Origin of the sequence: uncultured Roseobacter sp., from assembly GCF_947496515.1 — a bacterium.
Taxonomy (GTDB): domain Bacteria; phylum Pseudomonadota; class Alphaproteobacteria; order Rhodobacterales; family Rhodobacteraceae; genus Roseobacter.
Genome location: NZ_CANMDB010000001.1, coordinates 335,531 through 391,921, shown reverse-complemented (window position 1 = coordinate 391,921; position 56,391 = coordinate 335,531). Strand labels below are relative to the sequence as shown.

Genomic DNA, 56,391 nt, shown 5'->3' with positions numbered 1-56,391 from the left:
GGTTGCCCAACAACTGTGAACAACGTGGAATCCATTGCGGTGGTGCCGACGATCCTGCGGCGCGGCCCCGAATGGTTCGCGGGCTTTGGCCGTCCGAACAACGCAGGCACCAAGCTTTTCGCGATCAGCGGTCGTGTGAACCACCCTTGTGTGGTGGAAGAGGCGATGAGCATCTCCTTCGAAGAGCTGATCGAGACCCATTGCGGCGGTATCCGCGGCGGCTGGGACAACCTCAAGGCGGTTATTCCAGGCGGCTCTTCGGTACCGTGTATTCCAGGTAAGGACATGCGCGGCGCGATCATGGACTTTGACTATCTGCGTGAACAACGCTCCGGTCTCGGCACAGCGGCGGTGATCGTGATGGATCAGTCCACCGACATCATCAAGGCGATCTGGCGGCTGTCGAAGTTCTACAAGCACGAGAGCTGCGGCCAATGCACCCCCTGCCGCGAAGGTACCGGCTGGATGATGCGCGTGATGGACCGGTTGGTGACGGGCGAGGCGGAAGTCGAAGAGATCGACATGCTGCTTGACGTGACCAAGCAGGTTGAGGGCCATACGATCTGCGCGCTTGGCGATGCTGCGGCCTGGCCCATTCAGGGCCTCATCCGCCATTTCCGCGACGAGATCGAGGACCGCATCAAGCACAAGCGGACGGGCCGTGTGAGCGCGGTGGCGGCGGAGTAGTTTTGTGGGTGACTATGTTGGATTGGTATTTTTGGTCATGACGGGGGTGAGCATCTACACGCTCGCTCGCGCGGACAGGTGGTCACGCTTCAAGGCCATTGGGATCAGCCTCTTTGCAGTTGCAACGCCACTCGTGGTCGCCGTGAAAGCCTACAGTCTCGCCACACCGATTTTCGTCAGTGAAACGCTGCTGACGATCAGTTTTCTGATCGCACCTATCGTCATTTTCGGATTTGCAAAGTCCATCGCGAAAAAGGTCGAAGCTGATGCCTGAGCATAAGAGGACAAAGCGGGAAAGCTGGCGCGCATTGCGTGCTGATGTACTACTCAGCTCAGCGCGAAAGATCCACCGAGGTCCTATGGTCGAATATGTGCATTTGGAGGGACGAAGATGATTGAGTATCACCTCGCTGAACTCAACGTCGGCCGCCTTGTCGCACCTACGGATGACCCGCGCGTGGCGGATTTCATGGCCAACCTCGACCGGATCAATGGCCTCGGCAAACGCATGCCCGGCTTTGTCTGGATGATGGAAGGCTCGGGCGAGCCGGGGACGGGCAATACAAAAAACGCCATCGACGGCGATCCGCTCTATGTTTCCAATCTGACCGTATGGGAAAGTGTCGAAACGCTGGAGCAATTCGTCTGGGGCACAATCCACAAGCAGTTCTACGAGCGCCGGACCGAGTGGTTCGAGGTACTCAAAGACATGCATTTTGCGATGTGGTGGGTGCCCGCGGGACACCGGCCCACGCTGGAAGAAGCGCTGGACCGGCTGGCGCATCTGAAAGAGCACGGGAACAGCGATCATGCCTTTGGCTGGTCGCATTTGAAAGAGGCGCGCAAGTGGCAAGAGAACCGCTGTGCGCCGGTAGCGGCGGAGTAACGGTGATGCGGGGAATTCTTGGGCTGGTGGGGGTGTGCGCGCTGCTGATGGGCTGTGGCAGCGACGCAGAGGACATACGCTTTGACGGGCAGTTCTACAACACCAGCGTCTCGGATCTGGACGAGCGGCACAAGTTCGAGGTGACAGCCTCGCCAGTGTCAGCCTCCCTGACCGGTGCGCGGGAGGCGGCGCGCTATGAGGCAACGATCTATTGCGTCAACAACTACGGCAGTTCGGACATCACATGGGTCGTCGGGCCCGACGCTGAGGATGCAACACTGCCCATCTCTGGTGATACGCTGACGTTGCAGGGCGCGTGCCCGCAATGATGCGACCGGGCGCATATCTGCTCGCAGTCGTGCTGGCGGGGTCGGTGGCGGCCAACCCGCCCCTGCGTGAGGTCAAGGCGATTGATGACGGGCTCTTTGCAATCGGGCTGGCGGATCAGATCCGCAAGAACTGCCCCGATATTCAGGCGCGTCTGCTGCGGGCTTTGGGCGCATTGCAGGACCTCAACAATGAGGCCAAAGCTTTGGGCTACAGCAAGGCCGAGATTGACGCCCATGTGGACTCCGACGCCGAGAAAGAGCGCCTGCGCGCCCGCGGTAAGGCCTATATGGCTGAGTTGGGGCTGGAGCAGGATGCGGCGGGCTACTGTGCGCTTGGCCATAAGGAAATTGACCGCAGCAGCACGGTGGGCGTGCTCTTGCGCAGATCGGAATGACGCAGGGCGCGGCAGTCGGGGATTGCGGCGCGGCGACAGCGAAAGGCGAATGATATGAGCGACTTGAAGAAAGTTGTCATCGACGGCAATGAGATCGAGGTTGATGGGGCGATGACCCTCATTCAGGCCTGCGAAGAGGCGGGGATCGAGATCCCGCGGTTTTGCTATCACGAGAGGCTGAGCATCGCGGGGAACTGCCGCATGTGTCTGGTCGAGGTCGTGGGGGGGCCGCCCAAGCCTGCGGCGTCCTGTGCGATGCAGGTCAAGGATCTGCGCCCGGGGCCCGAGGGTCAGCCGCCGCTGGTCAAGACCAACTCGCCCATGGTCAAGAAGGCGCGCGAAGGGGTGATGGAGTTTCTGCTCATCAATCACCCGCTCGATTGCCCGATCTGCGATCAGGGGGGCGAATGCGATCTGCAGGATCAGGCGATGGCCTACGGCGTGGATTTCTCGCGCTACCGCGAGCCCAAGCGGGCGACGGAAGATCTGGATCTGGGCCCCTTGGTCGAGACGCATATGACGCGCTGCATCTCCTGCACCCGTTGTGTCCGGTTCACCACCGAGGTCGCGGGCATCCACCAGATGGGCCAGACCGGGCGGGGCGAGGATGCGGAGATCACCAGCTACCTCGGCCAGACGCTCGACAGCAATTTGCAGGGTAATATCATCGATTTGTGCCCGGTGGGTGCGCTGGTCTCCAAGCCCTATGCGTTCACCGCGCGGCCCTGGGAGCTGAGCAAGACCGAGAGCGTGGACGTGATGGATGCGCTCGGCTCCAACATCCGGGTGGACACCAAGGGGCGCGAAGTCATGCGCTTTCTTCCGCGCAACCACGATGGGGTGAATGAGGAATGGATTTCTGACAAAACCCGGTTCGTCTGGGACGGGCTGCGGCGGCAGCGGCTCGATAGGCCCTACATTCGCGAGAACGGCAAGCTGCGCCCCGCCAGCTGGCCCGAAGCGCTGTCGGCAGCCGCAACCGCGATGAATGGCAAACGCGTCGCGGGGCTGATCGGGGATCTGGCGCCGGTCGAGGCCGCTTACGCGCTCAAACAGCTGATCGAAGGGCAGGGCGGTGTCGTGGAGTGCCGCACGGACAGTGCCAAGCTGCCTGCCGGGAACCGCTACGGCTATGTTGGTGACGCAACGATCGAGGACATTGATGCGGCGCGCTACATCATGCTGATCGGCACCAACCCGGCCGTGGAGGCGCCGGTGCTGAACGCACGGATCCGCAAGGCCTGGAGCAATGGTGCCGATATCGCGCTGATCGGACCCGCGGCGGATCTGACCTATGAGCATACGCACATGGGGAGCGACCGGGCTGCATTGGCCAAGCTGCAGAACCATCAGTTCAGCGAGATCAAGGAGGTACCTTCGCTGGTCATCGTCGGTCAGGGTGCGTTGACAGGCGCGGACGGTGATGCGGTCCTGGCCGCCGCCATGGATTTGGCGGAGAAGACGATGGGCAAGCTGATGGTGCTGCACACGTCCGCGTCGCGCGTGGGCGCGATGGACATCGGTGCCGTGGCTGACGGAGGCGTCGCGGCGGCACTGGACGCAGAGGTGATCTACAACCTCGGCGCCGATGAGATCGACGTGCCTGCAGGTGCTTTTGTGATTTACCAGGGGTCGCACGGGGACCGGGGCGCGCACCGGGCGGACGTGATCCTGCCGGGCGCTGCCTATACCGAAGAACCGGGGCTCTTTGTGAACACCGAAGGAAGGCCTCAGCTGGCGTTGCGCGCCGGGTTTGCGCCGGGCGAGGCAAAGGAGAACTGGGCCATCCTGCGCGCGCTATCCGCGGAGGTAGGGGCGACACTGCCCTATGACAGCATCGCACAGCTGCGTCAGGCGCTGGTGGAGGACGTACCGCATCTGGGCCACATCGACGAGGTGCCGGTGAACGATGTCACCCGGCTGCCCACGGGCCAGCTGGGTGACGCCCCCTTTGCGCCGGCGGTCACCGATTTCTACCTGACCAACCCCATCGCGCGCGCCAGCCAGCTGATGGCGGAGCTCTCTGCCGGCATGAAAGCACGGCGACAAGAGGCAATGGCCGCGGAATGAAGCGACTGGCACTCATTCCCCCGCTGGCCCTGGCGGCCTGTGCGCCGCCGGTGCCCATGGCGGAGGACTTCATCCCTGACTATCTGGGGGTGGAGGCGATTGCTTTAACCGGTGATCTGGTTCAGTTCAACGCCGCGATGACCAAGGCACAGACAGCGCGCGACGTGCGCAACTATGCCGAGTGCGCGGCGGCGGGCTATACCTTGAGCCGCGGATACGGTTTCGCAAGACATTTGCGCACAAATGTGACCGAAGAGGCTGGCGTGTGGGCCGCAGATGCTGTTTACACGATTTCGCCAACCCTGCCTGACGGGCTAGCCAAGATTGACGCCGAAGTCACCGTGGCCGCCTGTGAGGAAGCTGGAATACCCACGGTGTGAGGACATATGGCTGAATTCTTGACCACTCCCGGCGGCATTGCCGTTTTGATCCTGGCGCAGGTGCTGGCGGTCGTGGGCTTCGTGATGGTGTCGCTGCTGTTCCTGGTCTACGGCGACCGCAAGATCTGGGCCGCCGTGCAGATGCGGCGTGGGCCAAACGTGGTCGGCACCTTTGGTCTGCTGCAGACGGTGGCCGACGCGCTGAAATACGTGGTCAAGGAAGTCGTGGTTCCGGCTGGGGCCGACAAGACCGTGTTCATGCTGGCGCCGATGACGTCATTCGTGCTGGCGCTGCTGGCCTGGGCGGTGATCCCGTTCAACGAGACTTGGGTGCTGAGCGATATCAACGTTGCCATCCTCTTCGTGCTCGCGATCTCCTCGCTGGAGGTCTACGGCGTGATCATGGGCGGCTGGGCGTCCAACTCCAAATATCCGTTTCTGGGGTCCTTGCGGTCTGCGGCCCAGATGATCTCCTACGAGGTGTCTTTGGGGCTGATCATCATCGGGGTCATCATCTCGACCGGGAGCATGAATTTCGGCGGGATCGTGGCCGCGCAGGATGGCGCGTACGGGTTCTTTAGCTGGTACTGGCTGCCGCATTTCCCGATGGTGTTCCTGTTCTTCATCAGTTGCCTGGCCGAGACCAACCGCCCGCCCTTCGATCTGCCCGAAGCGGAATCCGAGCTGGTGGCGGGCTATCAGGTGGAGTATTCCTCGACCCCGTTCCTGCTGTTCATGGCCGGTGAGTATATCGCCATCTTCCTTATGTGCGCGCTGACCTCGCTGCTGTTCTTCGGCGGGTGGCTGTCGCCCATCCCCGGGCTGCCCGATGGAGCGCTCTGGATGGTGGCAAAGATGGCGTTCTTCTTTTTTATCTTCGCAATGGTGAAGGCGATTACCCCGCGCTACCGCTATGACCAGTTGATGCGACTGGGCTGGAAAGTGTTTTTGCCGTTCTCCCTGGTCTGGGTGGTTTTCGTATCCTTTGCGGCCAAATTCGACTGGTTCTGGGGCGCGTATGCCCGCTGGGGTGTGGGCGGATGATGTTGAACCGGTTTGATATTGATCTTGCAATGCGCGCTGCGCATTGCATCGCGCCCGACCCCGCCCCCCAGGGCGGGCGCGATTGCGCCCTCCCTCGGTGCCGGGCGCGATGCTGGGGTGTTGGAGGCAACCGATGACACAGATCGACTACACCCGCGCCGCCAAGTATTTCCTGCTGCAGGATTTCTGGGTCGGCATGAAACTGGGGCTGAAGTACTTCTTTGCCCCCAAGGCAACGCTCAACTACCCGCATGAAAAGGGGCCGCTCAGCCCGCGTTTTCGGGGCGAGCACGCGCTGCGCCGTTATCCCAATGGCGAGGAACGCTGCATCGCCTGTAAGCTCTGCGAGGCGATCTGCCCCGCGCAGGCCATCACCATCGATGCTGAGCCGCGCGAGGATGGCTCGCGCCGTACCACGCGCTATGACATCGACATGACCAAATGCATCTACTGCGGCTTCTGTCAGGAAGCCTGCCCGGTCGACGCCATCGTCGAAGGCCCCAATTTCGAATTCTCGGCCGAAACCCGGGAAGAGCTTTACTACGATAAAGAAAAGCTCTTGGCCAACGGCGAACGTTGGGAAGCAGAGATCGCGCGGAACCTCGAGTTGGACGCGCCCTACAGATGAGCGGATCCGACGCATATACCCGTGGCAGGGCCATGGCGGAGGCGACTAACCCCGGCATAGAGGAAACACTTGCCGCGCGCTATGACGCCATCCTGCCGGGGTTTTCCACCACGATGATGGAAGTGGCGTTCGGGCATTACTACACACGCGACGGGCTCGATGACAAAACGCGGTATCTGACGACCGTTGCGGCGTTGACAGCACTGGGCGGACAGACGGCACCGCAGCTCAAGGTGCATATCCGCAACGCGCTGCGCTCCGGCGCCACACAACGCGAGGTGGCCGAGGTGATCAATCAGATGGCGCTTTACGGTGGATTTCCGGCCATGATCAACGGGCTGAACGCGGCACTGGAGGTCTTTGAAGCCGAGGAGGCCACGGCGTGAGCGAGCCCAAGAACCCCTTTGACGGCGCCAATCCCTTTGCCGCCATGTTCAGCCAGGCGCAGGAGATGGCCAAGAGCTTTCCCGCGATGGAGGCCTTCACGCCAAAGGGGTTCGAGAAGATGATGGGTACCATGCCCAAGGACATGATGGAGATGATGTTCGGCAATGCGCTGAATGAGGGCAGCCTGGACGCGCGCACGCGGATGCTGTTGACACTCAGCGGTCTGACGATGCAAGGGGCACAGAACGATGTGGCGTTCCGGCAGGCGGTGCGCCACGCGCTGGAGGCAGGCGCCACCGAGCAGCACATCGTCGAGACCATTGGCCAGATGTCGATGTTCGCGGGGCTGCCGGCGATGACACGAGCGCTGGAACTGGCGCAGCAGGTGCTGGATGACGAAAAGGACGACACATGAGCGTTTTTGCCTTTTATCTCTTTGCGATCAGCGTGATCGCAGGCGGCCTGTTCACTGTGGTCAGCCGCAATCCGGTGCACTCGGTGCTCTGGCTCATTCTGGCGTTCCTGTCGTCGGCAGGGCTCTTTGTGCTGCTAGGGGCGGAGTTCGTGGCGATGTTGCTGATCATCGTTTACGTGGGCGCGGTCGCTGTGCTGTTCCTCTTTGTCGTCATGATGCTGGATGTGGATTTTGCGGAGCTCAAGGCGGAAATGGCCAAGTATCTGCCGCTAGCTCTGTTGATCGGCGTGGTGATCCTGATGCAGTTCGTGATGGCTTTCGGGGCCTGGGAAAGCAACGCCGCTGCCGAAGGCGCGCGCGCGCAGGTGATTCCGGTGGACCGGCACAACACCGAAGCTCTGGGCATGATCCTCTATGATCAGTATTTCCTGCTCTTCCAGCTATCGGGCCTGATCCTGTTGGTGGCGATGATCGGGGCGATCGTGTTGACGCTCCGGCACCGGTCGGATGTGAAACGGCAGGACGTGGTCGCCCAGATGATGCGGGATCCTGCGCTGGCGATGGAGCTTAAGGACGTCAAACCGGGGCAGGGGCTGTAATGAGCGGAGATCTCATCGCAATTCTGGTGGCCATGGCTGTCGGTGTGCTAGCGGCATTCGGATATTTCAATCGTCGCTGAGCGACGTCGAGAAGGACATTTGGCTGTGGCAGGACAGTCCATAAAATCACACAGGCCAAAGCGGGGCGCTGGAACCGATTTCGAAATCGGTTGCGGAATTTTGCAAAATTCCGGGGCCCGAACCAAAAGTGAGCACGAGAGATGATCGGACTAGAACATTACCTGACGGTGGCGGCGACGCTGTTTGTCATCGGCATCTTCGGGCTCTTTCTCAACCGCAAGAACATCATCATCCTGCTGATGAGCATCGAGTTGATGCTTTTGGCGGTGAACATCAATCTGGTGGCGTTTTCCAGCTTTCTGGGTGATCTGGTCGGGCAGGTTTTCACGCTGTTCGTGCTGACGGTGGCCGCTGCCGAGGCCGCCATCGGCCTCGCCATTCTGGTCTGCTTCTTCCGCAACCGCGGCACGATCGCGGTGGAAGATGTCAATGTGATGAAGGGCTGAGATCATGGAAACCATCATCCTCTTTGCCCCGCTGATGGGCGCGCTGCTCTGCGGCTTCGGCTGGCGGATCTTTGGCGAGGCGGCGGCCATGTGGATCGCCACATCGTTGCTCTTCGTCTCCGCGATCCTGTCTTGGGTCGTGTTCCTGACCTTCGACGGCACCACCGAGCAGATCCAGATCCTGCGGTTTATCGAAAGCGGCAGCCTCAGCACCGACTGGGCCATCAGACTGGACCGTTTGACGGCGATCATGCTGATCGTGATCACAACGGTCTCCAGCCTCGTGCATCTCTATTCCTTCGGCTACATGGCCGATGATCCCCAGTGGAAAGAGGGCGAGAGCTACAAGCCGCGCTTCTTTGCCTACCTGAGTTTCTTCACCTTTGCGATGTTGATGCTGGTGACGGCGGACAATCTCGTGCAGATGTTCTTTGGTTGGGAGGGTGTGGGTGTCGCCTCCTACCTGCTCATCGGGTTCTACTACCGCAAACCAACGGCCAATGCGGCGGCGATCAAGGCCTTCGTGGTCAACCGGGTGGGGGATTTCGGCTTTGCCCTGGGGATCTTTGCGCTGTTTTTCCTGACGGACAGCATCAACTTTGACGATGTTTTTGCTGCGGCACCGGATCTGGCCGAAACACAGTTGAGTTTTCTGTGGACCGAATGGAACGCGGCGAACCTGATCGCCTTCTTGCTCTTTATCGGGGCCATGGGGAAGTCAGCGCAGCTGCTGCTGCACACTTGGCTTCCTGACGCGATGGAGGGGCCGACGCCTGTCTCCGCGCTCATTCACGCGGCGACCATGGTCACGGCGGGCGTGTTTCTCGTCTGCCGCATGTCCCCGATCATGGAGTTCGCGCCGGAGGCCATGGCCTTTGTTACCGTGCTGGGCGCGACGACCGCGTTTTTTGCGGCGACGGTCGGATTGGTGCAGACCGACATCAAGCGCGTGATCGCCTATTCGACCTGTTCGCAATTGGGCTATATGTTCGTTGCCGCGGGCGTGGGCATGTATTCCGCGGCGATGTTCCACCTCTTTACCCACGCGTTTTTCAAGGCGATGCTGTTTCTGGGCGCCGGCTCGGTCATCCACGCGATGCACCATGAGCAGGACATGATGAACTACGGCGGATTGCGCAAGAAAATCCCCTATACCTTCTGGGCCATGATGATCGGCACCCTGGCCATCACCGGCGTCGGCATCCCGGTCTGGATCCTGACGCTGGGCGAGATCCCGATTGGTTTTGCGGGTTTCCATTCCAAGGACGCCATCGTGGAGAGCGCCTTTGCCGCAGGGTCGATGTACGGGTTCTGGGCGCTGGTTGTGGCTGCGCTCTTCACCAGCTTTTACAGTTGGCGGCTGATGTTCCTGACCTTCTACGGAGAGCCGCGAGGCGACAAGCACACCCACGACCACGCACATGAAAGCCCCATGGTCATGATCCTGCCGCTGGGGGTACTGGCACTTGGCGCGATCTTTGCCGGTATGGTCTGGTACAAAAGCTTCTTTGGCCATGTGGACCAGGTCGCCACCTTCTACGGCGTCCCCTATGCAGAAGCGTCAGAGCACGGCGAGGATCATGGTCAGGCCGAGGACGATCACGCCGAGGACGCCCATGGTGGCAAGGACGGCGAACACCATTACGCCTTTGCCGGTGCGCCGGGGCAGGGCGCGCTCTATATGGCGCCGGACAACACGCTGCTCGATGACGCGCATAAGGTCCCTTATTGGGTCAAGACCTCACCATTCGCAGCAATGCTTTTGGGCTTTCTGACGGCCTATTGGTTCTACATCAAGAACCCATCGCTGCCCGGTCGTCTGGCAGAGAACCAGCGCCCACTCTACCTCTTTCTCAAGAACAAATGGTACTTCGATGAGCTCTACAATTTCGCCTTTGTCGGACCTGCCAAGGGGTTGGGGCGGTTCCTGTGGCGGCGCGGCGACGGCAACGTGATTGACGGTGGCCTGAACGGTGTGGCGATGGGGATCATCCCCTTCTTCACCCGGCTCGCTGGGCGGGCGCAATCGGGCTACATCTTCACCTATGCCTTTGCGATGGTTATCGGCATCGCCGTGCTGGTCACATGGATGACGCTGGGCGGAGGAGCGAACTGATGGACAATCTGCTGTCGATCGTGACCTTTATCCCGGCCTTTGCCGCGCTCATCCTGTTGGTGTTTTTGCGGGGCGAGGATGAAGCCTCCATGCGCAACGCCAAGTGGACGGCGATGCTGGCGACCTCCGCAACGTTCCTCGTGTCGCTCTTCATTCTGGCGGAGTTCGATCCCTCCAACACTGGCTTCCAGTTTGTCGAGGAACGTGAATGGCTGCTGGGCCTGCAGTACAAGATGGGCGTGGACGGGATTTCCGTGCTCTTTGTGATGCTGACGACCTTCATGATGCCGCTGGTGATCGCGGCCTCCTGGAATGTCACCACCCGGGTCAAGGAGTATATGATCGCCTTCCTGCTGTTGGAGACGCTGATGCTCGGCGTCTTCATGGCGCTGGATCTCGTGCTTTTCTATCTGTTCTTCGAGGCAGGGCTTATCCCGATGTTCCTGATCATCGGGATCTGGGGCGGCGCGAACCGGATCTACGCGAGCTTCAAGTTTTTCCTCTATACCTTCCTTGGCTCGGTACTGATGCTGGTGGCGATGGTGGGCATGTTCGCCGAGGCGGGCACTACGGATATCGAGCAACTGCTGGTGCATCAGTTCGATTTTGAGACGTTCTCCGTCGCGGGCGTGACCATTGTGGGTGGTTTTCAGACGCTGCTGTTTCTCGCGTTCTTTGCCAGTTTTGCCGTCAAGATGCCCATGTGGCCAGTCCATACCTGGCTGCCCGATGCGCACGTGCAGGCACCCACTGCGGGGTCAGTCGTTCTGGCGGCGATCCTTCTCAAGATGGGCGGCTACGGGTTTTTGCGCTTTTCGCTGCCGATGTTTCCCGTTGGCGCAGAGGTGTTGACGCCGCTGGTGCTGTGGATGAGCGCCATTGCCATTGTCTACACATCGCTGGTGGCCTTGGTGCAGGAAGACATGAAAAAGCTGATCGCGTACTCCTCCGTCGCGCATATGGGGTTCGTGACCATGGGGATATTCGCGGCGAACCAGCAGGGTGTCGATGGCGCGATCTTTCAGATGATCTCCCACGGGTTCATCTCGGGCGCGCTCTTTCTGTGCGTGGGTGTGATCTATGACCGGATGCACACGCGTGAGATCGACGCCTACGGCGGGTTGGTGAACCGGATGCCCGCCTATGCGATGATCTTCATGCTTTTCACGATGGCCAACGTCGGCCTGCCGGGGACGAGCGGGTTCGTGGGCGAATTCCTCACCTTGATGGCGGTGTTCCAGGTCAACACCTGGGTTGCGGTGGTGGCCACGACGGGGGTGATCCTGTCGGCGGCCTATGCGCTGTGGCTCTACCGGCGCGTTGTCATGGGCGATCTGATCAAGGAAAGCCTGCGGTCCATCACCGATATGACCCCGCGGGAGCGTTGGATTTTCGCACCATTGGTGGTGATGACACTGCTGCTCGGCGTCTACCCGGCGCTGGTGCTCGATGTGACCGGACCTGCGGTAGCGGCCCTTGTGGCAAATTACGAGACGGCGCTGGCCGCGGCAGAGACCGCCAGCCAGTTGGCATCGAACTGAAGGACCTGACGCTATGACCCCCGCCGATCTGACCCTCGTGCTGCCGGAAATCCTGCTGGCTGTCTATGCCATGGTGATGCTGCTGGTGGCGGTCTACACCACCAAGGATGGGCTGGCACCGACGCTGGTCTGGATGACCGCTGGTGTCATGGTCGCACTTGCGGCCTGGATTGGCACGACGGGCGAGGGCGCCAGAAGCGCGTTCAACGGCATGTTGATGATTGACGGGTTTGCGCGGTTCGCCAAGGTGACAATCCTGCTGTCAGCCGCGGCCGTGCTTGTTATGTCCGAGGGCTACATGAAGTCCCGCGGGCTGTTGCGGTTCGAGTATCCGCTGCTCGTGGCACTGGCCGCGGTCGGCATGATGGTCATGGTCTCCGCCAATGATCTCATGGCGCTCTACATGGGGCTGGAGCTGCAATCGCTGGCGCTCTACGTGGTGGCCTCGCTGCGGCGCGAATCCGTCAAATCCACCGAAGCCGGGTTGAAGTATTTCGTGCTGGGCGCGCTCAGCTCCGGTCTGCTGCTGTATGGTGCATCGCTTGTCTACGGCTACGCGGGCACGACGCTGTTTTCCGGGATCATCGAGACGGCGCAGGCTGGCGAGGTCTCGCTGGGGTTGCTCTTTGGACTGGTGTTTATGATCGCGGGCATGGCGTTCAAGGTCTCCGCCGTGCCGTTCCACATGTGGACGCCGGATGTCTACGAGGGCTCGCCCACGCCGGTCACCGCCTTCTTTGCCACCGCGCCGAAAGTGGCCGCCATGGCGCTCTTTGCCCGGGTGCTGCACGACGCCTTCGGCAATGCCGTGAGTGACTGGAGCCAGATCGTCGCGCTGTTGTCGGTGCTGTCGATGTTCCTCGGGGCGGTCGCCGCCATCGGGCAAACCAACATCAAACGGCTGATGGCGTTTTCCTCGATTGCGCATATGGGCTACGCGCTGATGGGCCTGGCGGCGGGCACCGTGCTCGGTGTGCAGGCGATGCTTATCTACATGGCGATCTATGTGACGATGAACGTCGGCACCTTTGCCTTTATCCTGATGATGGAAAAGGACGGCCAGCCGGTCACCGAGATCAGCGCGCTGAACATGTATGCCAAGCGTGAGCCGGGCAAGGCGCTGGCGATGTTGGTGCTGCTGTTCAGCCTTGCGGGTGTACCGCCCATGCTGGGATTTTTCGGCAAGTTCTACGTGCTGCGTGCCGCCTATGAGGCCGGGTTGGCATGGCTCGCCATCGCGGGCGTGATCGCGAGCGTCATCGGTGCGTTCTATTACCTTCGGATCGTGTTCTTCATGTACTTCGGGGACGAGGCGGAGGACGGGCTGGACAGCGGCGGATCGAAATTGCTGGGCGGCTTCCTGATGGCCTCGGCTGCAGTGATGGTGCTGGGCATCGCGAATATGTTCGGGGTGGAAACGGCTGCAGCCTCGGCAGCGGCCACTTTGCTGAACTGAGCCATTGGCAGACGGATCCTCAGGGCGCGCCATGCCGCATTCGAAAACACAATGACCGGATGGCCTGCGGGATACGGCCGGGTGATCGTTGCCGAGGCAGGCTCGACACTGGATGCTGCACGGCAGGAAGCCTCCACAACGCCCATGCCGTTCTGGCTTTTGGCGCACCGGCAAACGGCGGCCCGGGGCAGGCGGGGACGTGCATGGACCATGGCGGAAGGAAACTTCGCCGCGACCCTGATGCTGGAGGCGCGTGAGCCGCCCCATGTGGCAGCCCTGCGCTCTTTCGTGATGGCACTGGCGCTGCATCGGGCCTTGATCGCGGTGACAGGTCGGACACTGGATTTCGCCCTGAAATGGCCCAATGATGTGTTGCTGCGGGGCGGCAAGGTCGCAGGCATCCTGTTGGAAAGCATTGGGCAGGCAGGCCGGACCGGGCCGCTTGCCATCGGCGTCGGCGTGAACCTGGTATCGGCACCGGATCCCGCATCAGTGGAAGCAGGCGCCCTCAGACCGGTCAGCCTGCGCGGCGAAACCTCAGTCGTCGTGACGGCAGAGGATTTCCTCGACGCTTTGGCCACGGCCTATGCTCCGCTGGAACAGCAGTTTACGCAGCAAGGTTTTGCGCCCATCCGCAGCGCATGGCTGGCGCAGGCCGCCCGGCTGGGCGAGCCCATCGTCGCGCGCACGGGTCGTGAGGAACTCTCAGGCATCTTTGAGGATGTGCAGGCGGATGGTAGCCTGTTGTTGCGCACCCAGGCAGGCGCCCGCGCCATCGCCGCGGCGGATGTGTTTTTCTAGGAGGAGGGCGGGCCCATGCTGCTGGCGATCGATTGCGGGAACACCAACACGGTTTTTGCCATCTGGGACGGGTCGCGTTTTCGCGCCTCCTGGCGGACCTCGACAGAATGGCAGCGCACGGCAGATCAGTATTACGTCTGGCTGCGGACCCTGATGAACCTGCAGGGGCTGGATGTGACAATCACCGATATGATCATCTCCTCCACCGTGCCGCGGGTCGTTTTCAACCTGCGGGTTCTGGCGGATCGCTACTTCAACACGCGGCCTTTGGTGGTTGGCAAGTCCGACTGCCTGTTACCGGTGGATGTGCGGGTTGATCAGGGCACCGCGGTTGGGCCGGACCGGCTGGTGAATACCGTCTCGGGCCACGATCTCTACGGTGGTAATCTGATCGTGGTGGATTTCGGGACGGCGACGACCTTTGACGTTGTGGCCGAGGATGGCGCCTACGTGGGCGGGGTTATCGCCCCCGGCGTGAACCTCAGCCTCGAGGCGCTGCACCAGGCTGCTGCGGCGCTCCCGCATGTGGACATCACCAAACCGCAGGCTGTCATCGGCACCAACACCGTGGCCTGCATGCAGTCCGGTGTCTTCTGGGGTTACATCGGGCTGGTGCGTGAGATATGTGCCCGGATAAAGGCGGAACGGGCCTGCGAGATGCAGGTGATTTCAACGGGGGGGCTGGCCCCGCTTTTCCAGCAATCCGAGGCGCTATTTGACGCCTTCGAGGATGATCTGACAACACACGGTCTGACTGTGATTCACAAATACAACAAGGACAACGCTTAACCCTTATGAGCAATGAACGATTGATCTACCTCGCGCTTGGCGGCGCGGGTGAAATTGGTATGAACTGTTATGTTTACGGCTATGGACGTCCCGGCAAGGAACGGCTCATCGTGGTCGATATCGGCGTGGCCTTCCCGGATATGGACACGAGCCCCGGGGTCGATCTGATCCTGCCCGATATTTCCTGGCTGGTGGAACGCCGCGACCGGATTGAGGGGGTCTTCATCACCCATGCCCACGAGGATCACGTGGGCGCCGTGGCCCACACCTATGATCAGCTCAAGGCACCGATCTACGCGCGACGTTTCACGGCGAACATCGCCGCGCGAAAGATGGCGGAACACGGTCATCCAGAGGATGCCGTGCAAGTGGTGTCCGCCTGGCCCGAGCAGGTACAGGCGGGGCCGTTCTCGGTCGGGTTCCTGCCCATGTCGCATTCGATCCCGGAGAGCTCTTCGCTGGTGATCGACAGCCCCGAGGGGCGGGTGATCCACTCGGGCGATTTCAAGCTGGACGAGACACCCTTGGTGGGTGAACCTTTTGATCCCGATCTCTGGGCCGAGGTCAGCAAGGACGGGGTGCGCGCGCTGATCTGTGACAGCACGAATGTGTTCTCTCCCCATCCGGGGCGGTCTGAGCAGACCATCGGTCCGGACATCACCAAACTGGTGGAGAAAGCCAGTGGCATGGTTGTGGCAACGACGTTTGCGTCAAATGTTGCGCGGGTGCGTACCCTCGCGGAGGCGGGCGAGCGGGCGGGCCGGTCCATCGTGCTGATGGGCCGGGCGATGAAACGCATGGTCGAGGCCGCGGTCGAGACCGGCGTGCTGACCGACTTCCCGAGCGTGGTGCCACCCGAAGAGGCCAAAGCGATCCCGAGGGAAAACCTGATGCTGCTGGTCACCGGCAGTCAGGGTGAGCGGCGCGCGGCATCCGCCCAGCTGTCCCGCGGCAAGTATCAGGGGATGGAGTTGAAGGAGGGGGATCTGTTTCTCTTTTCGTCCAAGACGATCCCGGGCAATGAAAAAGGTGTCATTCGCATTATGAATGCATTCTCCGAGCTTGGCGTGGATGTGGTGGACGACAGCGGCGGCCTCTACCACGTCTCGGGCCACGCCAACCGGCCGGATCTGGAGCGGTTGAGCGCCATCGTCAAGCCGCAGGTGGTGATCCCGATGCACGGCGAACACCGGCACCTGCGCGAGCATGTCAAGCTGGCCGAAGGCAACGGTATGACCGGCGTGCTGGCCGTCAACGGGATGATGGTGAATCTATCGGGCAATCAGCCGACGATTGCAGAATACATCGAAACGGGCCGCACCTATCTCGACGGCAGCGTGCAGATCGGCGCGCTCGATGGGGTCGTCCGTGACCGGATCCGCATGGCGTTGAACGGTCACGTGGTGGTGACCCTGATTGTCGATGATGAGGACGAACCGCTGGGCGAGCCCTGGTGCGAATTGATGGGGCTCCCGGAGACAGGCACCAGTGGTGCAGCGCTGGTCGATGTGCTGGAGGCGGATCTGGGCCAATGGCTGGGCCGCGCCGGTGCCAAGACACTGCGGGACGATAGCAAACTCAACGACGGGTTAAAGCGCATCGCGCGGCAAACCGCGCTCGATGAAATCGGTCGCAAGCCCGAAGTCACTGTGGTGGTCAGCCGTTTGAGCTGACCACGCGGGTCATGTCCCGGATCCGCTAGGCTTCACAAAAGACTTGAGTGATATCTGCTCCGCCGGGACCAAGGAAATTCGAATTTCCTTGGCGCCTAGCGGCACAGCGAGGCTCTCAGCCCGCGCTGCGCTCCTTGAAGCTGAGCCCGATGAACTCCGGTGTGTGATCGCCGAGGCCGACAACCTTGTTGCCACCGCGGTCCGGCTTGTCACTGCCAGCATCCTTGCTACCGGACCCGCGGCGACCGCGGCTCCGTTTGGGCTTTTCTTCTGCCGTTGCTGTCTCCGCCGCCGGCTGTTCCTGCGTTTTGGGCGCGTCGACGTCGTCTTTCTTGCGGCTCCGCGACCGGGTGCGTTTGGGTTTTTCGTCGGTGTTGGCTTCAACCTCCGCGGCAGGTGCCTCCGCCCGTGTCTCGGATTGCAGCGGGTTCGCCAACCGGGGGATCTCGCGTTGCACGAGCGCCTCGATATCGTCGAGGTTCTTTTCGTCCTTTGGCACGCAGATCATCACGGCCTTGCCATCGCGGCCCGCGCGGCCCGTCCTGCCGATGCGATGCACATAATCCTCGGCGTGGCTCGGCACGTCGAAGTTGAAAACATGGCTGACCGACGGCACATCAAGCCCGCGCGCGGCCACATCGGACGCCACGAGAAAGCGCAAAGACCCTTCGCGAAAACCATCGAGCGTGCGGGTCCGCTGTGATTGATCGAGATCGCCGTGAATGGGCGCGGCATCATAGCCGTATTTCTTGAGCGATTTTGCAACGATATCCACATCGACCTTGCGGTTGCAAAAGACGATGGCATTGGTGCAGCGCTCGCCTTCGCCGTCGATGATCGCGCGCAGGACCTTGCGCTTTTCGGCGCCCTCGCGATCGCGGCGGGAGGCTTTGAACATGACCACGCCTTGCTCGATGGTCTCGCTCGTTGTCGCCTGGCGCGCGACCTCGATCCTCTCAGGCGCGGAGAGAAAAGTGTTGGTGATCCGCTCGATCTCCGGCGCCATGGTGGCAGAAAAGAACAGCGTCTGGCGCGTGAAGGGCGTGAGACCGAAAATACGCTCGATGTCGGGGATAAAGCCCATGTCGAGCATGCGGTCGGCTTCGTCCACCACCATGACCTTGACGTCATTGAGGATCAGCTTGCCGCGTTCAAAGTGATCCAGCAGCCGACCTGGGGTGGCAATCAGCACGTCCACACCCTTGTCGATCAGCAGATCCTGCTCCTTGAAGCTGACACCGCCGATCAGCAGCGCCTTGGTCAGCTTGACGTATTTAGCGTAGGTGTCAAAGTTTTCGGCCACCTGAGCGGCCAGCTCACGGGTGGGGCAGAGCACGAGGCTCCGCGGCATCCGGGCGCGGGCGCGACCCCGGGCCAGCTGGGTAATCAGCGGCAGCGTGAAGCTCGCCGTTTTGCCCGTCCCCGTCTGGGCGATGCCCAACACGTCCTTGCCTTCGAGCGCGGGCGGGATCGCCCCTGCCTGAATGGGGGTGGGGGTTTCGTAGCCCGCTTCGACGACGGCTTTGAGAACCTTGGGATTCAGATTGAGGTCAGTGAATTTTGTCATATGTGTCCGATATTTGCGGACACTTTCTTGGCCCGCAGCAGCAAGCGTGTCGGCCCGAATGGCCCAAGTGGCGGCACCTCGCCGCGACACGATGCGCGTCCATAACAACATGGGCGGCCAGCGTCAAACAGATGCAGTGTCGCATGATGAGTGACGCGCGTGCCGTACGCCGTTCAGGCCATCATTTCCTTGGTAGCGCTGAGCGTGACGCCCGGATGATCACGAGCGATGCGGTCAATGTCCCATTGCAGCCGCGTGAGGTAAACGATGTCGCCGTCATGATCATGCGAGATATGCTGCTTGTTCTTTTCCGCAAAAGTATCAATGGCTTGCTTGTCGCCCGTGACCCAGCGGGCGGAGGTGAACTGCGAGGCCTCGAAGCGCACGGGCAGCCCGTACTCAAGCTCGATCCGGCTGGCCAGCACTTCGAATTGCAGCTGGCCGACGACGCCGACAACGAAACCTGACCCGATGGCAGGCTTGAAGACCTTTGCAGCACCTTCCTCGGCAAATTGCATAAGCGCTTTTTCGAGGTGTTTGGCCTTCATCGGATCACCAGCGCGCACGCCCTGCAAAAGCTCAGGCGCGAAGGAGGGGATGCCCGTGACACGTATCGCCTCGCCTTCGGTCAACGTATCGCCTATGCGCAGCTGGCCGTGGTTGGGAATGCCGATAATATCGCCCGCCCAGGCTTCCTCCGCCAGTTCACGGTCACTGGCCAGGAACATCACCGGGTTGGTGATCGACATGGGTTTTTTGGACCGCACGTGGGTCAGTTTCATGCCACGCTCAAAATGCCCTGAGGCCAGGCGAACAAAGGCTACGCGGTCGCGGTGCTTGGGGTCCATATTGGCCTGCACCTTGAAGACGAAACCGGCGACCTTCTTTTCCTCCGGCAGGATCTGCCGGGGCTGGGCGGACTGGATCTGCGGCTCGGGCCCGTAGGTGGCGATGCCGTCCATCAATTCCTTTACACCAAAGGAATTGATCGCGGAGCCGAACCAGATGGGCGTAAGCGAACCCTCGTGCATAGCGGCCCGGTCGAGCGGTGGCAGCAGCTCGCGCGCCATTTCCAGATCCTCGCGCAGTTTCTCCAGCAGCTCGGCCGGCACGTGCTCGGCCAGTTTCGGATCATCTAGCCCCGCGATCTCGATGCTTTCAGCGACGCGGTTGCGGTCGGCGCGGTCCATCAGCTCCAGCCGGTCGCGCAACATATCATAGCAGCCAACAAAATCACGCCCGACCCCGATGGGCCAGCTGGCGGGGGTCACGTCGATGGCCAGGTTTTCCTGGATCTCGTCGATGATCTCAAAGACGTCGCGGCTTTCGCGGTCCATCTTGTTACAGAAGGTCAGAATCGGCAGGTCGCGCATGCGGCAGACCTCAAAGAGCTTCTGGGTCTGGCTCTCGACGCCCTTGGCACCGTCGATCACCATGACCGCAGCGTCGACCGCCGTCAGCGTCCGGTAGGTGTCTTCGGAGAAATCGGAGTGCCCCGGCGTGTCCACCAGATTGAAGCGATACTCCCGGAAATCAAAGGACATGGCGGAGGCGGAGACAGAAATGCCTCGATCCTTCTCCATCGCCATGAAGTCAGAGCGCGTGCGCCGCGCCTCGCCCTTGGCGCGCACCTGTCCTGCCATCTGGATGGCCCCGCCGAAGAGCAGAAACTTCTCCGTCAGCGTGGTCTTGCCGGCGTCGGGGTGACTGATGATCGCAAAGGTCCGACGGCGCGCAATCTCGGCGGGCAGTTCGGCGCGGTTCTGGGGGCTGTCCAACATGAGCGCCGCTATAGCGAGACCGGGCGCGGGCGGCAAGCATGCCTTGGCTCAGCGCAGCGATGCGCGGCGCAGAACATCTGTCGCGTCGGGCCGGTCGAGCCGGTCCGCGGGCACATCGAGGCGGGCCAGCCTGCGGTCATCCGCCGTGGTCGCACCAGCTGCCAGATCGGCTGGCAGCAGTGTTGCGGTACGGGCATCGACAAACATCGTCTCGACCGCAATGCCTTCGGCATAGATGATCTGGTGCCGGTCAAAAAGCAGCTGGAAATAATCGACAAAACCGCCCCGTGCCCGCGTCACCGTGGTGCCGTTCACCAGTTGAACTGCCTTGACCGTCAGATCCCGCCGTCCGAGCGCCAGCCCATCGCTGCGCTGGTGGATAAAGAGCCGGTGCCCGGGGCTGACGACAAGATCCCGCGCGTTGTTGAGCGCGCCCTGACGCAAGCGGACCGGGGCCAATGCGCCGGTGGCCCGCACCGTGCTATGCCCGATCCATCGCAGAGGCTGCACCCCGTCGTCGCGGGTCAGGACCGCATCGCCGGGGGTCAGTTGCTCAACCGGCACCTGTTTGCCGGATGCCAGCGTGATGCGCGTACCACGGGTGAAGGAAACGCAGGCCGCCTGCGCAAGCCTCTCCGCCGCAGCCTCCCGCTCAATGCCAACAAGCTGGTAGTCTACCCGGCTCTGCAGAGGCGAGAGCGGCAGCGCATAAACGGTGCCTGCGCCGTCTGTCAGCACCACAACCTCGGCTGCGGGTGCTTTTTGCGACATCAGTGTCAGGATCGCATCGGGTGTGAGCCGAACGCCGGGCTGGCCCGGCGCGGACGGTGTGCTGATGCTTGACGCGCCCGCGTCGTCTCCGCGAAAGGCGAGCTGCTGCAACTGGGCGTGCGGCTTCAGCCGGTAAAGGTCGCCCAGGCTGAGAGTGTCGCTGGTGTGCAGCGCGTCCCCCTCGTTGGCACCCGAACGGACAAACAGATCCGCCGCCGCAAAGGCGTGGACGGTTTGACATATTGGCGCGTGGGTCATCGGGTCTGGTGCAGTGTCATGTGGATTATCAGTAGCTTAGTCTAGGGATGCGGGTCGGATCGGTCAACGGTGGCTGGTCTTGACCGGGCCCGGGGTGCTAGGCAGGTCATGAATCATTTGCGGAGTGTGACATGGATTTGGGGATTAAGGGTAAACGCGCGCTTGTCTGTGCGTCGTCCAAGGGGTTGGGCCTTGGCTGTGCAGAGGCGCTGGCGGAAGCGGGCTGCCATCTGGTGATGAACGCACGCGGCTCTGGGGCACTGGAGAGCGCGGCGGAGACGATCCGCACGACCCACGGTATCAGTGTCGAGACCGTCACCGCCGATGTCACCTCCGAGGGCGGGCGCGGGGCCCTGCTGGCAGCCGCGGGCGATGTGGACATCCTGATCACCAACGCGGGCGGCCCGCCCCCCGGTGTCTGGAAGGATTGGGACCGGGATGATTTCATCGCCGCTCTGGACGCCAACATGCTGACGCCCGTCGCGCTGATCAAAGCTTTGGTACCCGGCATGATGGACCGCGGCTGGGGCCGGGTCGTCAACATCACCTCCGGGTCCGTCAAGGCACCGATCCCGCAGCTGGGGCTGAGCAACGCAGCGCGTACCGGGCTCACGGGCTACGTGGCGGGCACCAGCCGTCAGGTCGCGGGCTCGGGCGTGACCATCAACAACCTGCTGCCCGGCATCCATGCCACCGACCGGGCCGATGCGCTCGACGGTGCGGTGGTGAAACGTGACAGCATCACGCTCGAAGAAGCACGCGCCCGGCGCTGTGCCACGATCCCCGCGGGCCGGTATGGCACCGCGGCGGAGTTCGGGGCGGCATGCGCGTTTCTCTGCTCGCAGCACGCGGGCTTCATCGTGGGGCAGAACCTTCTGTGTGACGGCGGGGCCATCAACGCGACGATCTGATCGCCTTGGCATCACATTTCTGACAGCGGGCCGCGGTGCTCTGGTACTTCTGCGCGGCCTGCGCTAGCCCGATCTGCAACCTTTGCAGGGAAAGGCCCCGTCAGATGCAAACCGCTGTTCTCGTTATCCTTTTCATAGCCGTCATCGGGGTGAGCCTGATCGCCGCACCCCGCCGCGCCACGGTGGAGGGGTTCTTTGGCGGCCAAAGTGTGACCGGTTGCGCGCCCGGCCTCTGGACGCTGGTGCTGAGCCAGGTGACCACCTGGATCTTTGCCCGCTCGCTGATGAATGCCGCCATACTGGGCTACTACTACGGGATCGCGGGCACGTTGGCTTACGCCGCCTACTATGGCTCCTTTCTCACCGGCGGATTGATCGTGGCGCATCTGCGGCGGGCGGGTGCCGGGTCGGTGCAGGAGTGGCTCGGCGCGCGGTTCGGTCGTGCGGGGCAGGGCACCTATAACGTCGTGATTGGCCTGCGGCTGCTGTCAGAGGTCTTCGCCAACCTGCTGGTGGTCGGGCTGATCTTCGATGCGGTATCGGGCGGGGGTGGCACGCTGGCCATCGTGATCGTCGCAACGCTCGGCTTTGCCTACTCCGCCTGGGGCGGGCTGAGTGCGGCGCTGCGCACGGATGTCGTGCAGATGGTGCTGTTCCTGATCGCCCTGCTGCTGGCCTTCGGCGCGCTGGTCTTCTCGCCCGGCTTTTCATGGGGCGCGGTTCTCACGGCGCCCGGTGTGTCGGGGCCTTACAACGGCTGGGTCTTGCTGGCGGTCGCCGCATTGCAGGTGTTTTCCTACCCGGCACATGATCCGGTCATGATGGACCGCGGCTTTCTGGCCGACCCCGAGACCACGCGCCGGTCTTTCCTGCATGCCTTCTGGATCTCGACCCTGTGCATCATCGCCTTTGGGTTCTTTGGCATTCAGGCGGGGCTGCTCGAAGCTGCCTATGACACGGAACTGATTGGCACATGGGCAGGCATGTTCCCGCCTTGGGTCTTTATGCTGCTGATGATCTCGCTGCTGGTCTCGGCGTTGAGCACAATCGATTCGGCGCTGGCGTCCGCCGCACGGCTGGGGGTGGAGGAGCTGGGCCTCGCCGCGCGCAGCCTGACGGGCGGGCGCGGTGTGATGGCCGTGGTCATGGTGCTGGGGGTTGTGCTGACGCTCTGGGGCAATGCCACGCTCTTTGATGCGGTCGCTGTCAGCGGCACGGCGTCAATGTTCCTCGCCCCGGTGCTGTTAGTGGGGCTCATGGGTGGGCGGGCGCTGCCGCTGTGGTCCTATCTGGTGGCCTATGGGGCGGCCCTGCTGGGCGCTTTCACCTACTTTGCGCGGAGCTGGCCTACCGTCGCGGCCGTGCTGCCGGAAGGGCATAAATACGAACAGCTTCTGCTGATCTGCGTGTTGGTTCTTTTGACGGGCAGTGCGGCGGTGCTTGCAGGGGCACGGAAGGGCTGATAGCCCCTTTCCCGATGAATTCTATCGGATTTGGACGCCTCTTTGAACACTGCCATGAGCACCGATCCCCCCCGGCTTGAAGTCAGGCAACTGCGGCGCAGCTTTGCCGGCCGTCCGGTCGTTGATGACGTCAGTTTTGCCATCCAGCCAGGGCAGGTGACCTGCCTGCTCGGCCCCTCGGGCTGCGGCAAATCCACCACCCTGCGGATGATCGCGGGCGTGGAGATGCAGGATAGCGGCGAGATCCATGTGGACGGGCATCTGGTCTGCGACACGATCTTTCGCCTGCCGCCCGAGCAGCGTGAGATCGGGTTGATGTTCCAGGACTTCGCGCTTTTTCCGCACTTGAGCGTGGCGGACAACGTGGCGTTCGGCCTCAAGAAAAGCAGCCGCGCCGCGCGCCGCGCGCGGGTGGAAGAGTTGCTGAAACGGGTCGATCTGATGCGCTTCATCGACGGTTATCCGCATCAGCTGTCGGGGGGCGAGCAACAGCGCGTCGCGCTGGCCCGTGCGCTCGCACCGCGCCCCAAGATCATGCTGATGGATGAGCCTTTCTCCGGCCTCGACAACCGGTTGCGCGACGGGATCCGGGACGAGACGCTGACCATCCTCAAGGAGGAAGGCACCGCCGTGCTGCTCGTGACCCACGAGCCTGAGGAAGCGATGCGGATGGCCGATGAGATTGCGCTGATGCGCGACGGGCGGATCGTCCAGATGGGCGCGCCTTATAATGTCTATACGCGTCCAGTGGACCGCGCGGCAGTCTCGTTCTTCTCCGACACCAACAGCCTGCGCGCGCGGGTCGAAGGGGCGCTGGCCGACACAGCCTTTGGCCAGTTTCTGGCCCCCGGGGTCGCGGACGGTACCGATGTGGACATCGTCTTTCGCCCGCAGCATCTGCGGATCGACTTCGACCGAAACGGCACCGGGCCACGCCCGACCGCCACCGACGGCACCGCGGCGCGTGGCGTCGTGCAGCGCGCGCGGTTCATGGGCAACGAAAGCCTGATCGAGTTCCGCATGGACTATGACGGCTCCACCCTGCGTGCCACGATCCCCAATGTCTTCCTGCCCAAGCCGGGCACGGTGATGTGGTTGACCGTGCGCCGCGACAGATGCTTTGTGTTCGAGGTCTGAGCCTTGAAGGGGAGAACGGGATGACGCGACTGCTGGTAGAGTTCGGGATGGGGACCTCGCTGCGGCGGGGCGACTACACGCAGGCAGCGGTGCGCGGCATCAAGGACGCGCTCTGGCACAACTCGATCAACCTTGCAGAGCTTTTCGGGTTCGAGAAGACGGACATGCAGATCCGCGTGGATATCGGTGTGCAACAACCCGATGCTGTCGATGTGACGGAGGTCCTGAAGGTCTTCCCCTATGGTCAGGCGCAAGTGCATGTGAGCCACGGCGGCCTCGACATTGCACGGCCAGAGGGCGAGGGAAACCCGACGATCATGGCCAACGTGGCGTTGACGGTCGGCTTTGACATGGAGCGGGCGGATGGCTGAACAACGTCTGATCATCGAGATGGGCATGGGCAATGATCTGCATGGGCAGGATTATACCAAAGCCGCCAAACGCGCGATTGAGGATGCGTTTCGGCATTCATCGCTACCGCTCTTCGGCACGGTGGATCTGTCCCACGACGCGATGCGCGTGCAGGTGACGGTGGGCGTGCAGGCCCGGGTGCCGTGGAGGTGGCGGCCTTGGTCGCCACGCTGCCACGCGGGCGTGCCGAAGTGCGCGTGGTCAAGGGCGGGCTGAACGTGGGCACGGAGACGGGCGATCCGATCGTCATTGCGCAGGCCAGCGTAGAGGCGTTCCTGCCGCCGCAGACCGGTTGGCGACTTCGTCGCTGAGGTCGGTAACTACCGGTTCTGAATTGCTGCGCAGGCCTATGCTTTGCCATCAGTCGGCTGAGGGAATCTCGCTCGGTCTGGAGGGCGATTTTCCAAATGGAAGCGCACGGGACCTACACGCCGCTAATGCAGAAGCGTGAACACCATCAATTTTTTCACGGTTGGTTTGTGAGGTTGACGGCCCGCGAAATCGACGAGCCTGGATGGCTCGAGCAGGGGAACCGGCGGATTCTTTCCTACCGTTTGGACTATTTTTGCATTTCGTGCGTTATGCGCTTGGGCAGAGGTCGTATCTCGCGGCCAGCCTTGTGTCAAAAGAGGACAAGTACGATGAAAAAATTTGGTATTTTGGGTGTTCTGGGCGCGGCGATGGTGCTTCAGGCCTGTGCACAAACCCCGGCTCAGCAACGGCAGCTCAACTGTGCGGGCGCGGGTGCCGCCGGTGCTTTGGCCGGTGCCGCGGTGGGCAACCAACTGGGCGGCGGCTCTGGCCGTGACATCCTGACCGCCGGCGGCGCCGTGGGCGGCGGGCTCGCAGCCAGCCGCGCCGCTGGGTGCTAAGGTAAACCTACCGGTTGGGATCCTGCGCCGTCAGCTTTTGAAGTCGGCCAGGGTCTTGCCGGGCTCATCCACGAAAAGCTCCGGCAGCGCCTCCGCGCTCTGGATCAGGTCGACCCGAAAGACGCGAAAGTCGTCGCGCAACTCGCACCAGGATGTGATCGTCCAGATGCGGCCCCAATACTCCATATGCAGCGGTCGGATGGTGCGGGTGGTCACCCGTGCCTCTTTGGAGGTATAGACGATCCGAAGCTTTTGCCGCGCCCGGATCGCCGCACGTAACGTCGGCATGTGAGCGAACCCGCGTGCGGCATCAGCAAAGGGGTAGACCGCGAATTTCCACTGATCGGCGCTGGCGATGGTCTGGGTCGGCAGGACGGCGTCTACTTTTTCCGCAAGGCTCAAGGCTGCGGCTTTCAGATCTGGGTCAGCGGCCTCCCCCACGATGGCCATGCCCAGATTGAGCGCCTCCAGTTCCGCCACCGTCAGGTTCAGCGGCGGTAAGCTGATCGCCTCGGTGATCATGTAGCCAACGCCGCGCGCGCCTTCCACAGGCACTCCGGAGGCAACGAGCGTATCCATGTCGCGGTAGATCGTCCGGGTGGAGACCTCCAGACGCGTCGCAATGTCTTGCGCGCGGTGCAGCTTGCCGTCGCGCAGGATCTGGATGATGTCAAAGAGACGGTCAGTGCGGCGCATCATCTCCTGCCGTTGTCGTCAGGTGAACCGGCGCGTGGCGCATCACCACGGTTTCGGGATCAATCATCGCCATGAAGGGCCGCGCCGAAGGTTGTGACATGATCTGATCTGCAGCGGCAAGAGCGGCCTTCATCGACGTCCAGATGATGTGATCGGTCCAGAGGCCCGTGTCATCACAGCTGAGCGTGCGGGTCAGCATCGTGCCGGTACCTGACAGAAACGGCGTCATCTGCTCAGCCGCGGCGCGCACTGCGGCAGGGTCTGCGCCGTCCAGCAGCCGGAACGTGACGATTTCCGCCACAGGTTTTGTCGCTGCTCTACGGGCGGTGTGCGCCGCGGCAAAAGCGATGCAGGAGGGGGTGAGGGTGATAAAGCGCATGGGTCTGTCCTTTCAGTTGCGTGATGCGCTTGTGGCAGAGTACAACTGACATAAACCTGTCAGTTGAGTTTGGCGAGGGGCGATTTTTCGGGCCTTAACCACGAATTTGCCCGATCTGATTTGCATTGAGGCTCGCGCGGGGGCGTGCCGGGCCGTAATGCTACGGGCGACACGCCCGCATCTGCGGGCAGAGAGTTTATGGGAGACATACCATGTTGAACAATATTGGCCTGCCGGGGATCTTGCTGATCGCGGTCGTGGTGCTGGTGCTCTTTGGGCGCGGCAAGATTTCCAGCCTGATGGGTGAGGTCGGAAAGGGCATCACCTCTTTCAAGAAAGGCATCACCGAGGGCCAGGACGAGATCGCCAAGTCCGAAGAGGCCAAGGACGTCACACCCGAGGCCGAAAAAGACAAGGTCTGATCCATGTTTGATCTTGGCTGGACGGAGATGCTGGTCATCGGCGTCGTCGCACTCATTGTTGTGGGTCCCAAGGATCTGCCGGTGCTCTTCCGGCGGGTCGGGCAGTTCGTCGGCAAGGCCAAGGGCATGGCGCGCGAATTCAGCCGGGCCATGAACGATGCCGCCGACGATACCGGTATGCGGGACGTGGCCAAGGGGCTGAAAGCCGCAACCAATCCGATCAACTCGGCCATGGACGGGGTAAAGAGCGCGGCAGCGGATCTGGGCAAGTTCGATCCCGATAGCGAGACGGGCAAGCTCTCCGCCGAGCGGGCAGAGAAGACCAAGAAGATCCAGGCAGCCACGGCCCGCGCCGCAGCCGACCGCAAGATGAAAGAGGCCGAGGAGGCGCAGGCCAAAGCCGCCGAGCTTGAGGCCGCCCGCGATGCACCGCCCGAAGCCGCCGGACCCGAGGCCAAGACATGAGCTCCACTGATGACATCGACGACAGCGCCGCCCCGCTGATCGAGCATCTGGCCGAGTTGCGCACGCGGCTTATCCGGTCCGTCATCGCCTTTATCGTGGGAATCGTGTTGGCCTTTACCGTGGCCGAACCGATCCTGCAGTTCCTGCTGGGACCTATCGAAGAAACGCTGCGCGAGCTGGGCGATCCATCGCCCACGATGCAGTATACCTCACCGCAGGAATATCTCTTCACGCTGTTCCGCATCTCGATGGTGTTCGGCTTTGCGCTGGCCTTTCCCGTGATCGGGCTGCAGCTCTGGCGCTTTGTGGCGCCCGGCCTTTACAAGACCGAAAAGAACGCCTTTCTGCCGTTCCTGATCGCCTCGCCGGTGATGTTCTTTCTGGGGGCCTCTTTCGCGCATTTCGTGGTGACACCGCTGGCCATGGCGTTCTTTCTGGGCTTTGCGGATGTGCCCTCCATCGTGGCGGATCTGCTCAGCTCCTTTACGGCGGCAGAGCAGGCAGCGGCCCCTGCGGCGGCAGCGGCGGCAGGCGAGGGGATCCGCATCACCTTCTTCGGGAAGGTCAACGAATCGCTCGATATCACGCTGAAGTTCATCATGGCCTTCGGGCTTTGCTTTCAGCTGCCCGTTCTCCTGACCCTGATGGGTAAGGCCGGGCTGGTCAGCGCCGAGGGGCTGGGGAACGTCCGGAAATACGCGGTTGTCGCCATTCTGGTGCTGGCCGCGCTGGTGACCCCGCCGGATGTGATCACCCAAGGGATCCTCTTTACGGTGGTATACGGACTCTACGAAGTGTCGATTTTCCTCGTCGCCCGGGTGGAGAAGGCCCGCGAGGCAAAGCTCCGCGCCGGAGGTGCTTGGTTCGACGATGACGAAGACACACGCCATCCCGATGAGGACGCGCCCAAGTGAGCGCAGCGGCGATGGATCGGATTGCGGCGGCGCTCGAACGCCTGGCACCTGCGCCGCAACCCGCGCCTGACTTTTCTCAGGCCTCCGCCTTTCTCTGGCATGTGGAGCCTGACCGGCTGCAACCGGTGCCGCAGGTCTCGCGGGTGGATTTATCCCTGCTTCTGGGGGTTGACCGGGCACGCGACACCCTGCTGGCCAATACGGCGCAGTTTGCGCGGGGGTTGCCCGCGAACAACGCGCTGCTCTGGGGCGCGCGGGGAATGGGAAAGTCAAGCCTTGTCAAAGCGGTACACGCGCATCTTCATGTCTCCCATGACGCGCTGAGGCTGGTCGAGTTGCAACGGGAGGATCTGCCGTCCGTCGGGCGACTGCTCAACCTGTTGCGAACGGTGCCCTACCGCTTTGTGCTCTTTTGCGATGATCTGTCCTTTGGTCACGACGATGCCCACTACAAAAGCCTCAAGGCCGTGCTGGATGGCGGCATCGAAGGACGGCCCGAGAATGTGGTGCTGTACGCCACGTCGAACCGCCGCCACCTGATGCCCCGCGACATGATTGAGAACGAACGCAGCAGTGCGATCAACCCGTCCGAGGCGGTGGAGGAGAAAGTGTCCCTCTCGGACCGGTTCGGGTTGTGGCTGGGCTTTCATCCCTGCGATCAGGATCAGTATCTAAGCATGATCCGCGGCTACTGTACGGCTCACGGGGTTGATATCAGCGACGCTGATCTGCGGGCCGAGGCCATTGAGTGGCAGGCCACCCGCGGGTCGCGATCCGGTCGCGTGGCCTGGCAATACTTCATGGATCTGGCTGGCCGAAAGGGTGTGGCGCTGAGCGACCCTGCGTGACCGCTTTTGCCCTTTCATGTCGTTCGGACAAGCAGCCCGACCTTAAGGAAAGCGCAACGGACTACTGTAGATACGGCATGGGATCGACGCTGTCGAAGCCTTGTCTTACCTCGAAATGAACGTAAGCATCTGACCCGTCCCGCAACTTGGCAATGGGGTCGCCGCGGTTGACCTTTGTGCCTTTTTCCACCGTTACGTCCGTCACATTAGCGTAGACGGTCAGCAGTTCCGGATCATGACGAATGACAATGATCGGAACACCTTCGGCGCTCTTGGTGACGGCGGCAACGGTGCCGCTGTCCGCGGCTTTCACCTCGGTGCCGGGATCGGCCTTGATGTTGATGCCTTCATTCTTGCCCTTGGCGTATTCCCGGATGATGGCGCCGGTGACGGGAAAGACCATCCGCGCATCTGCAGTGGTTTCGGTCTGGGTGCCCACGTCGACCGGTGGCGCCGGTTCAACCACCGGTGTCGGCGCCTGCTCTGGCAACGGTTTGACCGCGCTCGGTGGGGTAGGGGTGGGCGAGCCCGCGCCAGGCGGCGTGACCTCCGCGCTCGCAGTGTTGGGCGGTGCCTGTTGGGCTACGGGGATGAGCAGGAACTGCCCTTCACGGATCGCAAAACCCGGGCCGAGCCCGTTCCATTCCGCGAGCGATGTGACCGGCACCTGATAAAGCCGCGCGATGGTGTAGGCTGTCTCGCCCCGCTCGACCTTGTGGCGCGTGGGTTCCTGTGCCGGGGCGGGCTGCGCTACGGTGGTCGCTGCCGGTGGCAGCGCGGTGGTCTGGACACCTTGAGCTTCGGGAACACGGTCAATAGCGTTGCCAGCAAGAGCACCGATATCGACGCCACCGCTGGCTGCGCCCGGCGTGGCAGCAGAGGCGACAGACACCCCATCGGGCAAGGCGATGACCTCACCTCGGCGCAGGGGCGCCGTTTCCTCGATGCCATTGAAGCGGGCCAGTTCCGTGCTGCTGATCCCCAGGCGAGTGGCGACGCTTTCGATCGTGTCGCCCCGTTCGGCCACGGCCACCTGATAGTTTGGATAGGAGATCACACCGCGGGCATCCGGGGCCGGGCGTTCCGCGGTTGCGGCCCCTGTGGCAGCCCCCGCAGTGCTAAACCCGCCGCCAATGCCCCGCAGGTCAAAATCAAGCGGGTCGCTGCAGGCCGTCAGCGTCAAAAGCGCTGTGATCGTCATAGCCGAAAGCCGCACCCGGCGGCGCGAGATCGTCAGGGTCATCTGCTTGTCCTCAATCGGGCCATTCAGGCCGCGCATCGGTTGATCCAATACTTTATCCGACCTTATACCAGCTTATGTGTCCTTTCCCAAGCCTTCGAGCAGGGGGACAAAGCGAACTTGCCTCAATTCCTCGTATTCAGTGCCCATTGCGTGCTTGCGCACGACGATCAGGTGCTGCACCGCGTCGGATTGGCCCACCGGCACGACCATGATGCCGCCTTCCTTGAGCTGATCCATCAGGGTGCCGGGCGGGTCTTCTGCGGCCGCTGTGACGATGATACGGTCGAAAGGCGCCTGATCGGCCAGGCCAAAGCTGCCGTCGCCGGTGATGGCAGTGATATTGGTCAGCCCCATCTGCTCAAAAAGCTCGCGCGCCTCGCGCACCAGACGGCTGTGCCGGTCGATGGTGTAGACGCGGCGCGCCAACCGGCTGAGGATGGCCGCCTGATACCCTGAGCCTGTGCCCACCTCCAGCACCTTGTCGCGCGGGCTGATGTGCAGGGCCTGCGTCATCAGCCCCACGACCGACGGCTGGCTGATGGTCTGGCCACAGGCGATGGGCAGAGGCATGTCCTCATAGGCGCGATCCGCAAAGATGCCCCGGATGAAAGGCCCGCGGTCAATCGCCTCCATCGCAGAAAGCACCCGGTTGTCAGTCACGCCCTTGGAACGCAGCGCGTAGAGAAACTGCATCTTGCGTTCCGCGGTCTCGCTCATGTGGCGATGCCGGTGAGCTGGCCCATCATGTCGTGGGCGGTCAGATCGGCCCGCATGGGTGTGACGGAGATGTACCCTGCGAGATTGTCCGCTGCGTCTGATCCGGGGGCCGTGGCCACCTGCTGATCGCCGCCCCGGATCCATAGGAAACGACGGCCCGAGGGAGACACATGCGGTTCGGTGGAGAACCCGGTGCCTGTCCGCAGGCCTTGGGTGGAGAGGCGAATGCCTTTGACATCGCCGCCCGCGACGGGCGGGAAATTCACGTTGTAAAAGAGCCGGTAGCCGTCCGTCTCGAGCGGGGTGCTGGCCAGAATGCGCCGGACCACATCGGCGCCGTGCTGTGCCGCAGCCTCGAAGGGATCATGCGCGCCTGCGTTGCCGGGGCCGTAGTATTGCGACAGGGCGATGGCGGGCAGACCTTGCAGCGCCGCCTCCATCGCGCCACCGATGGTGCCGGAATAGAGCGTGTTCTCCGCGGAGTTGTTACCGCGGTTGACGCCAGACAGCACCAGATCGGGCGGGTTGCCCTTCATCACATCGTGCAGCCCGGCCAGCACGCAATCGGCGGGCGAGCCCTCGGCAGCAAAGCGACGCGGGCCAAACTCACTGATCATCATCGGATGGGTGTAGCTGATGCAATGGCCGACGCCCGATTGCTCAAACGCAGGTGCGACGGTCCACACTTCACCGTTGTCTCCGGCAAGTGTGCGGGCGATGGCGTCGAGAACTTTGAGGCCGGGGGCATTGATGCCGTCGTCGTTGGTGATGAGAATGCGCATGGCTGTGCCCCTTTTCGCCTTGATAGGCGAGGGCTGCACAGGCGGCAAGCGCGCGGAGATGTTTTAGGGCGCGGTGGTCTCTAGCTTGGCCACTATTGCCGCTGCTTCCGCCTTGGGGGGGCTGAGGACGTCGCGGTCCTCGCCGGGATGGAACCGCGCACGCGTGGCGGTGGGCATGGGCGCCGGTGTCAGGATATGAACACGCGGCCCGGTCCGTTCGGTTTCCGCCTGCCAGCTTTGGGCGAGCGCGATCTGCGCGGCTTTGGTGGCCCCGTAGCTGCCGTAGAACTTCTGACCCTTGTTGGGCTCGTCAAAGAAGATTGCCTGGCTCTCTGGTCTCAACAGCGGAGCCACGTAGGCGATCAACGTCGCGGTGGCGGTCGTGTTGCAGGCCAAGGATTTTGCAAAATCCTTGGCGTCAACGTGGTCAACGGGCGCCAGCGGTGCCGCGTGAACAGCCGGATGGGCCCAGAGATCCAGATACCCCCAACGGTCATAGATCCCCCGACACAGCGTCGCCATCGCGTCCGCGTTCGTGACATCCATGGGAGCGAGCGTCGCACTGCCGCCCGCGGCCTGAATACGGTCGTCCAGTTCCTCCAGCGCGCCGGTCGTGCGCGCGACGGCGATGATGTGATGGGTCGGGGCGAGCGCCTCGGCGAGGGCCGCGCCCAGACCACGTGACGCACCTGTGATGAGAGCTGTTTTTGTCATGTCGCTGTGATGGGCGTGAACACGTGGCGCGTCAAGCGTGAGTTGGTCACTGAGACGGTCCAAGATCCGGGAAAGCGGACAGTATTCTTTCGACGACCTGTTTCGCTTCGGCTGCGTCCAGTTCGATCCCAAACCCGATGGAATGAACGCCGTAGTCCAGCTGTATCTGTCCTGTTTTGCGGCTGTACCAGTTGGGTAGCCTGTTGCCAAAAGGGTTGGTATCGAGGCTTTCGGATCGCAGGTTCTTGACGTTTTGCAAGGCGCATTCGACCTGACGTTTCCAGATCGGTGTGTGGCGCGAGACGGTGAGTTTCGATGGCGAAACTACAATGCGTTCGTATCCGACGACCAACCAAAGAAATGATGTGATCACGAACACGCCCGCCACTGTCCACGCACCTAACCATACCAGAATAAAGAGGCCGCCGTCGCCTCGAATGCCCCCCCAAAAGGCTACCCGCAGCGGACAGCCAACCCAAAGCCCACATGATCAACCAAAACCCGAGAAAGGCGGCCACAAACAGGCGGCGCTTTGCAGCAATCGTTACAATAAGTGTGTCGCCATCCTGCCGGGTACGGGCACAACCGGCTGTCGGATCGAGCATCTGGAGTTTACTCCGCCGCCTTCATCTCAAAGCCGCTCTCGATCTGGTCGGCGGGCTCAACCGGGTATTCACCCGAAAAACACGCGTCACAGTACTGCGGCTGATCCTGATTTCGGCCCTGGGCCTCGCCCACCGCGCGGTAGAGACCATCGAGCGAGATGAACTTGAGGCTGTCCACCTGCAGATGATCGCGCATTTCCTCTTCGGACATGGTGGCGGCGAGCAGCTTTTCGCGCTGCGGCGTGTCCACCCCATAGAAACAGGGCCAGGCAGTTGGGGGAGAGGCAATGCGGAAATGCACTTCCTTGGCACCCGCGTCGAGGATCATCTCCTTGATCTTGCGGGAGGTGGTGCCCCGCACGACGCTGTCATCCACCAGGATCACCCGTTTGCCCGCGATGAGCGCGCGGTTGACGTTGAGCTTGAGCCGGACGCCCATGTTGCGGATCTGCTCCGTGGGCTCGATGAAGGTGCGGCCCATGTACTGGTTGCGGATGATGCCCATCGCATAGGGAATGCCCGAGGCCAGCGAATAGCCGATGGCCGCGGGCGTGCCGCTGTCGGGCACCGGGCACACAAGATCGGCCTCCACCGGTGCTTCCTTGGCCAACTCGCGCCCGATCGCCTCGCGCGTCTCATAGACGGAACGACCGCCAAGGATACTGTCAGGGCGGCTGAAATATACATGTTCAAAGATGCAAAAACGGGATTTCTGTGGTCGGAAAGGAAACTGGCTGTCGATCCCATCCTTTGAGATGACGACCATCTCGCCCGGCGCGATCTCGCGGATGAATTCCGCCCCGATAATGTCGAGCGCGCAGGTCTCGGAGCTGAGCGCCCAGCCGTCCCCGACACGGCCCAGCACCAGCGGGCGCACGCCCAGCGGGTCACGCACCCCGATCAGTTTGGTGCGGGTCATTGCCACGACGGAAAACGCCCCCTCGACCCGGCGCAGCGCGTCCTCCATGCGTTCGGGGATCGTGCGCTGCAGCGAGCGTGCCATCAGGTGGATGATGCATTCGCTGTCAGACGAGGACTGAAAGATCGAGCCGCGCTCGATCAATTCGCGGCGGAGCGCGTTGGCATTGGTGATATTGCCGTTATGAGCAATCGCCGCGCCGCCCATGGCAAACTCGCCAAAGAACGGCTGCACGTCGCGGATCGCGGTCTGCCCCTTGGAGCCGGTGGTGGAGTAGCGCACATGCCCGATGGCCAGCGGGCCAGGCAGGGTCTCCATGATCTTCTGGGAGGTGAAGTTGTCGCGCACGTAGCCAAAGCGACGGGCGGACTGGAACCCCTGATCTGCATCATGACTGACGATGCCGCCCGCTTCCTGCCCTCGGTGCTGCAAGGCGTGCAGACCCAGTGCGACAAAATTCGAGGCATCCGCTACGCCGATGACACCGAAGACCCCGCATTCCTCTTTGAGCTTGTCATCATCACCCACGTCGCGCAGCGCGGAGGTGTCGAATGGATGGGCGGGGGGCAGTATCTGGGACAACGGGGCAGCTCCGAATCCGGCGTAGAACGTGCCCTTGGTGTAGGGGGTCAGGGGAGCGGTGTCACGAAACTATCATGTGCCGCTGCCTATTTGTCGCGCCTGTGCGGCGCGCAGTACACGCACCGCGCGAAACTGCCGCTGCTTTGGGCGATTAGCCGGGCGCTTCAGGCGCCGCAGGTCGCGACGAGTGCTTCGTATTGGCTGGTGATCCAGCCCAGTGCAGCCTCGGGCTCTGACGTCTGGATCCGTTCGGAGACCTGCGCGAAGACGACGGCAGAGCGGCTTTCGTCCACCACCGTGTAGTTGTCGCCCGTTATGACGGTCTCGTAGACAAAGAAGGCAATCGCCACGAGCAGAATGCCGCGCGCCACGCCAAAGACAAAGCCAAGGCCCTGATCCACCCCGCCAAGGGCAGAGCGCTGGACGGCGGAGGAGAGCAGCGGCACGAAGAGCGACACGACAATCAGCGCCACCGCAAATACCAGCGCAAAAGCGCCGATCAACGACAGCTCGCAGCTGTCCGCGATGAATTCCCCCACGACGGGGATCTCGCGGACCAGTGGTTCGACTTGCGGCGCAAAGAGAAACGCCAGCACAGCCGCCGCGATCCATCCGGCGATGGCCATGACTTCGCGCACGACGCCGCGGCCATAGGCCAAGAGCGCCGAGACGATGATGACGAGCGCCACAACGCCGTCAATGATGGTAAAGCCTTCCATAGCCCCTCGCGCTTTTGCCTGTCTTGACCCTGTTGGCTCCTTATCCGGCGCCGAACACGTCTCCCACGAATGTTGTCAGGTCGTCCACCCGCCGAACCGAGATGCCTGGCACCTCCGCGGGTTTGCCGCCTCCCGACGCAATGGCTGCGGTGAAACCAAGTTTTTGCGCCTCTTTCAACCTGTTTTCCGTTTGACTGGCGGCGCGGAGCGCGCCCGACAGGCTGATCTCGCCGAAAACCACGGTGTTGGCGGGCAGCGCGGCATCCTCCCGCGCGCTCAGAAGGGCGGCGGCGACGGCCAGATCGGCGGCGGGCTCGGACACTTTCATGCCACCCGCGACGTTGAGATACACATCGAGCCCGGCAAAGGGGATACCGCAGCGCGCCTCCAGCACCGCGAGGATCATGGCGAGCCGCCCGCCGTCCCATCCCACGACGGTGCGACGCGCCTGCGAATGCGGGGAGGGGGCGACGAGGGCCTGAAACTCCACCAGCACGGGCCGCGTGCCTTCAACACCGGCAAAGACGACCGACCCGGGCGAGGCTGTGCCGCGCTCGCTGAGAAACAGCGCCGAGGGGTTCACCACCTCCTCCAGCCCGCGGCCCGTCATCTCGAAGACGCCGATTTCATCCGCGGGACCGAAGCGGTTCTTGACCGCGCGCAGAATGCGGAACTGGTGCCCGCGCTCGCCTTCGAAATAGAGCACCGTATCAACCATATGCTCGACCACCCGAGGCCCCGCGATCTGGCCTTCCTTGGTGACGTGGCCAACGAGAATCACGCTGATCCCCTTGCGCTTGGCAAAACTCGTCAGCTCGTGGGCCGCCGCACGCACCTGACTGACGGAGCCGGGCGCGCTTTCCACGTTGTCGGCCCACATGGTCTGAATGGAATCGATCACCGCAAGCCCGGGGCGTTCGGCCTCCAGCGTGGTGAGGATGTCGCGCAGGTTGGTCTCTGCGGCGAGTTTCACAGGGGCATCGGCGAGGCCCAGCCGCTGGGCCCGCATGCGCACCTGGGCGGCCGCCTCTTCGCCCGAGACATAAACCGTCTTGAGCCCCGCCCGCGCGAACTGTGCTGCGGCCTGCAGCAAGAGCGTCGATTTCCCGATCCCCGGATCGCCCCCCACCAGAACCGCAGATGCGGGCACGAGCCCGCCACCCAGTACCCTGTCAAGCTCTGCGATGCCGGAGGTGGTGCGCGGAGGCGGCGCCTCTTCGGTGGCGAGATCCGTGAGCACGACCGCTGCACCGCGTTTCGCACCCAGTGATTTGGCCGGGCCTTTCGAGATACCTGCATCCTCCGTGATGGTGTTCCACGCGCCGCAGGCTTCGCAGCGCCCGGCCCATTTGGAGGTGACATTGCCGCAGGCGGTACAAGAGAAAGAGGGGGATTTTGCCATGACCTCTTGTGTCGCAGCGCCCTGCGATGCTCAAGCGCTTTCACGCGGGCGCACAGCGGCGAGGGCCACGACGCCGGTGGGCAAAAGCAAGAGCCACTGCGGTACTGACCACAGCGCGCCGCCCGCTATACCCACCGCCAGAAAGCAGAGCCCGAAGCCGATCCACAGTCTGGCAATGGCCGCTGCCCCGGGGGCCGCGCGCGCAAAGCTCCAACTCGAATAGAGCAGAAACAGGCTGACAAAGTGAAAGCACGCTTGCAACGCGCCCTGGATCTCGAACGGCAGATCGCTGCGCCAGAGGGGCAGGACGGTATCAAAGGTGCCAATCAGAATGTGCGCCGCCGCTGTCAGCCCCGCGAGCCCGGCAGCGATATACCCTAGAATGCCCCGTGTCATGATCAGACCGTGTTACTTGCGCTGAACACAGGAAAGCGAACCGACGACACTATGCAACCTCGCAGATTGCCGCAGACGTCACCCTGTGTGCCCTGCGTGCATCGACGAGTACTTTAACCGCCGGTGCAACTCGGCGCGGCCATTACCAGAATACCCGTACGGTTACTCTGCCGCGAGACGGAGCACGCCTTGCCTGTCCGCCTGTTCGGCCTGCCACCGGATGTCGAGGTCAGGCAGGATGTCCTGCAGATCGTCAATCATCCGGTTCAGCTGTGATTTCGCGACGGCCTCGTCCACCTCAAGCCGGTTGGCCCACTGGCGGATGTCTGCATGCAGCGCCTTGGCATGGTCGAGCCGCTCCTGAAAGGCGTCGACTTCCTGCTGACGCTGGCGCAGAAAATCATAGGCCCGGTCCACGCGCGCGTCCGCATAGGTCTGCGCCAATTCCTCGCTGATGCGGCTCATCTGTGCAGCGACTTCCATGATGTCGGGTTCCAGCGCGCTCAGATCGGGGTGGTTACGCAAGTGCAGTATCCGTTCCTTGACCGCGTCGAACTCCGAAGACATCTGAAAAACACCTGCACGGTCGGCGGCGTGAACACTCGCGTAAGCGCGCGCCACGTCCTCCATCCGCAAAGAGAAGTCCCGATGCGCAGTCTCCAGATCCAGCACGCGGCGATTGGTCGGCACAAAAAAGCACATGGCCAAAAGCAGCGCCGTCACACCGAGTTGAACGTAAACGCCACCCTGCACGATGGTCGTGTCACCAAAGATCAGCGGCATGTGCAACCAAGGCAGCAGGCCCCCGGCAGCAAGCACCGTAAAAGATGTCGCGCAGAGCGCGGCGAGGCTGAGCATCGCCAGACTGGCACTTTGAAACACCGTGCGCCCGACGACCAAAACAGGACGGATCTGTTCCATAACCGTAAAACTCCCAAAACATCACAACAACCGGCGGTTTCCCGCTTCACCCGGCGTCAACTTAAGGCAAAACTGCTAAAAATTCGACGATAAACAGAATCTTAGTGAAGATTGCGGGGTCTTGAAGATTGGTTGTTGACGTCGTGTAAACAGTCGCCGTAGCAGCAAGCGATTGTTATCCATGAGCCGGGTAATATCCGGCGATTGCTGATTTTTTCTTGTGCGACCGTCCGGGTCGTAACCTCCGGCGCAACGACTGATTCCACAACCTCCGATTGGCAAGAAATCTCTCACGGTGCGGGCCGAGGCCCCCGGATTCTTGACAGAGACCATCTGCCGTCGGCTGATGGCGGCATTTGTGACAGGAGATTTTACCATGTTCGAATATGAAGAGTATCTCGCGATCCACGAAGAAGTCGTATGGCTCGACAAATGGCAGGAACCTCAGACGGTCGCGCAACCTCAGCCGGAGACCGAACCTTTTGAGGAATTCGAAGAACCCTTCACCCCTCCGATCACCGAAGAACGTCTCGAAGAACTGGAAGAGGTGAACGAGGCCCTGAACGACTGGATGGAAGACGAATACGGCGAGGACATCGACGATTGGCCAACCGACCCGCAGTCGCTTGAGCAAGATCTCAAGAATGACTTGCGCGAAGGCGACGAAGCGGCCTGGGATGCGCTTTGGGCAATGGCCGAGCATCTATACGGCATCGAAGACATCGAGAACGATCCCTTCTGGTCAACGGTGGTGACAGAGGCCGTTGCAGAAGCGATCTTTGGTACCTCGGAAGGGCTGATCTACGATCCAGAACAGGGCAAGCTGATCTTTGATCCGAATTACACGCCGCCCGACGAGGATGGCAACGATAATGAGGAGGAAGAAGAGGAAGAGGACGAAGATCACTTCGCTGACGATGAGGACGAATTCGACTTCTACGACGATGATGACGATGACTATGACGACAATGATCCGAGCGGTACCGTCACCATTCACTTCGATGACGACGAGGATGAGTACTGACCCACCTGCTGACGGGCGGTTCTAGCGGACGGCCTCGATGGGGCCGTCCGCCTTGCCCTGGATGAACTGATCCAGGTAGGGATTGCCGCTCTGATCCATGTCGCTGACCGGCCCTGTCCATTGGATCACGCCCTCGTGCAACATGGCGATGTTGTCAGCAATGGCGCGGACGCTGGTCATGTCATGGGTGATGGTCATGGCCGTGGCGCCCATCTCCACCACGATCTCGCGAATAAGATCGTTGATCACGCCCGACATGATCGGGTCCAGCCCGGTGGTCGGTTCATCGAAAAAGATGATCTCGGGCTCGGCGGCGATGGCGCGCGCGAGGCCTACGCGTTTCTGCATGCCGCCCGACAGCTCTGCCGGAAAGCGATCCGCCACATCCTCTTTCAGACCGACGCGGCGCAGCTTTTCGATGGCGATCGTGCGCGCCTCATCATGCGGGCGCTTGAGCGAACCGCGCAGCAGGCGGAACGCCACATTCTGCCAGACCGGCAGGCTGTCGAACAGCGCACCGCCCTGAAACAGCATCCCGAAGCGGGCCAGAAACGCATCCCGGTCGCCCTTGCGCGCATCCTGACCATCCACCGTTATGGTGCCGGTATCCGGCTTGACCAGCCCCAGCACGCATTTCAGCGCGATGGATTTGCCCGTACCGGAGCCGCCGATGATGACCATCGACGTGCCCTTGGGGATGGACAGATCCAACCCGCGCAGCACGTGGTTTGCACCAAAGGATTTATGAATGCCCGACATCTCGATCATAGTGTGAAGAACACTCCCGTCAGCACGAAGTTCGAGGCAAGGATCAGGATGGCAGCGCCTTCGACGGCTGTTTTTGTTGCATGGCCGACGCCCATGGCGCCCCGGCCGGAATTCATACCGTGATAGCATCCCATGAGGGCAGCGGCGAACCCGAAGACAGCACCTTTGGTCAGCGAGGAAATCACATCCAGCGGCTCAAGGAAGTTGACCGTGTTCCGGATGTAGCCCGCCGGGTTGAACCCGAGCGTGCCGGTGGCCACGGCATAGCCGCCAAAGATCCCGATGATATCGCCAACGCCCACCAGCAGTGGCACCACCAGCACCGCGGCCAGCACCCGCGGCACGGTGAGGTATTTCATCGGATGGGTGGAGAGGGTGACCAGCGCGTCGATCTGCTCAGTCACCTTCATCGTGGCAATCTCGGCGGCGATGGAGGAGGTCACGCGTGCCGCGATCATCAGACCTACCAGCACCGGCCCCAGCTCGCGCACCATGCCGACGGCGACGATCTGCGGCACAACCGCCTCGGCGTTGAAACGCGAACCGCCTGCGTAGATCTGCAGGGCCAGCGCGCCGCCCGTGAAAACCGCCGTCAGCCCCACCACGGGCAACGACAGCCAGCCGATGTTAAAAAGGGCAGAGACGAACTCCCGCCCGTAGAAGGGCGGACGCACCAGATGGCTGATCGTCTCACTGGCAAAGAGCGCGATGCGCCCCGTCGCCGCCAGCGCCGACAAGACCATACGACCGATAAGCGCAAGAAAACCCATCAACAATAGACGCGCCGATAGCGCGCTCCCAGAGAGGTCAGAATTTCGTAGCCGATGGTGCCCGCAAACTCGGCCAGCGTATCCACGCTCTGGTGACGTCCGAGGAGTTGCAGGCTCTCGGGCTCTTCGGCGAGCCCGGTGACATCCACACCGATCAGGTCCATGGAAATGCGGCCCACCACCGGGACAGCGGAGCTTTCGGTGTAAAGTGCCGCGCGCGGGCCCATGGCGCGGATGATACCATCGGCATAGCCCGCGGAAATGGTCGCGATGCGCGACGGGCTGCGTGCGGTCCATGTGTTGCCGTAGCCCACGGTTTCACCCGGCGCCACATCGCGGATCTGAATGACCGGCACGTCCAGCGTGACCACCGGCTTGGCGTCAACAAAGGGCAACCCGCCGTAGACCCCTATGCCCGGGCGGACCATATCGAAATGGTAGTCGGGACCCAGCAGCGTGCCGCCCGTCGCCGCAAGCGAACGCGGCGCTGTGACACCCGCCGTCATCTCGCGAAAGGTCTGAAGCTGCCGCGCGTTCATGGGCGCATCGGGCTCGTCCGCACAGGCCAGATGCGACATGATCAGGGCGGGCTTCTGCGCCAGCGCCAGATCGCGCAACGCCTGCCATTCCGCAGCTTCCATCCCCAGACGGTTCATGCCGGTATCCAACTGGATGCCAAAGCCATGACCGGGCAGGGTTTCCATATGCCGCGACATCTGATCGATGGAGTTGAGCATCGGTGTCAGCTGCGCCTGACCGATCAGATCCGTGTCACCGGCCATATGGCCCGAGAAGACGTTGATCACCGGTCCGGGGCCAAGGATCTTGCGAAGCGCCGCACCTTCTTCGGCGGCAGCGACGAAAAAGACGCGCGCGCCCGCCGTAGCCAATGCGTCGGCCACCTGCTTCAACCCAAGCCCGTAGGCATCCGCCTTGACCACGGCCCCGGCCAGTGCCCCGCACATGGCATTGAGCCTGCGCCAGTTATCCGTCAGGGCAGTCAGATCGATGGAGAGCGTCGCGGTGGCCATTAGGGCGTTTTGACAGGATCGCGCGTGGCGTCAAGTCACCTTTGGGCGTTCCCGAACCTGTGGTGCGGTGCAGCGCCTATCTTGGGGGGTCGAGACCGGCGGGCCATTAAGTGCGGTTGCGCCTAGGGGATGTCGAAATAGGTTCGGTTCCTGTCCCACATCTTTTCCCCAACCAGACAGTCGTAAGCCGCCGGGGGGGCGTACTGAACAAGCTGCGGCGTCGGGGCCGCTTGCGCGATCTCCAGCACCAGCTTGCGTTTCACCGCATCGGCGAACTGGCTCCACTCCAGCACCGGGATCACGAAGGCCCCCGGCCCGCCGATCACACAGTGGCGGTAGTAGGCGTCGAGGTCCGGGATACCCCACATCTCGCTCAGCGCATCCTGCGTCATCAGCGGCAAGCCGTTGATGATGATGCCGCGCGCCAGCGCTGCGTCACGCGCCGCGATGACCCCGCCGCCCTGATTATTGGGGCCGTCACCGGAGACATCGATCACCCGGCGCAACCCGGTAAACCCGTTATCGTCAAACGCGGCGGTGGCATAGCTCAGCGCACTTGAGATCGAGGTGCGACGCATGCCGGTCTCAAAACGGTTGGTGATCCCCCGCGCAACGATTGCCGCATCCTCCGCGCTGGCCACTTCGGTCCAGGGCACCACGACCCGCTGCGATCCCGAGCCTGCCCATTCCACGTAGGTCACGGCGATCCGGCCCAGCATTCCGCTTTGAATGGCTTCAATGACCTGCGTGCTGGTGATGGCCTCGGCATAGCCGCGTCTCTGGATCTCAAGCTCTGCGGGCGACATGGAGCGGGAGACATCGACCGCCAGAAAAAGCTCCACGTCCACCTCCTTGGCAAGGAGGCACGCGGGCAGGAACATCAGGACGGCGGCAAGCAGGCGCATGAAGCCATTGCGGCAGAGAACGCGCCCGCTGTCCAATCAAAAAGACACACGGACGCGCGGGTTCTGGGAAAAAGCCGGTCTGCGCGTCTCAGGGGAAGACATCGTCGCCGCCGGGCGGCTCATCGGGCGGCCCGGCTCTCACGCAGGCTTGCAGATCCTATGCGGACCGCGCGTGCTCAAGGCGGCGGAGCATGCTCCGAACGATCCGCCGATGCGCGATGCCGACGGGCAGCATGTAAGCCCGCCCGAACCAGTTGTGCACCTTGACCGACGAGGTCACGGACACGACCCGGTCACCTACGGAGATGCAGGTCATGACATCCAGATGGCGATCCCGTTCGGTCAAAACCAGCGACCTGTCGTCGACATATTCTACCAGAAAGAAGTCCAGATGATCCCCGGCAGAGACCGTCTCAACGGTGCGGCCGCTGAACCCGGCGATGGATTTGACGCCAGCGAGGGAGCAGACCCAATCGCGAAGGGCGAATGCCGCCCTAAGGACCGGTGAGACATCGGTGGTCATCCTGCTCCAGGCCGCAAGCGGTGTGATGTCCTCATCCAAGGCAATCTGTTGCGTATCGAGGTAGTCCAGCTGCGATCTGGGCAGCGGAATGTAGGGGCCGTCCGCTGTCTCTCTGAGCATAAACGCAGCTCAGAAAAGCCGCACGCTCGGCGCAACGATGCAAGCGGTATCAGAAGCCACGATCGCTATCCTGTTGCCAGGGCTGCACGAGGTTTCCGAAACGCGTGAACCGACCCTCAAAGCTCAGCTCGACCGTACCGATAGGGCCGTGACGCTGCTTGCCGATCACCACCTCAGCGCGCCCGTGCAGGCGCTCCATCTCTTCTTGCCATTTGGCCATGGCTTCGAGGTCATGATCGCCGGGCTTCTCTCGTTCCTTGTAGTATTCTTCGCGGAACACGAACATCACCACGTCGGCGTCCTGCTCGATGGAGCCCGATTCACGCAGGTCGGAGAGTTGGGGGCGTTTGTCCTCGCGGTTCTCGACTTGCCGGCTGAGCTGGCTGAGGGCGATCACGGGGATATCGAGCTCCTTGGCGATAGCCTTGAGGCCCATGGTGATCTCGGAGATCTCGTTGACCCGGTTTTCCGATTTGCCGGTGCCCCGCACCAGTTGCAGGTAGTCCACGATCAGCACATCGAGCCCGTAGGTCCGTTTGAGCCGCCGCGCCCGGGCGGCGAGTTGCGCAATGGGCAGGGCGGGGGTGTCATCGATGTAGAGCGGGCAGGCCTCCAGCGCCTTGGCCGCGTCAACGAAACGGCGGAATTCGCCTTCGGTCATGTCGCCGCGACGGATCTGTTCGCTGGGCACTTCGGCGGCCTCCGACAGGATCCGGGCGGCAAGCTGCTCGGCGCTCATCTCAAGCGAGTAGAAACCCACGACACCGCCCTCGACCGCGCCTTCGGAGCCATCGGGCAGCTTTCCGCGCTTGTAGGTCTTGGCGATATTGAAGGCGATGTTGGTGGCAAGCGACGTCTTGCCCATGGAGGGGCGCCCGGCGAGGATCAGCAGGTCAGACCGGTGCAGCCCGCCCAGCTTCTTGTCCATATCGATGAGGCCAGTCGAGACGCCTGCAAGGCCGCCTTCGCGCTGGTAGGCCGCATTGGCGACATTAACCGCGTCCGTTACAGCCTTGAGAAAGCTCTGAAAACCACTCTCAACCTGACCCTGCTCGGCCAGTTTGTAGAGTGCCTGTTCCGCCTCCACGATCTGTTCGCGCGGCTCGGAGGCCACATCGACCGTCGCGGCCTTGTCCGAAATCTCGCGCCCCAGCTGGATCAGATCCCGGCGCACGGCCAGATCGTAGATCATCTGCGCGTAGTCGCGCACGGCAAAGGCGGAGATCGCCGCCCCGGCGAGGCGGGCGAGATACGCAGGGCCACCCAACTCCTTGAGACCTTCGTCTTCTTCCATGAAGGCCTTGAGCGTCACCGGCGAGGCGAGGTTGTTCTTGGCGATGCGGGCAGAGGCGATCTCGAAGATGCGGGCGTGCACGGGGTCATAGAAATGCTTGGGCCCGATGATGGAGGCCACCCGGTCATAGATGTCGTTATTCGTGAGGATCGCGCCCAGCAACTGCTGCTCGGCCTCGATGGAATGAGGCATGCTGTCGGGCGCCTCGACCTCCACACCGGTCGCGTTAAATGCCGCTACTTCGTTCATGTCTGCCCCTCTTGCCCCGAGCCCCGGTCTTATCCGGGTGGGCTGCGCCGACGCAATCTGGAAAACCCGGTATAACCTGTGGATAGATCAGATGGTGCGAGAATGCTACCTCATGTTGTGTATGTTCGCCACAGGGCTACCAGATCAGGCAGGGTCTTGCGTGTTTTTTCGCGCATCCTGCCACGCTCGGGGCGCTTTGAGAAAGGCCTCCACATCATTCAGGGTGTCGGCGTCAAAGGCCGCCTGCGCGCGCGCCTCGGCCAGCACGTCCCACCAGGTGCACAAGGCGTGCAGGACAACCCCATGATCGCCCAGCATCTTTTCGGTTTCGGGAAAAATGTCGTAGGAAAAGATCACGGCCGTGTGGTGACACTGGGCGCCGGTGTCGCGAATCGCGTCCACGAAGCTGAGTTTGGAGCCGCCGTCGGTGGTCAGGTCCTCCACCAGCAGAACGCGGGCACCCTCGGACATCTTACCTTCGATCCGGGCATTGCGGCCGTATCCTTTCGGCTTTTTGCGGACATAGGCCATGGGCAGCGCCATGCGTTCGGCGATCATCGCGGCAAAGGGGATGCCCGCGGTCTCGCCGCCCGCGATGATGTCGAAAGCTTCGAAACCCGCGTTTCGCATGATGGTCACGGTGAGGAAATCCATCAGCGTGCCGCGGATGCGGGGGTAGCTGATGAGCTTGCGGCAATCGATATAGGTCGGGCTGGGCAGGCCGGAGGCGAGGACAAAGGGCTCGGCGGCGTTGAAATGGACCGCCTTGATCTCGAGCAGCATGCGGGCGGTGAGCCGGGCGATTTCGGTGGCGTCTGGATGGCTGCTGGGGATCATGTTCGTCTTTCTGCGCTGCCCGGAGGGCAGGAGCCTCCGGCGGGAGTTTATCTGGCAAAGTGACTAGGCGCGGACAGCCCAGTCGAGCGGGAAGCCCGGGTCGAAGATCGTGACGGGGCCTTCGTCGGTGTCGAGATGGGCGGCGTAGTGCGCGCCGGTTTTTTCCAGCGTGACGGTGTCGTCGTTCACCGGCAACCCGTAAAAAGCCGGTCCGTTGCGGGAGATGAAGGCTTCGAGCTGGTTCAGCGCGTCTTCTTCCTCAAAAACCTGCGCAAGGATCGACAGGGTGTTGGGCGCGGTAAAGCAGCCAGCGCAGCCGCAGGGTTGCAGCTTGTTCGCATCCGTATGAGGGGCGCTGTCGGTGCCCAGAAAAAAGCGTGCCTCTCCGGAGGTGGCTGCTGCCCGGAGGGCTTGGCGGTGTGTCTCGCGCTTGGCGACCGGCAGGCAGTAGTAATGCGGCCTGATGCCGCCCGCCAGAATGTGGTTGCGGTTGATCACCAGATGATGCGTGGTGATGGTCGCTGCCAGTGTCTCATCCTGCGCGCGGGCATAGTCCACCGCGTCTCTGGTGGTGATATGCTCCATGACGACGCGGAGCCCCGGGGTTGCCCTGCGGATCGGGTCGAGCACGCGTTCGATGAAGACGGCCTCGCGATCGAATATGTCGATGTCGGGGTCGGTGACTTCGCCGTGCACGCAGAGCGGCAGGCCGATCTCGGCCATCTTTTCCAGGACGGGGCGGACCCGGTCGATGTTGCTCACGCCGCTGGCGGAATTGGTCGTGGCACCTGCAGGGTAGAGCTTGACCGCGTGGATGAGCCCCTCGGCACGGGCGGCGGCGACGTCCTCCGGGTCTGTGTTCTCGGTCAGGTAGAGCGTCATCAACGGGGTGAAATCGGCGTTCTCGGGCAGGGCGCCGAGAATACGGTCACGGTAGGCGCGCGCATCCGAAGCGGTGACCACGGGCGGGACGAGGTTTGGCATGATGATTGCGCGGGCGAAATGAGCGGCAGTAGCAGGCAGCACCGCACGCAGCATTGCACCGTCGCGCAAGTGCAGATGCCAGTCATCGGGTCGGCGGAGGGTCAGGGTGTGGGTCATGCGCTTGCGCTAGCACAGCTGCTACGGCAGGGCCAGTAGGGCCGTGGATGAGCGCTTGACCCCCGGGGCTGAGAGTGCAGTCTTACGCGCAGCGACGAGGAGCAGGCATGACCAAACCAGAAACGATCGATGCGGTGCAGCAAATGCTGGGCGCCGAGGGCTACGTATGTGACCGCGCGCTTGGCACGGTGGTGTTTCTGGCGTTGCGGCTGGGTCGGCCATTGTTTCTCGAAGGCGAGGCGGGTGTGGGCAAGACGGAGATCGCCAAGGCGCTCGCCGCGAGCCTTGGGCGGCGGCTTATCCGGTTGCAGTGTTATGAGGGGCTGGATGCGGCCACGGCGGTTTACGAGTGGAATTTCCCCGCACAGATGGTGGCGATCCGCACGGCGGAAGCTGCGGGCGGTGCCAGTCGTGGCGCCCTGCAGGAGGAGCTTTTCAGCGATGCGTATCTGATCGAGCGGCCCCTGCTGGAGGCCATGCGACCGGACGCGCGGGGCGCGCCCGTGCTGCTCATTGACGAGCTGGACCGGACCGACGAGCCCTTTGAGGCGTTCTTGCTGGAAGCGCTCAGTGATTTTCAGGTGACCATTCCGGAGCTGGGCACGATTGCGGCGCCGGAACCGCCGGTGGTCATCCTGACGTCGAACCGCACGCGGGAGGTGCATGATGCGCTCAAGCGCCGGTGCCTCTATCATTGGGTGGATTATCCCGATTTCGACCGCGAGATGGAGATCCTATCGGCGCGGGCGCCAGAGGCGGCGGAGAGCCTGAGCCGGGAGGTCGTGGCCTTTGTCCAGCAGTTGAGGACGGAGGATCTGTTCAAAAAACCGGGCGTGGCAGAGACCATTGACTGGGCAAAATGCCTGCTGGCGCTGGATGTGATCAACCTCAGCCCGGAAGTCATCGCCGACACACTGGGGGCGATCCTGAAGTATCAGGACGACATTCAGAAGCTGCAGGGATCGGAGGCCAAGCGGATCCTCGATCAGGTCAAGGCGTCGCTGGAGCCCGCGTGATGGTGACCCGGCCTTTCGGCATCCTCAGAGGGCAGGCGTGTGCCTGAGTATCTGCCGCTGGAATTGCCGGACAATCCGCGACTGGCAGGCAACATCACGCATTTTGCCCGCGCGTTGCGGCGCGCGGGGCTGCCCATCGGTCCCGGGCGTGTCATCGATGCGATCCGTGCCGTCGAGGCGGCGGGATTCACGGACAGGCGGGATTTTTACTGGACGCTGCATGCCTGCTTCGTGAACCGGCCCGAGCATCGCTTGGTCTTTGGTCAGATCTTTCGGCTCTACTGGCGGGATCCGCGGTACCTGGAGCAGATGATGTCCTACATGATCCCGGCCATCCGGGGCGTGCAGGAGGAGCGGCGCGCGCAATCGGCGGAGAAGCGCGCTGCGGAGGCATTGCTGGATGGGGCAGAGGCGCCTGACTTCGGGGAGGACACGTCCGAGGAGACCGGCGAGACAGAGATCGAAATTGACGCGAGCCTCACGATGTCCAGTGAGGAGCGGCTGCGAAGCTTGGATTTCGAACAGATGAGCACGGCGGAGATGGCGCAGGCCAAGCGGATGCTTGCGCGGCTCAGCCTGCCGGTGCCGCCGATCCTGTCACGCCGGTCGCAGGCCAGCCTGCGAGGGCGGGGGATCGATACGGCCCGGACCCTGCGCGGCGCGATGCGCCAGGGCGGAGAGCTCTACCGGATCGCGCGCAAGACGCCGCGACAGCGCTGGCCCAATCTGGTGGTTCTGTGTGATATCTCGGGATCCATGAGCCAGTATTCCCGCGTCGTGCTGCACTTTGTTCATGCGGTGGCCAATGCCAAGGGCGCGGGCTGGGCCAAGGTCCATGCCTTCACCTTCGGGACGCAGCTGACCAACATCACCCGGCATTTGCGGCAGCGCGATGTGGATGCAGCGCTGGCTGCGGCGGGGGCGGAAACCAAGGACTGGGAAGGCGGTACCCGGATTGGCGATTGTCTTGACGCCTATAACAAGACGTGGTCGCGCCGGGTGATGGGGCAGGGGGCGGTGGTCCTGCTCATCACCGATGGCCTGGACCGGGATGATCCGGAGGCGCTGGCTCGACAGATGGAGCGATTGCAGCTGTCGGCGCGGCGAGTGATCTGGCTGAACCCCCTGCTGCGGTGGGAGGGGTTTGCGCCCAAAGCCCAAGGGATCCGGGCCATGCTGCCTTTTGTGGACAGTTTCCGGGCGGGTCATTCGATCGCATCGTTGGAGGGGCTGGCCGCCGCGATCTCCCGGCCCGATGACGTTGGCGAGAAAGCGCGGTTGATGCAGGGAATGTCGGATTAGCACTGTGCGTCGGCGCACGTTTCATTCTGGTTTGGCGCTTTAGGCTCACCCGACCAGAGGTCAGCCGACAGTTGCGGCGAAGGCACTGCGGTAAAGGGTGGCCAGATCTGCGAGGGGTGCTGTGCTGTTGCCGAAAGCGAGCGTGTCACCCCCGAATATGCCGATGCGGTGCAAGGGCATATCCACATCGGCTGCGGCGGTTAGCAGCGCCTCGGCGTCGGTCGGCGTGGCCGCGATCAGGTAGCGGGCCTGATCTTCGCCGAAGAGTTCTGCGGTGTCATCGGTTTCGAGTGTGAGGCCGGTTGACGTGGCCTCGGCCATCTCGAAGGCCGCCAGCGCAAGTCCGCCATCGGAGAGATCGGTGCAGGCTGCAATCCGGTCGCTGTTGCGCCGAATGAAATCGCCGTGGGCGGCTTCTTTTGCCAGATCGACCGGCGGCGCGTCGCCTTCGCTGCGCCCGAAGTGCTCGGCAAGTAGGGCGGATTGGCCAAGGTGACTGCCTTTGTCGCCCAGCAGCAGGGCGATATGGCCCTCTGCCACCAGACCACCGATGATATCGCCCGCGTTTTCGAGCAGACCCACCGCGCCAATGGTAGGCGTCGGCAGGATCGCGGAGCCGTCCGTCTCATTGTAAAGCGAGACATTGCCGGACACGATCGGCATATCGAGCGCCTCGACCGCCGCCGCAATGCCCTTGATGGCGCCCACGAACTGACCCATGATCCGGGGCTTTTCGGGATTGCCGAAGTTCATGTTGTCGGTGGTCGCGAGCGGTCGCGCGCCGGTGGCCGTGAGGTTGCGGTAGGCCTCTGCCACGGCCTGCTTGCCGCCCTCTACCGGGTTGGCGGCCACGTAGCGGGGCGTGACGTCCGAGGTGAACGCGAGCGCCTTTTCAGTGCCATGCACCCGCACGATACCTGCACCCAACCCGGGGTTCCGCACGGTATCGGCCATCACCATCGTGTCGTATTGCTCAAAGACCCAGGCTTTTGAGGCGTGGTTGGGGCTGCCGATCAGGCTGCGCAGCCCCTCGATCGGGTCCACGCTCAGCGGCTCGTCAAAGGCGGTGGCGGGTGGCGTTTCCTCCCACCGGCGGTCGTATTCCGGCGCGCTGCTGGCCAGTTTCGACAGCGGCAGATCGGCCTTGGTCTCACCGTTGTGAAGGATCAGAAACCGGTCTTCTGCGAGCGTTTCGCCCACGATGGCGAAATCGAGATCCCACTTGTCAAAGACCGCCTTTGCGTCGGCCTCAAGCTCGGGGCGCAGCACCATCAGCATCCGCTCCTGGCTCTCCGACAGCATCATCTCGTAGGCGGTCATGGCGGTCTCCCGCACGGGCACGTTTTCCAGATCGAGCCGAATGCCCAGCCCCCCCTTGTCGCCCATCTCTACGGCGGAGCAGGTGAGCCCCGCGGCGCCCATGTCCTGGATGGAGATGACGGCACCCGTTGCCATCAGTTCCAGCGTTGCCTCCATCAGGCGCTTTTCGGTGAAGGGATCGCCTACCTGAACCGTGGGCCGTTTCTCCTCGATGGTCTCGTCAAATTCAGCCGAGGCCATGGTGGCGCCGCCAACCCCGTCCCGGCCTGTCTTGGCCCCGAGGTAGACCACGGGCATGCCGACGCCCGACGCTGCCGAGTAAAAGATCTTGTCCGCATCCGCGAGCCCGGCCGCGAAAGCATTGACCAGACAGTTGCCGTTATAGGCGGGATCGAACCGGACTTCGCCGCCCACGGTCGGCACGCCGAAAGCATTGCCGTAGCCGCCGATCCCCTCGACAACACCGTGTACCAGTTGCCGTGTCCTGGGGTGACCCGTCTCGCCGAAGCTGAGCGAATTCATCGCTGCAATGGGACGTGCGCCCATGGTGAAGACATCACGCAGGATCCCGCCCACACCGGTCGCCGCACCCTGATAGGGCTCGATGTAGCTGGGGTGGTTGTGGCTCTCCATCTTGAAGACCACCGCCTGACCGTCGCCGATGTCCACCACGCCTGCGTTCTCACCGGGACCACAGATCACCTGCGGGCCGGTCGTGGGCAGGGTGCGCAGCCATTTCTTGGAGGATTTGTACGAGCAATGCTCGTTCCACATGGCAGAGAAAATGCCCAGCTCGGTGAAGGAGGGTGTGCGGCCAACGATCTCCAGGATACGGTCATATTCATCGGGGCTAAGCCCGTGCGATGCGATCAGATCCGGGGTGATTTCAGGTTCGCTCATCGCCGGGGGCCCTCAAGCTTGGTGTCGCGCCGTCTTTAGAGGAAGGGGGGGACGGGGAAAAGGGGCAAAGGGCGATCCCGCTTTGCCGAAAAAAAAGGCCGAGCGCGAAGCTCGGCCAAGTCCAACAGGGAGGTTGAAGGAGAGTGCAAAGCACCCCGTCCTTCAAGAGCTGAATTAGTAAGCGACCTGCATCCAATCAAGGCTTATTGTGACCGGAAGGTGGCATGTCAGCTATGCGTTTGGCACATGGCTCGCGCCGCGTTCACGCAATATCCTTTTGCCTCAGTTGCTTGCGGTAGGAGATGATCTCTTCCTGCACGAAGTCCTTGAAGGCAGAAACACGCTGGGAGTGACGCAGCTCTTCGGGGTAGGCGAGAAAGACCGGAACATCGGCCGACTCCAGATCCGGCAGCAGCTGCACGAGATCGGGGAAGTCCTCGGTGACGTAGTCCGGCAGCACCCCGATACCGAGGTGGTTGAGCACCCCCTGCAACACGCCGAAGTAGTTGTTGACCGTCAGCGACGAACGCATGTCATAGGCCATCAGGTGCTGGACAAGGTTCCGCCCCGCGCCCACCTGATCGCTGTGGGTGTTCTGACAGATCAACCGATGATCAATGATATGTTCGATCTTTCGGGGCGTACCGTTCTCTGACAGGTAGTCGGGCGTCGCAAAAAGGCACATGCGGATCATCATCAGCTTCTTGCGGATCAGATCCGCCTGGCTGGGCTCTTTCATACGGATGGCGACATCCGCCTCGCGCATGGGCAGATCGAGCACGCGCTCTTCCAGCATCAGATCGATCTTGAGGTCCGGGTATTGTTCGTAGAGCTTGGGCAACCGCGGTACCAGCCACAGCGTGCCAAACCCGGTCGTCGTGGTTACGCGCAGCTCGCCGAACACTTCCTCTTCGCTGTCGCGGATCCGCGCGGAGGCCGTGTCCAGCCGCCGGTTCATGGCAGAGGTCGCATCAAACAACAGCTCCCCCTGCTCGGTCAGGATCAGCCCGCGGGCGTGCCGGTGAAAGAGCGTGGTGTTCAGCATCTCTTCCAGCCCGCGGATCTGGCGGCTGACGGCGGACTGCGACAGGTTCAGGCGGTCACCGGCATGGGTCAGCGAACCGGCATCGGCCACCGCATGAAAAATCCTCAGCTTATCCCAATCCATCATCGGCCTGTTCCTTGTTGCGCCGGTCCTAGCCGTATCTCGGATCAAAAGACAGAGAGGGCAGAAGCAAATAGGCGAGAAAAGGTAAATTTTCCTATACAGGTCAGCCATTGTGACCTATTATGGCGCTAAATCTGTGCAACACTGGACTGACGCGAGGGAGGCGGCGAATGAGCACCGAGAAAATCACCCTGAACGACCGGTATGACCTGGAAAAAAGCCCCGTACTGCTGAACGGAACGCAGGCGCTCGTCCGCCTGATGTTGATGCAAAAGGAACTGGACCGTGCGGCCGGGCTCAACACCGCCGGGCTGGTCACGGGGTACCGCGGATCTCCGCTGGGTGCGGTTGATCTGCAGATGCAGCGGGCGGCCAAACAGCTTGTCGCGCAGGACGTCACTTTTCAGCCCGGGCTGAACGAGGATCTGGCCGCCACAGCGCTTTGGGGCAGCCAGCAGGCGGAATTGCGCGGCGAAGGTCGCTTCGATGGCGTCTTTGGCCTGTGGTACGGCAAGGGGCCAGGGGTGGACAGGTCCGGCGACGTGATGCGCCACGCCAATATGGCAGGCAGCTCAAAGCACGGCGGCGTTCTGATGGCCATGGGCGACGATCATACGGGCGAAAGCTCCACCGTGCTGCACCAGTCCGAATGGGCGATGGTCGATGCCTATATGCCGGTGGTCAGCCCCGCGGGCGTGCAGGAGATCCTCGACTACGGGCTCTACGGCTTTGCTTTGTCGCGGTATTCCGGGCTGTGGGTCGGGCTCAAGACCATGAAGGACACCGTGGAGGCGACAGCCGTGGTGGAGGCCTTGCCGGGCCGTGCGCCCTTTGTGCTGCCCGATCTGGCGCTGCCCGAAGGCGGGCTCAACATTCGTCTGATCGACACCCCTCACGATCAGGAAGCGCGGATGATCGACCACAAGCGCTTTGCGGCGGAGGCGTTTTCCCATGCCAACCGCATGGACACGCGCGTCTGGGGCAAGCCGGGTGCGAAAATCGGGCTGGTCGCGGCAGGCAAGAACTGGCTCGATCTGGAACACGCGCTGAGCCTTCTCAACATCGACGCGAATGAGGCAGAGCGGTTGGGGATCACCACCTACAAGATCGGTCAGACTTTTCCGCTGGATATGAAGGGATTTCACGACTGGGCAGAAGGGCTCGACCTGATCGTGGTGGTGGAGGAGAAGCGCAAGCTGATCGAGGTTCAGATCAAGGAGGCGATCTTTAACGACAGGCGCGGGCGGCGGGTGTACGGCTGGCACAAGGGTGGTGGCGCAGGCTCGATGCACGGAGAGGAGCTGTTCCCGACGCGCGGTGCGCTGGATCCGATCATGATTGCGGAGAAGCTCGGCGCGATCCTGATCGAGGAAGGGCGCGATACCAACGGCTTGCGCGCCGGTCTTGAGGTTTTGTCAGAGGCACGGCGCAATGACAATGCCGAGGATATTGCAGCACGGCTGCCGTATTTCTGTTCGGGGTGTCCGCATAACTCCTCGACCAAACTGCCCGAGGGCGCGCGCGCCTACGCCGGGATCGGGTGCCACTACATGGTGCAATGGATGGACCGTGAAACCACCGGCTTTACGCATATGGGTGGCGAGGGTGCCAACTGGATCGGCGAGGCGCCCTTTTCCACCCGCGATCACGTGTTCCAGAACCTGGGCGACGGCACCTACAACCACTCCGGTGTGCAGGCCATCCGCGCAGCGCTGAATGCCGGCACCAACATCACCTACAAGATCCTCTACAATGACGCGGTGGCGATGACCGGCGGCCAGCAGAACGAAGGCGGCCTCGACGCGCCGCGGATCGTGCGCGAATTGCAGGCGATGGGGGTGCCGCATATCGCCGTGGTCTATGACGAGAAGGAAGACGTTGATTTAAAAGCCTTTACGGGCGTGGAAACCCACCCGCGGGAAAGTTTGCAAACTGTGCAAGAGCAGTTTGCAAAGCTGCCCGGTGTCTCGGCCATCGTCTACATCCAGACCTGTGCTGCGGAGAAACGGCGCAGGCGCAAGCGCGGGCTGTTCCTGGATCCCGACAAGCGCGTGTTCATCAACAGCGACGTCTGCGAGGGCTGTGGCGATTGCGGCGTTCAGTCGAACTGCGTCTCCATCGTACCCAAGGAAACCGAACTGGGGCGCAAGCGCGCCATTGATCAATCCTCCTGCAACAAGGATTTCAGCTGTGTGAAGGGGTTCTGTCCCTCCTTCATTACGGTGGAAGGCGCGATGCTGCGCAAGGATCCCACCACAGCGCTGGACCTGCCGGATCTGCCAGAGCCCGCGTTGCCGCAGATCGACGGCACCTGGAATGTGGTCATCACGGGCGTCGGCGGCACCGGCGTCGTCACCATCGGCGCCGTCATGGCGCAGGCGGCACACATGGACGGCAAGGGCGCAGGCATGATGGAAATGGCAGGGCTCGCCCAGAAGGGCGGCGCGGTGCATATCCACTGCCGATTGGCGGAAAAGCCAAGTGACATCAGCGCGATCCGGGTCGCGACGGGGGAGGCTGACGTGCTGATCGGTGGCGATCTGGTCGTCTCTGCCGGGGCCAAGACCCTCGGGCTGACCCGCACGGGCCGCACCGGCGCTGTGGTCAATAGCCACGAGATCATCACCGGCGATTTCACCCGCAACACCGAGTTTTCCCTCCCCAGCGACCGTCTGGCCCTGGCGCTGGAGGCCCGGCTGCGGGACCGCGTTGATCTTTTTGACGCGTCTGAACTGGCCAAGGTCACCCTGGGCGATTCCATCTTTTCCAACATGATGATCTTTGGTGCGGCCTGGCAACGCGGACTTGTCCCGCTCTCCGCTGGTGCGATCCGCGACGCCATCACGCTGAACGGAGCGGCGGTTGACCGCAATCTGCGCGCCTTCGACATCGGTCGGTGGGCGGTGTTGCACCCGCAGGACGCGGCACGCCTGATCACGCCGAATGTTACCGAACTGCCCAGGACCATGGCGGACAAGATCGCCTTTCGTGCCGATCACCTTCGCGCCTACCAAGGCCGCAGGCTGGCCAGGCGCTACACCCGGTTTGTCGAGGAAATCCGGGACGAAGAGATTCGCGGCGCGGCCTCGGAAAGCTATCATAAGCTCTTGTCCTACAAGGATGAATACGAGGTCGCCCGGTTGCTACTCAGCAGCCGGACAAAAGCCGCAGAGACCTTCGACGGTAATTTCAGGATGACCTATCACCTGGCGCCGCCGCTGCTGTCGAAACCCGGGCCGGACGGACGCCCGGCGAAGCGCAGCTTCGGCCCTTGGCTGGAACGGCCCTTGAAGATCATGGCGCGGCTCAAGATCCTGCGGGGCACGCCGTTCGATCCCTTCGGCTACACCGCCGAGCGCCGGATGGAGCGGGCGCTGATCAGGAAATATGAAGCGGATATGGCCGAGGTTCTGCCGATGCTGACGGAGGCCACGCGCCCCGCGAT

At 62.5% G+C, this 56,391-nt stretch carries 57 protein-coding genes and 1 pseudogene (2 of these 58 only partly in view); 33 read left to right on the top strand and 25 right to left on the bottom strand.

The window, feature by feature from the left end:
• The 19 genes from nuoF to Q1A53_RS01905 form a co-directional block, all read left to right on the top strand.
• On the top strand, positions 1-687 hold the 3' portion of the coding sequence (gene nuoF, locus Q1A53_RS01995; protein ID WP_299962409.1) for an NADH-quinone oxidoreductase subunit NuoF. It extends 609 nt beyond the left edge of the window; 687 of the gene's 1,296 nt are visible here — the last part of the coding sequence; its start codon lies off the left edge, out of view; the stop codon is at positions 685-687.
• Between the two features lie 4 nt (positions 688-691).
• A complete protein-coding gene (locus Q1A53_RS01990) occupies positions 692-961 on the top strand; it encodes a hypothetical protein (RefSeq protein ID WP_299962407.1) in 270 nt (89 codons plus the stop codon).
• 117 nt (positions 962-1,078) lie between these two features.
• Entirely contained in the window at positions 1,079-1,573 is a 495-nt protein-coding gene (locus Q1A53_RS01985; RefSeq protein ID WP_299962405.1) for a DUF3291 domain-containing protein, read from the top strand.
• Between the two features lie 5 nt (positions 1,574-1,578).
• A complete protein-coding gene (locus Q1A53_RS01980) occupies positions 1,579-1,902 on the top strand; it encodes a hypothetical protein (protein WP_299962404.1) in 324 nt (107 codons plus the stop codon).
• Positions 1,899-2,297 carry a DUF5333 domain-containing protein gene (locus Q1A53_RS01975; protein ID WP_366872253.1) on the top strand — a complete coding sequence of 133 codons (399 nt, stop codon included), beginning with the start codon at positions 1,899-1,901 and terminating at the stop codon, positions 2,295-2,297. Before Q1A53_RS01980 ends, Q1A53_RS01975 begins: the two co-directional genes overlap by 4 nt.
• 54 nt (positions 2,298-2,351) lie before the next feature.
• Entirely contained in the window at positions 2,352-4,367 is a 2,016-nt protein-coding gene (gene nuoG / locus Q1A53_RS01970; protein ID WP_299962402.1) for an NADH-quinone oxidoreductase subunit NuoG, read from the top strand.
• A complete protein-coding gene (locus tag Q1A53_RS01965; protein WP_299962400.1) occupies positions 4,364-4,747 on the top strand; it encodes a hypothetical protein in 384 nt (127 codons plus the stop codon). The genes nuoG and Q1A53_RS01965 overlap by 4 nt, the downstream gene beginning before the upstream one ends.
• Before the next feature lie 6 nt (positions 4,748-4,753).
• The gene (nuoH, locus tag Q1A53_RS01960; RefSeq protein ID WP_299962398.1) at positions 4,754-5,791 is read left to right on the top strand and encodes an NADH-quinone oxidoreductase subunit NuoH; all 1,038 of its coding nucleotides are present in this window, start codon (positions 4,754-4,756) and stop codon (positions 5,789-5,791) included.
• A gap of 133 nt (positions 5,792-5,924) precedes the next feature.
• A complete protein-coding gene (nuoI, locus tag Q1A53_RS01955; RefSeq protein ID WP_299962396.1) occupies positions 5,925-6,419 on the top strand; it encodes an NADH-quinone oxidoreductase subunit NuoI in 495 nt (164 codons plus the stop codon).
• A gap of 32 nt (positions 6,420-6,451) precedes the next feature.
• Positions 6,452-6,805 (top strand): carboxymuconolactone decarboxylase family protein, encoded by a 354-nt coding sequence (locus Q1A53_RS01950; RefSeq protein WP_299962394.1) that lies wholly within the window; start codon positions 6,452-6,454, stop codon positions 6,803-6,805.
• Positions 6,802-7,221 carry a carboxymuconolactone decarboxylase family protein gene (locus Q1A53_RS01945; protein WP_299962392.1) on the top strand — a complete coding sequence of 140 codons (420 nt, stop codon included), beginning with the start codon at positions 6,802-6,804 and terminating at the stop codon, positions 7,219-7,221. Before Q1A53_RS01950 ends, Q1A53_RS01945 begins: the two co-directional genes overlap by 4 nt.
• A complete protein-coding gene (locus Q1A53_RS01940; protein WP_299962390.1) occupies positions 7,218-7,820 on the top strand; it encodes an NADH-quinone oxidoreductase subunit J in 603 nt (200 codons plus the stop codon). Before Q1A53_RS01945 ends, Q1A53_RS01940 begins: the two co-directional genes overlap by 4 nt.
• A 221-nt stretch (positions 7,821-8,041) precedes the next feature.
• On the top strand, positions 8,042-8,347 hold the full coding sequence (gene nuoK / locus Q1A53_RS01935) for an NADH-quinone oxidoreductase subunit NuoK (RefSeq protein ID WP_187428658.1): 306 nt from the start codon (positions 8,042-8,044) through the stop codon (positions 8,345-8,347).
• 4 nt (positions 8,348-8,351) lie between these two features.
• Positions 8,352-10,463 (top strand): NADH-quinone oxidoreductase subunit L, encoded by a 2,112-nt coding sequence (gene nuoL / locus Q1A53_RS01930; protein ID WP_299962388.1) that lies wholly within the window; start codon positions 8,352-8,354, stop codon positions 10,461-10,463.
• Positions 10,463-12,004, top strand: coding sequence for an NADH-quinone oxidoreductase subunit M (locus Q1A53_RS01925; protein ID WP_299962386.1), 1,542 nt, complete (start codon positions 10,463-10,465; stop codon positions 12,002-12,004). Before nuoL ends, Q1A53_RS01925 begins: the two co-directional genes overlap by 1 nt.
• A 13-nt stretch (positions 12,005-12,017) precedes the next feature.
• Complete coding sequence (gene nuoN, locus Q1A53_RS01920) at positions 12,018-13,460, top strand: NADH-quinone oxidoreductase subunit NuoN (protein WP_299962385.1); 1,443 nt, start codon at positions 12,018-12,020, stop codon at positions 13,458-13,460.
• A 51-nt stretch (positions 13,461-13,511) separates the two neighbouring features.
• Positions 13,512-14,261 (top strand): biotin--[acetyl-CoA-carboxylase] ligase, encoded by a 750-nt coding sequence (locus tag Q1A53_RS01915; RefSeq protein ID WP_299962383.1) that lies wholly within the window; start codon positions 13,512-13,514, stop codon positions 14,259-14,261.
• Between the two features lie 15 nt (positions 14,262-14,276).
• Positions 14,277-15,050: a type III pantothenate kinase gene (locus Q1A53_RS01910; protein ID WP_299962381.1), complete on the top strand. Its 774-nt coding sequence runs from the start codon at positions 14,277-14,279 to the stop codon at positions 15,048-15,050.
• 5 nt (positions 15,051-15,055) lie between these two features.
• Positions 15,056-16,723 (top strand): ribonuclease J, encoded by a 1,668-nt coding sequence (locus Q1A53_RS01905; protein WP_299962379.1) that lies wholly within the window; start codon positions 15,056-15,058, stop codon positions 16,721-16,723.
• 115 nt (positions 16,724-16,838) lie between these two features.
• Here Q1A53_RS01905 and Q1A53_RS01900 read toward each other — a convergent pair whose 3' ends face one another.
• The 3 genes from Q1A53_RS01900 to Q1A53_RS01890 form a co-directional block, all read right to left on the bottom strand.
• A complete protein-coding gene (locus Q1A53_RS01900; RefSeq protein ID WP_299962377.1) occupies positions 16,839-18,290 on the bottom strand; it encodes a DEAD/DEAH box helicase in 1,452 nt (483 codons plus the stop codon).
• 173 nt (positions 18,291-18,463) lie between these two features.
• On the bottom strand, positions 18,464-20,071 hold the full coding sequence (locus tag Q1A53_RS01895) for a peptide chain release factor 3 (protein ID WP_299962375.1): 1,608 nt from the start codon (positions 20,069-20,071) through the stop codon (positions 18,464-18,466).
• Between the two features lie 48 nt (positions 20,072-20,119).
• The gene (locus Q1A53_RS01890; protein WP_299962373.1) at positions 20,120-21,100 is read right to left on the bottom strand and encodes a Hint domain-containing protein; all 981 of its coding nucleotides are present in this window, start codon (positions 21,098-21,100) and stop codon (positions 20,120-20,122) included.
• A gap of 131 nt (positions 21,101-21,231) precedes the next feature.
• Between Q1A53_RS01890 and Q1A53_RS01885 the strand changes: the two genes are divergently transcribed.
• The 6 genes and pseudogenes from Q1A53_RS01885 to Q1A53_RS01860 all read left to right on the top strand — a co-directional run bounded on the left by Q1A53_RS01885 (position 21,232) and on the right by Q1A53_RS01860 (position 25,894).
• On the top strand, positions 21,232-22,011 hold the full coding sequence (locus Q1A53_RS01885) for an SDR family oxidoreductase (protein ID WP_299962372.1): 780 nt from the start codon (positions 21,232-21,234) through the stop codon (positions 22,009-22,011).
• A 104-nt stretch (positions 22,012-22,115) separates the two neighbouring features.
• Positions 22,116-23,474 (top strand): sodium:proline symporter, encoded by a 1,359-nt coding sequence (locus Q1A53_RS01880; RefSeq protein ID WP_299962370.1) that lies wholly within the window; start codon positions 22,116-22,118, stop codon positions 23,472-23,474.
• A 54-nt stretch (positions 23,475-23,528) separates the two neighbouring features.
• Positions 23,529-24,611, top strand: coding sequence for an ABC transporter ATP-binding protein (locus Q1A53_RS01875; RefSeq protein ID WP_299962368.1), 1,083 nt, complete (start codon positions 23,529-23,531; stop codon positions 24,609-24,611).
• A gap of 20 nt (positions 24,612-24,631) precedes the next feature.
• Positions 24,632-24,982, top strand: coding sequence for a Lin0512 family protein (locus Q1A53_RS01870; protein WP_299962366.1), 351 nt, complete (start codon positions 24,632-24,634; stop codon positions 24,980-24,982).
• Positions 24,975-25,333: pseudogene (locus Q1A53_RS01865) on the top strand (Lin0512 family protein). The gene Q1A53_RS01870 and the pseudogene Q1A53_RS01865 overlap by 8 nt, the downstream one beginning before the upstream one ends.
• Before the next feature lie 330 nt (positions 25,334-25,663).
• Positions 25,664-25,894, top strand: a complete 231-nt coding sequence (locus Q1A53_RS01860) for a hypothetical protein (RefSeq protein ID WP_299962364.1) — start codon at positions 25,664-25,666, stop codon at positions 25,892-25,894.
• 30 nt (positions 25,895-25,924) lie between these two features.
• Here the strand turns inward: Q1A53_RS01860 and Q1A53_RS01855 are convergent, their stop codons facing one another.
• Both Q1A53_RS01855 and Q1A53_RS01850 read right to left on the bottom strand, forming a co-directional pair.
• Positions 25,925-26,590 (bottom strand): YafY family protein, encoded by a 666-nt coding sequence (locus Q1A53_RS01855; protein ID WP_299963048.1) that lies wholly within the window; start codon positions 26,588-26,590, stop codon positions 25,925-25,927.
• A complete protein-coding gene (locus Q1A53_RS01850) occupies positions 26,577-26,969 on the bottom strand; it encodes a hypothetical protein (protein WP_299962362.1) in 393 nt (130 codons plus the stop codon). Before Q1A53_RS01850 ends, Q1A53_RS01855 begins: the two co-directional genes overlap by 14 nt.
• A 212-nt stretch (positions 26,970-27,181) precedes the next feature.
• Here Q1A53_RS01850 and Q1A53_RS01845 point away from each other — a divergent pair, with 212 nt between their 5' ends.
• From Q1A53_RS01845 to Q1A53_RS01830, 4 genes are read left to right on the top strand one after another with little or no spacing between them, the layout of a single operon-like run.
• Positions 27,182-27,391, top strand: coding sequence for a twin-arginine translocase TatA/TatE family subunit (locus tag Q1A53_RS01845; RefSeq protein WP_299962360.1), 210 nt, complete (start codon positions 27,182-27,184; stop codon positions 27,389-27,391).
• Between the two features lie 3 nt (positions 27,392-27,394).
• Positions 27,395-27,856, top strand: a complete 462-nt coding sequence (gene tatB / locus Q1A53_RS01840; protein ID WP_299962358.1) for a Sec-independent protein translocase protein TatB — start codon at positions 27,395-27,397, stop codon at positions 27,854-27,856.
• The gene (locus Q1A53_RS01835; RefSeq protein ID WP_299962356.1) at positions 27,853-28,770 is read left to right on the top strand and encodes a twin-arginine translocase subunit TatC; all 918 of its coding nucleotides are present in this window, start codon (positions 27,853-27,855) and stop codon (positions 28,768-28,770) included. The genes tatB and Q1A53_RS01835 overlap by 4 nt, the downstream gene beginning before the upstream one ends.
• A complete protein-coding gene (locus Q1A53_RS01830) occupies positions 28,767-29,618 on the top strand; it encodes an ATP-binding protein (protein WP_299962355.1) in 852 nt (283 codons plus the stop codon). Before Q1A53_RS01835 ends, Q1A53_RS01830 begins: the two co-directional genes overlap by 4 nt.
• Positions 29,619-29,679: 61 nt before the next feature.
• On the opposite strand, the gene Q1A53_RS01825 is transcribed toward Q1A53_RS01830, so the two are convergent.
• The 10 genes from Q1A53_RS01825 to Q1A53_RS01780 form a co-directional block, all read right to left on the bottom strand.
• A complete protein-coding gene (locus tag Q1A53_RS01825) occupies positions 29,680-30,861 on the bottom strand; it encodes a peptidoglycan DD-metalloendopeptidase family protein (protein ID WP_299962353.1) in 1,182 nt (393 codons plus the stop codon).
• 72 nt (positions 30,862-30,933) lie between these two features.
• Entirely contained in the window at positions 30,934-31,578 is a 645-nt protein-coding gene (locus Q1A53_RS01820) for a protein-L-isoaspartate(D-aspartate) O-methyltransferase (protein ID WP_299962351.1), read from the bottom strand.
• Complete coding sequence (gene surE / locus Q1A53_RS01815; protein ID WP_299962349.1) at positions 31,575-32,360, bottom strand: 5'/3'-nucleotidase SurE; 786 nt, start codon at positions 32,358-32,360, stop codon at positions 31,575-31,577. The genes Q1A53_RS01820 and surE overlap by 4 nt, the downstream gene beginning before the upstream one ends.
• Before the next feature lie 63 nt (positions 32,361-32,423).
• A complete protein-coding gene (locus Q1A53_RS01810; protein WP_299962347.1) occupies positions 32,424-33,074 on the bottom strand; it encodes an SDR family NAD(P)-dependent oxidoreductase in 651 nt (216 codons plus the stop codon).
• A gap of 46 nt (positions 33,075-33,120) precedes the next feature.
• Positions 33,121-33,462: a hypothetical protein gene (locus Q1A53_RS01805; protein ID WP_299962346.1), complete on the bottom strand. Its 342-nt coding sequence runs from the start codon at positions 33,460-33,462 to the stop codon at positions 33,121-33,123.
• Positions 33,463-33,686: 224 nt separating this feature from the next.
• Positions 33,687-35,168: an amidophosphoribosyltransferase gene (purF, locus tag Q1A53_RS01800; RefSeq protein WP_299963046.1), complete on the bottom strand. Its 1,482-nt coding sequence runs from the start codon at positions 35,166-35,168 to the stop codon at positions 33,687-33,689.
• A 176-nt stretch (positions 35,169-35,344) separates the two neighbouring features.
• Positions 35,345-35,899 (bottom strand): CvpA family protein, encoded by a 555-nt coding sequence (locus Q1A53_RS01795; RefSeq protein ID WP_299962344.1) that lies wholly within the window; start codon positions 35,897-35,899, stop codon positions 35,345-35,347.
• Positions 35,900-35,939: 40 nt separating this feature from the next.
• Positions 35,940-37,301 carry a DNA repair protein RadA gene (radA, locus tag Q1A53_RS01790; RefSeq protein ID WP_299962342.1) on the bottom strand — a complete coding sequence of 454 codons (1,362 nt, stop codon included), beginning with the start codon at positions 37,299-37,301 and terminating at the stop codon, positions 35,940-35,942.
• Positions 37,302-37,331: 30 nt separating this feature from the next.
• On the bottom strand, positions 37,332-37,697 hold the full coding sequence (locus Q1A53_RS01785; protein WP_299962341.1) for a hypothetical protein: 366 nt from the start codon (positions 37,695-37,697) through the stop codon (positions 37,332-37,334).
• Between the two features lie 162 nt (positions 37,698-37,859).
• Positions 37,860-38,618: a DNA repair protein gene (locus Q1A53_RS01780; RefSeq protein ID WP_299962339.1), complete on the bottom strand. Its 759-nt coding sequence runs from the start codon at positions 38,616-38,618 to the stop codon at positions 37,860-37,862.
• Positions 38,619-38,994: 376 nt separating this feature from the next.
• Here Q1A53_RS01780 and Q1A53_RS01775 point away from each other — a divergent pair, with 376 nt between their 5' ends.
• Positions 38,995-39,642, top strand: coding sequence for a hypothetical protein (locus tag Q1A53_RS01775; protein WP_299962337.1), 648 nt, complete (start codon positions 38,995-38,997; stop codon positions 39,640-39,642).
• A 21-nt stretch (positions 39,643-39,663) separates the two neighbouring features.
• Here Q1A53_RS01775 and Q1A53_RS01770 read toward each other — a convergent pair whose 3' ends face one another.
• The 8 genes from Q1A53_RS01770 to pyrC form a co-directional block, all read right to left on the bottom strand.
• Positions 39,664-40,410 carry an ATP-binding cassette domain-containing protein gene (locus Q1A53_RS01770; protein ID WP_299962335.1) on the bottom strand — a complete coding sequence of 249 codons (747 nt, stop codon included), beginning with the start codon at positions 40,408-40,410 and terminating at the stop codon, positions 39,664-39,666.
• Positions 40,407-41,180 (bottom strand): ABC transporter permease, encoded by a 774-nt coding sequence (locus tag Q1A53_RS01765; RefSeq protein WP_299962333.1) that lies wholly within the window; start codon positions 41,178-41,180, stop codon positions 40,407-40,409. Before Q1A53_RS01765 ends, Q1A53_RS01770 begins: the two co-directional genes overlap by 4 nt.
• Positions 41,180-42,211, bottom strand: a complete 1,032-nt coding sequence (alr, locus tag Q1A53_RS01760; RefSeq protein ID WP_299962332.1) for an alanine racemase — start codon at positions 42,209-42,211, stop codon at positions 41,180-41,182. Before alr ends, Q1A53_RS01765 begins: the two co-directional genes overlap by 1 nt.
• Positions 42,212-42,333: 122 nt before the next feature.
• Positions 42,334-43,116: a DUF1194 domain-containing protein gene (locus Q1A53_RS01755; protein WP_299962330.1), complete on the bottom strand. Its 783-nt coding sequence runs from the start codon at positions 43,114-43,116 to the stop codon at positions 42,334-42,336.
• Between the two features lie 157 nt (positions 43,117-43,273).
• Entirely contained in the window at positions 43,274-43,759 is a 486-nt protein-coding gene (locus Q1A53_RS01750) for a DUF2867 domain-containing protein (RefSeq protein ID WP_299962328.1), read from the bottom strand.
• 49 nt (positions 43,760-43,808) lie between these two features.
• Positions 43,809-45,302: a replicative DNA helicase gene (locus tag Q1A53_RS01745; RefSeq protein ID WP_299962327.1), complete on the bottom strand. Its 1,494-nt coding sequence runs from the start codon at positions 45,300-45,302 to the stop codon at positions 43,809-43,811.
• A gap of 144 nt (positions 45,303-45,446) precedes the next feature.
• Entirely contained in the window at positions 45,447-46,139 is a 693-nt protein-coding gene (locus Q1A53_RS01740) for an orotate phosphoribosyltransferase (RefSeq protein WP_299962325.1), read from the bottom strand.
• 63 nt (positions 46,140-46,202) lie between these two features.
• On the bottom strand, positions 46,203-47,240 hold the full coding sequence (gene pyrC / locus Q1A53_RS01735) for a dihydroorotase (protein WP_299962323.1): 1,038 nt from the start codon (positions 47,238-47,240) through the stop codon (positions 46,203-46,205).
• Between the two features lie 107 nt (positions 47,241-47,347).
• On the opposite strand from pyrC, the gene Q1A53_RS01730 reads away from it, so the two are divergent.
• Positions 47,348-48,256 carry a MoxR family ATPase gene (locus Q1A53_RS01730; RefSeq protein WP_299962321.1) on the top strand — a complete coding sequence of 303 codons (909 nt, stop codon included), beginning with the start codon at positions 47,348-47,350 and terminating at the stop codon, positions 48,254-48,256.
• 39 nt (positions 48,257-48,295) lie between these two features.
• Positions 48,296-49,558 carry a VWA domain-containing protein gene (locus tag Q1A53_RS01725; protein WP_299962319.1) on the top strand — a complete coding sequence of 421 codons (1,263 nt, stop codon included), beginning with the start codon at positions 48,296-48,298 and terminating at the stop codon, positions 49,556-49,558.
• A gap of 60 nt (positions 49,559-49,618) precedes the next feature.
• On the opposite strand, the gene purL is transcribed toward Q1A53_RS01725, so the two are convergent.
• Both purL and Q1A53_RS01715 read right to left on the bottom strand, forming a co-directional pair.
• Positions 49,619-51,778, bottom strand: a complete 2,160-nt coding sequence (gene purL, locus Q1A53_RS01720) for a phosphoribosylformylglycinamidine synthase subunit PurL (protein WP_299962318.1) — start codon at positions 51,776-51,778, stop codon at positions 49,619-49,621.
• A gap of 262 nt (positions 51,779-52,040) precedes the next feature.
• The gene (locus Q1A53_RS01715) at positions 52,041-52,946 is read right to left on the bottom strand and encodes a LysR family transcriptional regulator (protein WP_299963044.1); all 906 of its coding nucleotides are present in this window, start codon (positions 52,944-52,946) and stop codon (positions 52,041-52,043) included.
• Between the two features lie 170 nt (positions 52,947-53,116).
• Between Q1A53_RS01715 and Q1A53_RS01710 the strand changes: the two genes are divergently transcribed.
• Positions 53,117-56,391, top strand: partial view of an indolepyruvate ferredoxin oxidoreductase family protein gene (locus Q1A53_RS01710; RefSeq protein ID WP_299962316.1) — the 5' portion only. The gene runs 145 nt beyond the window's last position; only the first 3,275 of its 3,420 coding nucleotides appear in the window; its start codon is at positions 53,117-53,119; its stop codon lies off the right edge, out of view.

Coding starts and splice junctions, on each gene's coding strand:
- Q1A53_RS01985 (WP_299962405.1), top strand. CDS start 1,079: ATGATTGAGTATCACCTCGCTGAACTCAACGTCGGCCGCCTTGTCGCA.
- Q1A53_RS01980 (WP_299962404.1), top strand. CDS start 1,579: ATGCGGGGAATTCTTGGGCTGGTGGGGGTGTGCGCGCTGCTGATGGGC.
- Q1A53_RS01975 (WP_366872253.1), top strand. CDS start 1,899: ATGATGCGACCGGGCGCATATCTGCTCGCAGTCGTGCTGGCGGGGTCG.
- nuoG (WP_299962402.1), top strand. CDS start 2,352: ATGAGCGACTTGAAGAAAGTTGTCATCGACGGCAATGAGATCGAGGTT.
- Q1A53_RS01965 (WP_299962400.1), top strand. CDS start 4,364: ATGAAGCGACTGGCACTCATTCCCCCGCTGGCCCTGGCGGCCTGTGCG.
- nuoH (WP_299962398.1), top strand. CDS start 4,754: ATGGCTGAATTCTTGACCACTCCCGGCGGCATTGCCGTTTTGATCCTG.
- nuoI (WP_299962396.1), top strand. CDS start 5,925: ATGACACAGATCGACTACACCCGCGCCGCCAAGTATTTCCTGCTGCAG.
- Q1A53_RS01950 (WP_299962394.1), top strand. CDS start 6,452: ATGGCGGAGGCGACTAACCCCGGCATAGAGGAAACACTTGCCGCGCGC.
- Q1A53_RS01940 (WP_299962390.1), top strand. CDS start 7,218: ATGAGCGTTTTTGCCTTTTATCTCTTTGCGATCAGCGTGATCGCAGGC.
- nuoK (WP_187428658.1), top strand. CDS start 8,042: ATGATCGGACTAGAACATTACCTGACGGTGGCGGCGACGCTGTTTGTC.
- nuoL (WP_299962388.1), top strand. CDS start 8,352: ATGGAAACCATCATCCTCTTTGCCCCGCTGATGGGCGCGCTGCTCTGC.
- Q1A53_RS01925 (WP_299962386.1), top strand. CDS start 10,463: ATGGACAATCTGCTGTCGATCGTGACCTTTATCCCGGCCTTTGCCGCG.
- nuoN (WP_299962385.1), top strand. CDS start 12,018: ATGACCCCCGCCGATCTGACCCTCGTGCTGCCGGAAATCCTGCTGGCT.
- Q1A53_RS01915 (WP_299962383.1), top strand. CDS start 13,512: ATGACCGGATGGCCTGCGGGATACGGCCGGGTGATCGTTGCCGAGGCA.
- Q1A53_RS01910 (WP_299962381.1), top strand. CDS start 14,277: ATGCTGCTGGCGATCGATTGCGGGAACACCAACACGGTTTTTGCCATC.
- Q1A53_RS01905 (WP_299962379.1), top strand. CDS start 15,056: ATGAGCAATGAACGATTGATCTACCTCGCGCTTGGCGGCGCGGGTGAA.
- Q1A53_RS01900 (WP_299962377.1), bottom strand. CDS start 18,290: ATGACAAAATTCACTGACCTCAATCTGAATCCCAAGGTTCTCAAAGCC.
- Q1A53_RS01895 (WP_299962375.1), bottom strand. CDS start 20,071: ATGTTGGACAGCCCCCAGAACCGCGCCGAACTGCCCGCCGAGATTGCG.
- Q1A53_RS01890 (WP_299962373.1), bottom strand. CDS start 21,100: ATGACCCACGCGCCAATATGTCAAACCGTCCACGCCTTTGCGGCGGCG.
- Q1A53_RS01885 (WP_299962372.1), top strand. CDS start 21,232: ATGGATTTGGGGATTAAGGGTAAACGCGCGCTTGTCTGTGCGTCGTCC.
- Q1A53_RS01880 (WP_299962370.1), top strand. CDS start 22,116: ATGCAAACCGCTGTTCTCGTTATCCTTTTCATAGCCGTCATCGGGGTG.
- Q1A53_RS01875 (WP_299962368.1), top strand. CDS start 23,529: ATGAGCACCGATCCCCCCCGGCTTGAAGTCAGGCAACTGCGGCGCAGC.
- Q1A53_RS01870 (WP_299962366.1), top strand. CDS start 24,632: ATGACGCGACTGCTGGTAGAGTTCGGGATGGGGACCTCGCTGCGGCGG.
- Q1A53_RS01860 (WP_299962364.1), top strand. CDS start 25,664: ATGAAAAAATTTGGTATTTTGGGTGTTCTGGGCGCGGCGATGGTGCTT.
- Q1A53_RS01855 (WP_299963048.1), bottom strand. CDS start 26,590: ATGCGCCGCACTGACCGTCTCTTTGACATCATCCAGATCCTGCGCGAC.
- Q1A53_RS01850 (WP_299962362.1), bottom strand. CDS start 26,969: ATGCGCTTTATCACCCTCACCCCCTCCTGCATCGCTTTTGCCGCGGCG.
- Q1A53_RS01845 (WP_299962360.1), top strand. CDS start 27,182: ATGTTGAACAATATTGGCCTGCCGGGGATCTTGCTGATCGCGGTCGTG.
- tatB (WP_299962358.1), top strand. CDS start 27,395: ATGTTTGATCTTGGCTGGACGGAGATGCTGGTCATCGGCGTCGTCGCA.
- Q1A53_RS01835 (WP_299962356.1), top strand. CDS start 27,853: ATGAGCTCCACTGATGACATCGACGACAGCGCCGCCCCGCTGATCGAG.
- Q1A53_RS01825 (WP_299962353.1), bottom strand. CDS start 30,861: ATGACCCTGACGATCTCGCGCCGCCGGGTGCGGCTTTCGGCTATGACG.
- Q1A53_RS01820 (WP_299962351.1), bottom strand. CDS start 31,578: ATGAGCGAGACCGCGGAACGCAAGATGCAGTTTCTCTACGCGCTGCGT.
- surE (WP_299962349.1), bottom strand. CDS start 32,360: ATGCGCATTCTCATCACCAACGACGACGGCATCAATGCCCCCGGCCTC.
- Q1A53_RS01810 (WP_299962347.1), bottom strand. CDS start 33,074: ATGACAAAAACAGCTCTCATCACAGGTGCGTCACGTGGTCTGGGCGCG.
- Q1A53_RS01795 (WP_299962344.1), bottom strand. CDS start 35,899: ATGGAAGGCTTTACCATCATTGACGGCGTTGTGGCGCTCGTCATCATC.
- radA (WP_299962342.1), bottom strand. CDS start 37,301: ATGGCAAAATCCCCCTCTTTCTCTTGTACCGCCTGCGGCAATGTCACC.
- Q1A53_RS01785 (WP_299962341.1), bottom strand. CDS start 37,697: ATGACACGGGGCATTCTAGGGTATATCGCTGCCGGGCTCGCGGGGCTG.
- Q1A53_RS01780 (WP_299962339.1), bottom strand. CDS start 38,618: ATGGAACAGATCCGTCCTGTTTTGGTCGTCGGGCGCACGGTGTTTCAA.
- Q1A53_RS01775 (WP_299962337.1), top strand. CDS start 38,995: ATGTTCGAATATGAAGAGTATCTCGCGATCCACGAAGAAGTCGTATGG.
- Q1A53_RS01770 (WP_299962335.1), bottom strand. CDS start 40,410: ATGATCGAGATGTCGGGCATTCATAAATCCTTTGGTGCAAACCACGTG.
- Q1A53_RS01765 (WP_299962333.1), bottom strand. CDS start 41,180: ATGGGTTTTCTTGCGCTTATCGGTCGTATGGTCTTGTCGGCGCTGGCG.
- alr (WP_299962332.1), bottom strand. CDS start 42,211: ATGGCCACCGCGACGCTCTCCATCGATCTGACTGCCCTGACGGATAAC.
- Q1A53_RS01755 (WP_299962330.1), bottom strand. CDS start 43,116: ATGCGCCTGCTTGCCGCCGTCCTGATGTTCCTGCCCGCGTGCCTCCTT.
- Q1A53_RS01750 (WP_299962328.1), bottom strand. CDS start 43,759: ATGCTCAGAGAGACAGCGGACGGCCCCTACATTCCGCTGCCCAGATCG.
- Q1A53_RS01745 (WP_299962327.1), bottom strand. CDS start 45,302: ATGAACGAAGTAGCGGCATTTAACGCGACCGGTGTGGAGGTCGAGGCG.
- Q1A53_RS01740 (WP_299962325.1), bottom strand. CDS start 46,139: ATGATCCCCAGCAGCCATCCAGACGCCACCGAAATCGCCCGGCTCACC.
- pyrC (WP_299962323.1), bottom strand. CDS start 47,240: ATGACCCACACCCTGACCCTCCGCCGACCCGATGACTGGCATCTGCAC.
- Q1A53_RS01730 (WP_299962321.1), top strand. CDS start 47,348: ATGACCAAACCAGAAACGATCGATGCGGTGCAGCAAATGCTGGGCGCC.
- purL (WP_299962318.1), bottom strand. CDS start 51,778: ATGAGCGAACCTGAAATCACCCCGGATCTGATCGCATCGCACGGGCTT.
- Q1A53_RS01715 (WP_299963044.1), bottom strand. CDS start 52,946: ATGGATTGGGATAAGCTGAGGATTTTTCATGCGGTGGCCGATGCCGGT.